Raw genomic sequence first — 56,919 nt, forward strand, 5'->3', positions numbered from 1 at the left:
CTCTGAATTTGGTGGGAGATGTCCTGGGAAAACAGGAGCGCAGCCAGGAGGTTGTGGATTATATGAAATCGGTGGCCGAGGATTTAAAGAGCCGTACTGGAGATATCCCGCAGGATAAAATACCGACAGCCTACTGCGGCGCTGTGTCCTTCAAGGGTGCCCACGGCATTGAGGGGACTGAGGCGGGCTACCCGCCGTTTTCAGCACTTGGCATTACAAACGTAGCGGATGAAACGGGCAAAAAGGGCGCTTTTGATGTTGATCTCGAGCAGATTCTCAAGTGGAACGCTGACTATCTGTTTTTAGATGCGGGCAATCTGAAACTGGTCAAGGATGATTACGCGGTGAGGCCAGATTTTTATAACGAGCTGAAGGCAGTGCAGGATAAAAAGGTTTATTCTCAGGTAGCCTACCGTTTTAACGGAACAAATACCGAGCTGGCTCTGGCCAACGCCTATTACGTGGGATGCGTAGTCTATCCAGAAGCCTTTGCGGATGTGGACATTGCGAAAAAAACCGATGAGATCACAGAAAAAATGCTGGGCGTGCCTTACAGCCAGAAGCTTAAGGACGCGGGCCTTAATTTCAGGCCAATTACACTGGGAGAATAGTTAAAATGACCGGAGCGGAGAAATCAGAGATTAAGGATTATCAGGCGCTTAAAAAAAGGAATATTGTGGTTTTAGCACTGCTTGGAATTATTCTGATGATGGCAATGCTGTTTTCGTTGAGAGCGGGTTCCTCGGATTTAAGCATGGGCGATATTGTAAAGGCCATTGGCGGTCAGTCGACAAAGCAGAATAATATGGTCATGTGGAATATCCGGCTGCCGCGCATCCTGACAGCTGTGCTGAGCGGTGTGGGCCTCGGCGTAACCGGAGCGGTGCTCCAGGGGATTCTGAAAAACCCTCTGGCAGACACCACCACCCTTGGTATTTCCCAGGGCGCGGGCTTCGGCGCTGCCTTTGCCATCATTGTTCTGGGCGCCGGTGTGCAGGGAAGCAGCGCGGCCAACATGAGCTTTAATAATCCCTATCTCATCACCATCTGCGCTTTTGGCGGCAGCATCAGCGCTTCGGTTATGATTTTGGTGCTCTCCCGGTTCCGCAGGATTACACCGGAAGCCATGGTGCTCTGTGGTGTGGCGCTCAGCGCCATGTTTACCGGAGCGACGACGCTGCTCCAGTATTTTGCCGATGATGTCCAGCTGGCTTCTGTGGTTTTCTGGACCTTTGGCGATCTGGGGCGCACGGGATGGAAGGAGGTGCGGATCATCGCCGTGGTGGTGGTCATCACACTGGTTTATTTTCTGTTTAACCGATGGCATTACAACGCCATGGAGAGCGGGGAACAGACAGCCGCCAGCCTGGGTGTCAATGTGGCACGGTCCAGGATTATCAACATGCTGGTCTGTGCCCTGACTGCGGCGGTGATCGTGTCTTTTATCGGGATCATCAATTTTATCGGTCTGGTCGCGCCGCATATTATGCGGCGGTTTCTGGGCAATAATTACTGCTGGCTGCTGCCAGCCTCCGCCATGGCCGGGGCTGTGCTGCTGCTGCTGGGCGATGTGCTGGCAAGAGTGATCATCGCGCCGGTCGTTTTACCCATTGGCGCCATCACCTCATTTCTCGGCGCGCCGTTGTTTCTGTATCTTTTATTCAAAGGAGGCACAAAGCAATGATACAGGTTAAGGATCTTGTATTTGGTTATAACACCAGCCGGAAAATTATTGACCAAATCTCATTTGACGTGGAGGACGGGCACTGCATTGCCATTCTGGGCAATAACGGCGCGGGAAAGAGCACGATGCTCAAATGCCTGAACCGTATCCTCTCGCCTAACAAGGGAGTGGTGTGCGTGGACGCGTTGGAAATCACGGCCATGAAGCAGGGGGAGATCGCAAAGCATATGGCCTTTGTGGCGCAGAAGAATGACAATAACCGGATCACGGTTTTTGAGGCCGTGATGCTGGGCAGGATTCCCTTTATCAAATGGGGGGTCACCCGGGAGGACGAGGCGGTCGTATCCAGTGTGATCAGCCAGATGCACCTCGACGAATTTGCCGTCCGCTATCTGGATGAGCTGAGCGGCGGGGAGCTGCAAAAGGTAATGATCGCCCGGGCGTTGGCTCAGGAGCCCAAGGTCCTGCTCCTCGATGAGCCGACCAGCAGCCTGGATTTAAAAAACCAGCTGGAGGTGCTGGGGCTGGTTCAGAGGATCTGCCATTCTAAGAATATCGCGGTGATCATCGTCATCCACGACCTCAACATGGCGCTCAGATACTGCGACCGGTTCCTCTTTTTAAAGGACGGCAATGTCCACGCTTACGGCGGTCAGGAGGTCATGACCTGCGAATGTATCGGCGAGGTTTACCAGATGCCTGTGTGCATCGGTACCATTAATGGCTATAAAATGGTCGTGCCAGAATAAAGCTTATATCATCCCTATGGGATTTTATATAGAAGCCGCAGCGCCGAAACACCAATATTTTCTCTGGAATCCTCTCAAATCTTTCTGAAAATACGGCGCGGCGGCAATTTGAGAGGGCGTTTTCAAAAAAGAGGCATTGCCCGTATATACTTGTTGACACCAAATATTTTTCATGGTATATTAACCGTGCAAATCAATTAATAGAGATAACAGAGCCATGAAGGTTCGTTTTGCGCTGAAGGCGCGGACGGGTTTCATGGCTTTTTTGCTGCCTTTATATGGAGTAGAACGGGGGAGAACAGGTATTGGAGTACGATTAAGAAATAATCTGGTTTATTTTTTGAAAAAAATACTGCAGTTTGTGCTGGTAATATTTTTACTGTCATTGATTGTGTTTTATATGGCAAGACTGTCGCCGGGAGATCCCCTTCGGGCATATTACGGCGAGAGTGTTGAGCGCATGAGTGTTGAGCAGCAGGAAAAGGCCAGGGAAAAACTAGGGTTAAATGAGCCGATATGGGTTCAGTATGGTATCTGGGTTGGAGAGGCTTTTCATGGTGATTTTGGCATATCCTTTAAGTATAAGCAGGATGTCATGGGAGTCATTGAGGGTGTCTGGGCAAATACGCTGATTTTGGGCGGCTTGTCTTATATTCTGACCTTCGCGTTTGCGCTGGTACTGGGCGTTTTCTGTTCCATGCACGAGGACTCGCCTGTGGACCGGATAATCTGCAAAGTCGGGACGATTATCAACTGCATTCCCTCTTTCTGGGTGGCGCTGGTTCTCATACTGGTATTCAGCATTAATCTGGAGCTTTTACCCTCCAGCGGGGCCTACGCCATGGGGCAGTCGGACAACATCGCCAGCCGGGCCGTGCACTTGATTCTGCCGCTGGCCGTCATGATTCTGGGACATCTCTGGTACTACACCTACATGGTGCGCAACCGGATGCTGGAAGAGCTGCGCAAGGATTATGTGCTGCTCTGCAAGACAAAGGGAATGACCCGGCGGCAGATTGTATGGCGGCACTGCCTGCGCAACATCATGCCGACCTTTATCAGCATTATGGCCATCTCAGTACCGCATATCATCGGGGGAACCTACGTGGTTGAAAAGGTTTTTTCTTACCCGGGGCTGGGAACGCTGAGCTTTGAGAGCGCGAAATACCACGATTACAACATGCTCATGGTATTGTGTCTGCTGACCGGTATTGTGGTGGTGTTTTCAAATATGGTCGCTCAGATCATCAATGATAAGATTGACCCGCGCATGAAGCACGAAAGGGGTGAGCTCCTGTGAAAAGCGAAGCCTTTGAAATGGTTGGGCCAGACTACAAGTCGATGGAGCAGGCGGCAGTGCCTCCTGCCAAAGGACGTCTGGAACGCCTGAAGGGCATGCCCTTTGCGGCAGTTACGCTCCTGGCCGCCATTGTTCTGGGATGTGTATTCTGTGAGGCAGTCATGAACCATGACCCGACCTATATGGATCTGGCAAACCGGGCAGTACCGCCAGACGGTCAGTTTTATTTTGGCACAGATATGATGGGGCGGGATATTTTTTCCATGATCTGGTACGGCGGGCGCATATCTCTGTTTATCGGCCTGGCGGCCACGGGGCTCTCAACGCTGATCGCCGTTGTTTACGGCAGTATCAGCGGCCTTTCAAGCGAGTGGGTTGACGACGGAATGATGCGGCTTACGGAAATTATTTTGAGTATACCGTCCATTTTGATCGTCATTTTTATCCAGGCCATCATCGGACAGACAGGCCCCCTGACCATTGCCTTTGTCATTGGTATTACCAGTTGGATGAACATTTCAAAAATTGTGCGCAGCGAGGTCAGGCAGATCCGCAATGCGGATTATATTCTGGCAGCAAAAACAATGGACGGAGGCTTCTTCTATATTTTGAGGCGGCATCTGCTGCCAAACTTTGTATCGTCCATTATGTTCATGGTCGTCACAAATATCGGCGCGGCCATCGGGACAGAGGCAACGCTGAGCTTTCTGGGCATCGGGCTCCCCGTTGAGGTTATTTCCTGGGGGAGCATGCTGTCAAACGCCGATCAGGCGCTTTTATCAAATGACTGGTGGATTATTCTGATACCAGGGCTTTTCCTGGTGGTGACACTGGTCTGTATTACGGATATCGGAAATTATATCCGTAAGCGTAACAACCGCGGTATGCGGGAAATTTAGTTTAAAACAGCGGAGGCTGTTATAAAAATAAAAGGAGAAAGAAATGAAAAAAATGAAAAAGCTGCTGGCGCTGGGCATCGCTCTGGCGATGACAGCGACAGTATTTGCAGGCTGCGGCAATAAGGCCGCCGACTCAGACGCGAAGGACGGCAATACGCTGGTATATGGCAGCCAGGATTACACAGCCATCAATCCGGCGCTGTATGAGCACGGCGAAATCAACCTGCTTCTGTTTGCTGGCCTGACCGCCCACGATGAAAATGACAAGGTCGTTCCGGGAATGGCAGAGAGCTGGGACTGGGACGCGGCGGATAATACCTACACCTTCCACATTCGGGATGGTATTACCTGGCAGGACGGTGAGAAGTTTACCGCCAATGATGTCAAGTTTACCCTCGAAGCAATTATGAATCCGGACAATGCTTCGGAAATTGCCTCAAACTATGAGGACATCACAAAAATTGAAGTGCCGGATGACAAAACCGTCAAAATTTCCCTTAAAGCGCCAAACGTTGCCATGCTGGATTACCTGACCATCGGTATCCTGCCGGCACACTTGCTGGAGGGCAAGAACCTGGCAACGGATGATTTTAACCGCAAACCCATTGGCACCGGCCCTTACAAGCTGGTATCCTGGGATGAAGGCCAGAGCATTACCATGGAAAAATTCGACAATTACTACGCGGGCGCGCCAAAAATCGACAAGGTCATTTTCAAAATTGTCGAGGACACCAAAGCCCGTGCCATGCAGCTGAAATCCGGCGAGTTGGACATGGCCCAGGTACCGCCGAACGATGCCAAACAGTTTGAGGGCAACGATGAATTTAAAATTTACGATATGAAGACCGCTGACTACCGTGGAATTATGTATAATTTTAACAATGACCTGTTTAAAAACAACCGTGAGCTGCCAAATGCCCTGAGCTACGCCATCGACCGCCAGGCCATCATTGATTCCGTGCTGCTGGGTGAGGGACAGCTGGCCTACTCACCGCTTCAGGCAGGGTCTTACAACAACCCGGACATCGAAAAATTTGATTATAATCCGGCAAAAGCTCAGGAAATGCTGGAGGCCGCCGGATGGAAAAAAGGCAGCGACGGCGTCTATGAGAAGAACGGAACCCGCCTGGCCTTTAAAATCAACATAGCAGAAGGCGACCAGGTGCGTGTGGATATCGCCAATGTCGCGGCCCAGAATCTGAAGGATATCGGCGTGGACGCCACGGTTTCCGTCAACGCTGAGACCGACTGGGCGGGTCAGGAAACCTATCTCATCGGCTGGGGAAGCCCCTTTGACCCGGATGATCACACCTACAAGGTTTTTGGGACAGACAAGGGCTCAAATTACAGCGGCTACTCTAATCCCAAGGTGGATGAGCTGCTCCAGAAGGCCCGCGAAACAGACAATGATGCGCAGAGAATGGAGTACTACAAGGCTTTCCAGGAAGAACTGACAAAGGACATGCCTTATACCTTCATCGCCTATGTGGACGCCATCTATGTGGCCAAGGCCAATATTCAGGGGATTACCCCGGACACCATTTTAGGCCATCACGGCGTTGGTATTTTCTGGAATATTGCGGACTGGACTTTAAACTAAGCTGAAATTGGAGAATTGAGGACACTTGAAAAAACCTCAGTTCTCCTTTCTGCATTTTTCGTTGAGGGGAGTATAGGATGACAACACTACTGGAGATTAAAAATCTGTCTGTCAATATCGCCACAGATCAGGGCGATGTTCACGCAGTGCGGGACGTGAGCCTGTCACTGGAGCCCGGGGAGACCCTGGCCATTGTGGGAGAATCGGGCTGTGGAAAGTCTGTGTTCTGTAAAAGTATTCTGGGGATTCTGCCGGTAAGGGCAGAGGTAGCCGGCGGCGAAATTCTTTTTAAAGGCAGAGATCTCGCAGGGCTTTCAGAGAAAGAGCTGGAAACGGTTCGGGGAAAGGAAATCTCCATGATTTTCCAGGACCCGGTATCCTCCTTAAACCCGACCATGTCCATTGGCAGCCAGATTGTGGAGGCGGTAAGAGCACACCAGAAGGTCGGACGGGCAGAAGCGAGAGAGCGGGCCGTTTCGCTGATGAAGCAGGTGGGCATCGACGCGGCGGAAAAACGTTTTGACCAGTATCCCCACCATTTTTCAGGAGGCATGCTTCAAAGAAGTGTCATTGCCATGGCGCTGGCATGCGGCCCGGATGTTTTGATTGCCGATGAGCCGACCACCGCGCTGGACGTTACCATCCAGTCCCAGATACTGGAGCTGCTTAAAGAAATACAGAAGCGGACAGGCGTGGCAATCCTGTTTATCACCCATGACCTGGGAGTTGTGGCAAGAGTCGCAGACCGGGTAGCCGTGATGTATGCCGGCAAGCTGGCAGAGTTGGGGACTGCCGACGATATTTTTTATGACCCACGTCACCCATATACCTGGGGGCTGCTGTCATCGCTGCCCTCCACTGACGGTGATGAGGAAACCCTGAACCCCATCCCGGGTACACCGCCGGATTTGATCAACCCGCCCAGAGGGGACGCTTTTGCGCCGCGAAATCCCTATGCGCTGGCCATCGACTATGAGGAAGCGCCGCCTGTGTTTAAAGTATCCGATACACACTACGCGGCAACCTGGCTGCTGGACCCGCGGGCTCCCAGGATTGAGCCGCCTGTGCGGGTGAAAAACGGCCGGGTCATCAAGCGGCAGGAGGACTTTCGATGAATGAGAAAAAGCTGGTTGAAATCCGGAACCTTAAAAAATATTACAGGCTGGACAGGCACACCACCGTCAAGGCAGTGGACGGCGTTTCTTTTGATATACTCAAAGGCGAAATCTTTGGACTGGTGGGAGAGAGCGGCTCAGGGAAATCGACAACGGGTAAGGCGCTGATGCACCTTTTTGAGCCGACTGATGGCTCCGTCTGCTTTGATGGAATGGAAATTTCAGATAAATCTGTCTACAGGAAAAACCGCAGCCGCATCACCGGAGAAATGCAGATGATTTTCCAGGACGCAGCGTCAGCGGTCAACACCCGCATGACCATTGGTGAAATCATCGCCGAGCCCTTCAGGATACGCAGCAGAAAAGCAGGAAAAAAAGCGCTTCGGGAAAAAGCAGCAGAGCTCATGGCTCTCACTGGACTCAGCAGCAGTGTGATGGACCGCTATCCTTCGGAGTTTTCCGGCGGTCAGCTTCAGCGGGCCTGCATCGCCCGGGCGCTGGCCTTAAATCCAAAGCTGATCATCGCCGATGAGCCCATCGCTTCTCTCGATGTCTCCATCCAGGCGCAGATCGTGAACCTTTTTAAAAAGCTGCAGGAGGAATGCCGCCTGACCTGTCTGTTTATCGCCCATGACCTGGCAATGGTGCGCTATATCAGTGACCGTATCGGCGTAATGCACCGCGGCAGGCTGGTGGAGCTGGCGCCGGGAAAGGAGCTGTTCAGCCATCCGGTACACCCCTATACCCAAAGCCTGATCGAGGCCATCCCCGTTCCGGACCCCAGAGCGGCCAAGAACCACAGCCATGCCGGGTATCAGCCTGAGAGGGGCGGGGGCCAGCCGGTCTGGCATGAGGTGTCGCCGGGACACTTTGTCTTTGCAGCGGAGTAAGACGGACAATAAGACTGGTCAGACCATTGATTTTTACGGCGTTTAGGGGTACACTATGGGTAATAATTGATCCAGAAAGAAGGAATTACCATGAACATTGTATTATTAGAATCCCTGGCCGTTGACAGCGAAACGCTGGAAGATCTGGTAAAGCCCCTGACAGAAGCAGGCCACAGCTTTAAAGCCTATGAGCGAAATGACGATCCGCAGGTCCTGATTGAAGAGGCAAAGGACGCCGATGTCCTGATGATTGCCAACATGCCGTTGAAGGGTGAAGTGATCGAAGCCTGTGATCATCTTAAATATATTGATGTCGCCTTTACCGGGGTAGATCATGTGGACCTGGAAGCCGCTAAAAGAAAGGGCGTGGCAGTCAGCAACGCCTCGGGCTACTCCAACGAGTCTGTCGCTGAGCTGGCCATCGAAATGATGCTTTCCCTGCTGCGCAACGTCCCTCAGATGGATGCCCGCGCCCGTGGTGGGAAAACCAAGGATGGCCTGGTGGGCAGTGAGCTCAAGGGAAAAACCGTTGGGATTATCGGTACCGGAGCCATTGGAAGCCGCACCGCCGAGCTGTGCCGGGCCTTTGGCTGTAAAATTATCGCCTACAATGGCTTTGGCAGCGGCAAAAACAAGCCAGATTACATCACCTACATGCCCTTAAAGGAAATGCTTGAGCAGGCCGATATCGTGACACTCCATTGCCCGCTGACAGAACAGTCGCGGGGGATGATTAATGCTGAAACCATCGCTTACATGAAACCCACCGCTTACCTGATCAATGCTGCAAGAGGGCCGGTTGTCGATTCACAGGCACTGGCCGACGCGCTGAACAGTGATAAAATTGCCGGAGCCGGCATCGACGTTCTGGAAATGGAACCGCCCTTTCCGGCAGAGCATCCGCTGCTCAAGGCAAAGCATACCATCATTACGCCGCACATCGCCTTTGCCAGCAAAGAGTCGATGAAAATCCGGGCAGATATTGTCTTCAAAAATATTGAAACCTGGATGACAGGAGAACAGCAGAATATTATTCTGTAAAACAAAAACACCGAGCCGCTTTTTTGTGGTTCGGTGTTTTTTATCCGGGCATGAGCTGCCTGTGCCGGAATCGCCAGTAGAGAAGCCCTGTAATATCGGCTAAAAACCAGCCAATGGGAATGGCCCACCAGATTCCCAGGAGGCCGACGGCGGGAAGCGGGGCCAGAAGGTAGGCCAGCGCCACCCGTGTGCCGAGGGAGATCACTGTGAGCACCACGGAAATACCAGGACGGCCAATGCCCCGGTAAAGGCCGTAGAGCAGGAAAAGACAGCCGATGCCGCAGTAGCAGGCACCCTCGATTTTTAAATAGCCAGTACCGATAGCGATGATTTCTGTCTCCTCTGGCCTTACAAAGATCAGCATCAGGGAGCTGCCGAAAAAGAAGACAATAACAGAGATAAAGAGGCAGAATACAAGCGCTGTCAGTATTGCGCAGCGGATGCCTTTCTGGATGCGGTCAGCCTTTCCTGCACCGTAGTTCTGGGCAATATAGGTGGAAAATGCATTGCCAAAGTCCTGTACCGGCATGTAGGCAAAGGAATCGATCTTTACCGCCGCGGCAAATGCTGCCATAACCGATACGCCAAAGCTGTTGACCAGCCCCTGGATCATGAGAATGCCGAAGTTCATGATGGACTGCTGGACACAGGTCAGCAGGGAGTACTGCACAACATCCTGTACAATGGCCCGGTCAAACCGGAGATGTGTGCATTTCAGACGGAGCGCCGGAATTTTCAGAAAGCTGTAGATACCAATGGAAACCGCCGAGACACCCTGTGCTGTGATGGTCGCCAGCGCTGCGCCAGAAACGCCCATATTAAAGCGCAAAATCAGAACAAGATCAAGCACAATGTTTAAAATAGCTGAAACGGCCAGAAAGACCAGCGGCACCACAGAGTTGCCAATGCCCCGGAGCAGGGAGGCAAAGTAATTATAGATAAAGGTAAAGCCAATACCACCGAAGATAATGAGCAGATAGGCCCGGGTGTCTTCCAGGATAGCGGTGGGGATCTGCAGCACCCGCAGCAAAGGATCAATAAAGGCAAAGGCCAGAGTATTGATCATAAGAGTAACAGCGGCGATGAATACAAAGGCGATAAAAAAACTGGTTTTCAGGTCATCCTCGCGTTTTGCGCCGTAGAGCATGGAAAAAACAACGCTGCTGCCCATGCACAGTCCCAGAATAATGGAAGTTAAAAATACCATGAGGGTAAAGGAGGAACCTACCGCCGCCAGTGGACCCGCACCGAGAAACTGGCCGACGATGAGGGTATCCGCCACATTATAAAGCTGCTGAAGCAGATTGCCGAGAATCATGGGGCCGGCGAACAACAGCATTCCCTTTGTGACGCTTCCAGAAGTCAGGTCTCTTTGCATAACAAGCTTATCCTTTCGATTCGAAATATTTAAATTACTATTTGTAAACATTATATTTCCTAAGCATCAAAAAGTCAAAGAAAAACTTACAAAAAGAAAGGGTTGCCTTTTGTTATGAAACGCGGTAAGATAAAACAAACATTTCGAGAGGGAGAAACAGCATGTTTTTAAGCGGATTAGATGAAACAGACCAGCAGATTATAAATCTGCTCATTAAGAACGCGCGGATGTCCTATTCAGATATCGGGGAGGCCGTTGGGCTGTCCCGGGTAGCAGTTAAGGCTAGAATCAGCGCGCTTGAGGACAGGGGAATTATCGAGGAGTATACGACTATTATCAACCCCCAGAAGATCAGTGGAGCCATCTCCTGTTATTTTGAGCTGGAAATGGAGCCCGGCCGATTTGCGGAGGTGGTGGATATTCTGAACCAAAATGATCTGGTCACCCAGATTTATCAGGTGTCAGGCAGGAGCAAGCTCCATGTCCACGCCGTGGCCGCGGGCAATGAGGAGATAGAAAAATTTTTAAACCGCGTGATCTACGCCCTGCCAGGCGTCCGGGAGATGAGCTGTAATGTTATTCTATCACGCATTAAGGATATAAAGGGGCTGCGTTTGTAGCCAAAGGCAGATACCCGAACCGGGAATCTGCTTTTTTTATTGGCGGTAATCATGTATAATTAGAAAAAAGGATGATGTAAAGGAGAAGCAATATGAAAAAAGGAATCGCTTTCGTGCTGTTGGCTGTGATAATGCTTGGAATATTCACAGCCTGTACGGCAAAGGATAATGGGAAAAAGGACGAGGGGAAGGTGACGCCGAGTGCAGTGCTTACACCGGTCTCTACGCCGGAGCCTACGCCCGGCATGCTGATCAGCAGCGGTGAAGGGTACAGTAACTTTGCAGCGGGACTTTACGCAAAAAGCGCTGAAGTCCGGGAAGGCAATTTTCTGATCTCTCCAGCGTCAGCCTATTTCGCGCTGGCCATGACGGCAAACGGCTCGGACACCGAGACACAGAAGGCTCTTGAACTGGTGCTCGGTATGCCGGTAGACCAGTTGAATGCTGCCTGCGCCCAGCTGATCCCAGAGCTCAGAATGCGTTCGGAAGATGGGGGAAGACTGGATATTGCCAACTCTATCTGGCTTAATGAGACATTGGAGGCCAGGGAGAATTTTATCAATACGGCCAAAGAAATTTATGAAGCGGAAATATTTGAAGCGGCCCTCAGTGAATCCGCAGATGATGTCAACAACTGGGTATCGGAGAAAACCAATGGAATGATTCCGCAGATGCTGGATGAAGAGCCTGGTAACGATGTCGCCATGCTTTTGCTCAATGCCCTGTATTTTAACGGTGTCTGGGATACGCCTTTTGAGGAGAGCCTTACAGAGGACCGTGTATTTTACAGAGAAGACGGAACAACTGTAGAGCACCCCTTTATGAACAAGTATGAGGACAGGATGCAGTACATTAAGACAGAGAACGCCGAGGGGATCAAACTCCCTTACAATAATTACAGGCAGTCCTTTATTGCGATTCGGCCGACAGACGGCAAAAATATCCATGAGTTTGCCGCTGCTTTTGAGAAAGATACGCTGAAAAATGTGTTGTCCAGGGCCGAGTCACGGGCCGTGAACCTTTATATGCCAAAATTTGAGCAGGATTATAAAATTGACATGAGTGATCTGCTCAGGGATATGGGGCTTGAGATAATTTTTGACCGGAACCAGGCGGATTTTTCTAAAATGGGAACGATGAACGGTTATCCTTTATTTGTCTCAAAGGTTATCCAGAAATCCGCAGTCAGGGTGGATGAACGCGGAACAGAGGCCGCCGCAGCCACAGAGGTGGAGATGGAGATGGCAGCCCTGCCGATGGAAGAGCAGAAGGGGCCAGTAGAGCTGGTTCTGGATTCACCCTACGCTTATTTCATCATGGACAGCGAAAGCGGCATCCCGCTTTTTATGGGGGTCATGGGTGACCCTTCATAAAGCGGGAACACGCAGCCTTAATTTGGATAATAGTTAATGGCCATCACGCTTATGGTAAATGCCAGACACCTGTTCTACGGCATATCCGTGCTTGAAAAATATAAAACTGCGGCGGGAAGGTATATCTAGTTTTTGGGATGTGCGATGAGTCCTGATTGTTATATCTGGAACAATATTAACCCGTGCCCTTCTTTGTTTTCCCTGACGGTAAAACACCGCTGGCTTATATCCGGTATCTGGGGTCTGTTCTTTTTTACGCGATTCTCTGTATTACAGTTCTTCATAAATGGAAGAAAAATACGCTTCTGAGCATTGGTGCAGGCACAGTAATCTACATGTTTCTGGTACAGGTCTTATTTTAATTGCGATTAAAAAAATACACTGTAAATTATACACGCAGCAGCCCCCGGAATCCTCTTGCAGTATAATAGGATTCTGCGCCGTTGTGGTAAACAAAAACATGGTTATAACGCCGGTCACAAAACAGAGCGCCGCCGCGGTTTCTTATGTCTGTCGGTGTTAAAATCCAGCTGGAGGTTTTAGTGTCAAATTCACCCTTTTGCTGTAATGCATGATATTGGGCTTCTGTCAGGAGCTCGATACCCATGGCAGACGCGGCGGCTACAGCACTGCCTTCAGGCTTGTTTACCTTTCTGCTTTCCAGCGCTTCCTGATCATAGCATAGCTTTCTTCGGCCCGGCGGGCTTTCTTTTGAGCAGTCGTAAAAAAAGTAGCGGTCCGTTTCACCATCGTATTCAAGAACATCCGGCTCGCCGCCGGTTTCTTCCATGGCGTTGAGGGACCACATTTTTTCTGGATGTTCTTCCAGCTTTACGCGCAGCTTCTGCCATTCAAGATTTTCGTGTCGGTCCATATTTTTTGTAAAACGTTCCTGTAGTATTTTAAACAGCGCTTCTGCCTGCTCAGGCATAAGCGTTTTTTTAAAGTTTGCCATTGTGTGCACCTCCTGGTAGTTATGAGCTTATATACCTATGAATTATAGCACCTGCAGGGTATTGCCACAATGAAATTTCTTAAAGCAGCTCCGGGCTTCAGCTTTGTTACAGCATTGAAAAGAAAGTATTTTTATGCGATAATGAACCATAAACTTTGCGAGGGGAAAAGGAATGGGAGAAGATAGAAGGGCAGATATTATCCAGGGCGGGGACGCGGTTCAGATCGTGAGAAAAACCCTTGGACTGGTGGATGAGCGGTTGGTGAATCATGGAGAACGGGTCGGCTATATGCTGTATCAGATGCTCAGGGACAGTGAACGCTACAGCGAAAAGGAAGCGCTTGAAATCTTTAATCTCGGTGTTTTCCATGACATCGGCGCGTATAAAACTGACGAGATTGACAAGATGGTCAAGTTTGAGGCAGACAATGTCTGGGAACACTCAATTTACGGCTACCTGTTTTTAAAATATCTGTCGCCGTTGAAGGAGCAGGCAGAGGCAATTCTGTTCCATCATCTGAATTATGACCGCTATGATAAAGTGGAAAGTGATTTTAAGGATATTGCTCTGATGATCAAGCTGACAGACCGCGTAGACATCAGTATGCAGAGCCACGGCGGGGCTTTTGATTTAGCGGAAATTACAGATGGGGTAGGCAGCCGGTTTGCTCCGGAGCATGTGGAGCTGTTTTTAAAGACCAACGCGAAATTCCAGATTATTGAAAGTTTAAACAGCGGCGCCTATGAACAGGAAATAGAGGAGATTCAGAAAAAGCTGGTACTGTCACCAGCGGATATCGACCTTTATCTGCAGATGCTGGCGTATTCCATCGACTTCAGAAGTGAGTACACGGTTACCCATACGGTAACCACTGTGGGAATCAGCGTTGAAATTGCCCGCCTTCTGAACTATTCCGCCGAGGACAAGCAAAGAATTTATTATGGCGCGCTGCTTCACGATGTGGGTAAAATCGCCATTCCCCTTGAAATATTGGAGTATCCCGGAAAGCTGAGTCCCCAGGCCATGAAGATTATGAAGACCCATGTACAGATTTCAGAGGATATCCTGCGGGGAGCTGTAGCTGACGATGTCTGTGAGATCGCGATACGGCACCATGAAAAGCTCGACGGCTTGGGCTATCACAGGGGGCTGTCCGCAGGGGAATTGACAGAAGGTCAGCGGATCGTAGCCGTTGCCGATGTGCTCAGCGCGCTGCGGCAGCGCAGGAGCTACAAGGAAGCCTTTCCAAAAGAAAAGATCATCGAGGTATTAAAAGAGCAGAGCGAAAAAGGCAAGCTCTGCCCGGCAATCTGTGATCTGGTGATTGGCCATTACGATGTGGTGATGGCAAACGCGGACAGCAGCTGTGAGGCTTTCTTAAGCGTATATGATAATCTGATGCTTGAATATGAGCGGATCTACAATCTGGTCAGTAAGCTATAAAAAAACAGGAGGCGGCCTTGTGCCGCCACCTGTTTTTTTATTATGCCTGCTCCTTGAGCCAGTCCTGGATTTCCTGAAGGAAGTCTTCGCCGTAGCGCTCAAGCTTGGCCTTGCCCACGCCAGAAACTTCAAGGAATTCACTGTTGTTTTTGGGCAGACGGCGGCACATATCTGTGAGGGCAGCGTTTGAAAAGACAACATAAGCCGGGACGTTCTGTTCTGCGGCGAGCTTTCCGCGAAGATTGCGCAGCCGGTCGAAAAGCCCGGGATTTTCCAGAGCTCCGGCGGCAGGCTTTGCCTTTTCTTTGGCGGCCTTTGGCGCAGGCTCTTTTTCCTTTGGCAGCTTCATCTCAATGCGCTCTCCGCCAAAAAGCACATCGCGTGCCCGGGGACCGAAGCGCATAACAGGGTACTCATCATCGGTGATGTGAATGAAGCCCTCCAGAGTCAGATAATGGATCATATCCCGGATACGCTTTTCGCTGATGTCTGCCATGATATTATAGGTCGAGAGTTTGTCAAAGCCAAGACTGAGAATACGTTGGTTTTTGCTGCCGCGCAGGGTATCCACGACCACCTTAATGCCAAAGCGCTGCCCGGTCCGCTTGATACAGGACAGGATCTTCTGGGCTTCGATGGTGATGTCCAGAATTTCAAACTGGGTCTGGCAGTTTCCGCAGTGGTCACAGCAGACAGGTGCGTCCTCGCCGAAATACTTCAGCATATAGCCTCTCAGACAATCGTTAGTATGACAGTAAAAGGTCATGTCCTTCAGACGCTGCCGGTCACGCTGTTTCAAAAGCGCGTCCGTCTCGGGGTCACTGCTTTCCCGGTCAGCGTTCTCAATAAAGAATTGCTGAGTCCGTACATCCTGGCCGCTGTACAGCAGGATGCAGTCCGCGGGCTCGCCATCGCGACCCGCCCGGCCAGCCTCCTGATAATAACTTTCCATATCCCCGGGCATGTTGTAATGCACAACAAAGGAGACATTGGATTTGTCAATGCCCATACCAAAGGCGTTTGTGGCGACCACGATGGGCTTTTCGTCAAAGATGAACAGATCCTGATTTTTCTTCCGCACTGCGTCGGGAAGCCCTGCGTGATAGCAGACTGCCGGGTAACCTGCGGCACAGATTTTTTCACAGACATCCTCCACGCTTTTTCGGGTCGCGCAGTAGATAATCCCGCTTTTATCCCGGTGGTCAGCCAGAATCGCCAGAAGAGCATCCAGTTTTTTAGCGGGTTTCTGCACCTCAAAGTAAAGGTTTTTCCGGTCAAAGCCAGTCACCAGCACCTCGGGCTCCTTTAAATCCAGAAGTCCTATAATATCGCGGCGCACCTGCTCGGTGGCGGTAGCAGTAAAGGCGGAGAGGATGGGGCGGCTGTCCAGGCTTTTGACAAAACGGTCAATTTCGAGATAAGATGGTCGGAAATCCTGCCCCCACTGGGATACGCAGTGAGCCTCATCAACGGTAACCATTGCGATATCCTGCTCCTGGATAAAGTTGAGAAAGCCCTCAGCTAAAAGGCGTTCTGGGGCAATGTAAAGAATTTTGCACTTGCCCTGGCGGATATTTGAGAGCACCTCCCGGTATTCGGCGCTGCTCAGGGAGCTGTTGATAAAAGCAGCCGGGACGCCGGCCTGGGTAAGGGCCCCGACCTGATCCTTCATGAGGGAGATTAGTGGAGAGACTACCAGCGTTATGCCGTTCATCAGCAGGGCAGGCACCTGGAAGCAGATAGATTTTCCCGCGCCTGTCGGCATGACGCCCACCGCGTCCCGTCCAGACAAGATTGTGTCAATGAGAAATTCCTGGCCTTCCCGGAAGGTGTCGTAACCAAAGTATTGTTTTAAAACGGTGTGCTTGCTGCCTTGATCCATAAAGTTACCTCCAAACAAAAGTGATTTTATTATACCACAACCAAAAAATTTATTCCGTAATTTGCTTTTGGGTATATAATAATAAAAAGAAATTTTTTGTAGCGAGGAGAAAACAATGCTGAAAATTGCCGCCTTTGAAGTGCGAAAGGATGAAATAAAGGACTTTAAAAAAGCTGCCGAAAAATATAATGTAGAGTTGATTTTTACGGGTAAACCGCTGAGTGTGGAGACCTTTGATTTTGCCGAGGGCTGCGGCGCAGTGACAAGCCTTGGGCATAGCCGTATTGACCGCGTGATTTTAAATCTTATGCGGGACGCGGGTATCCGTTTTTACTGTACCCGCACAGTGGGCTATAATCATATTAATCTGGAGTATGCCAGGGAGCTGGGCATTCGTATCTGCAATGTCAGCTATCCTCCGAACGGAGTGGCGGAATATACGGTTATGCTGATGCTCATGTCTTTAAGAAAGTATAAGCAGGCTATGTTCCGGGGAAACGTCAATGATTACTCGCTGGAAGGTCTGGAGGGCCGTGAGCTTAGAAATATGACTGTTGGAGTTGTGGGGACCGGGCGTATTGGCCGAACAGTTATTGAGATTCTGCAGGGCTTCGGCTGTCGAATCCTTGCCTATGACGCTTATCCAAATGGCTCGGTTGCGGACATGGCAAAATATGTGGAGTTGGACACTCTTTACGCTGAAAGTGATGTCATAACTCTGCACACGCCGCTGCTTGAGAGCACTTACCATATGATCAACAGGGAAAGCATTGCGAAAATGAAGGACGGCGTGGTGCTCATCAATTGCGCAAGGGGCTCTCTGATGGATGTGAGCGATGTGATCGACGGCATTGAGAAGCAGAAGTTCGGCGCCCTTGGACTGGATGTTATTGAGCATGAGGATGGTATTTACCATGTCAATCACACGGTGGATATTATCAGCAACCGGGATATGGCATACATAAGACAATTTCCCCATGTCACGATGACCCAGCATATGGCCTTTTACACCGAGGAGGCTGTGCGCAGCATGGTCTATGGTGCCGTCAAAAACCTGAGAGATCTGAATAAAACAGGAAGCAGCGCTTTTGAGCTGTTTTAATAAAGAAAGCCCAGCGGCATTAAGAAACTTCTTAATGCCGCTGGGCTTTCTTATTTTGTGCTAGCGATTCAGTGGTTCAACCTTAAAATAATCGACATGCTTCAGCTTGATCTGAGGGCCAAGCTCCTGAGCTTTTTGAATGATCCGCTCGATTTCCTGATGGTTGATATTCATCTGAGCATAGGTCAGCTCGATATCATAATCAATGATCTGTTGTTCCGGCAGCGTAAGGTAGCCAGAGCAGTAATTAACGATCAGGGCCTGTTCCATACCAAGGTTTGTGGCAGCGATTATCTTGACATAATCTCTGTCAATAGGCAGTTTAAAGGCTTCGACGTGGAGCTGAAAAAAATTTTCCATGATGTTTAAGGCGTACTCAAGCGGAATGTTATCACTGTATAGATCATAAAAAAAAGTTTTCACATGATCATCAGAAAAAAATAAGTTCATGTAGTTTGTAATTTCCAGAGCTGTACAGAGCTTGAGATCATTTTCGTATTTTGAGGAAATGAGCTTTCCGGTTTCCTCCTTAATGTTGAACATAAAATTATTATAGATGATGCCGGCAACTTTCCGTTTTGTCTGGAAATGGTAATGGAAGGTTCCGGTGTTGACATTGGCTTTTTCACAGATATCATTGTAGGTCGTGTTCTTATACCCTTTTTCATAGAAAAGCTCGCGGGCAGCCTCCATAATATTTTCTTTTGTTTCCCGTCCGGTTTTATATTTTTTCATAATTGTCCTTTATCCAGTTTGTACTAACGTAAGTATAGCATATTTCTCAAAAGACGACAATAAGTGGCGGATTATCTGATATTCTGCAATATTTAATATAAAAAAACATAAAAAGAGAATATGAAAACAATTAGATAAATAACTTTTTATATTTTACGAAAAATGGTTGACAAATATAAATTTTAAAGTATACTTAATATTAAGTGCACTTTTAAAAATGGACGTTCGAAAATTATGAGGTGAAAAATTATGTCCGATAAAAGAAAAGAATATAATGAACGGATGGAAATGCTGGAGACAACACTTAAAATCCAGGAACCAAAACGTGTGCCAGTGAACTGTCCGGCAGAAATTTCCTATGCAATTGAATACGCGGGCCTGCCGTACCGCCAGGCTTCATGGACACCGGAACAATGCCAGGTTGCTTTTAAAAAGGTGTTCGATGATTTTCATTGGGATTGCTTTGAAAGTCTTTTTACAAGGCCGCCGATGTTCTATCGTCTGCTGAACGCAAAAAATTTCACGGAGAGTGAAAGGGGATTTGTGCAGCATCCGGAAATCAGCGCTATGAACCCAGATGAATATGACGAATTAATTGAAGATCCCTATAAAATGATCGTATCAAAGCTGCTGCCGCGTTTATATCCGGCTTTGGACCAGCCAGCGCCATATAATGCTTATGCTATGACAAAGGCCGCATTGGAGTTTGGCTCTTATATGGGCGCTTTAGAAGAAATTACCGCGTCTCTCGCCCATGATTATGGAGTGCCGGCATTAGGGTCAAACCTTACCGTTGCGCCGTTCGATTATCTGGCAGATCAGTTCAGAGGTTTTACGGGAATCTGCAGAGATGTGCGAAAGTCTCCGGATAAGGTTAAAGAAGCGCTGGATGCGGTGACACCCATTCTTGTTAAGGGTGCGACAGCCTGTTATCCGGGAGAAAAGGGCGCAACCTTTCCATACGTGTTCATCCCGCTGCACATGGCGCCTTATATCAACAAAAAAATGTTTGAAGAGTTTTACTGGCCGTCATTTTTAAAATTTATCGACATTCTGGTTAATCAAAAAGGACTGACACTGTCGATTTTCTTTGAAGGTGACTGGGAACGATTCTACCCGTATATGCAGGATATTCCGAAATCTGATAAGATCATTGCCATTATGGAATACGGTGATATGAAAAAAGCTAAAAATACAATCGGGAAAAATCTGTGTCTCCAGGGCTTCTATCCGATTTCATTACTGGGCTACGGCACAAAGCAGGAATGTATTGATAAAGCCAAAGAGGTCATTGACATTATGGCGCCGGGCGGCGGCTATATTTTCTCCCTGGACAAATATATTCTGAATGCAAGCGACGTTAACCCTGAAAATATGAAGGCTGTCAATGAATTTGTAAGAGATTACGGTGTGTATAAGTAAATATTTACAGAAAGGATACGAACATGGAAAATAAATTACTCTATCCGTTTGATGAATATCAACAGGATTTGAAGGAAGAATACCTGACGGATGAAGACAAAGCCGTGATGAAAGCCCGCTGGGATGACCTGGATGAGCTGATGTTTTCACTGGTTTTCTTTATGACTGTGTAAGGAGCAGGGAAAATGAATGATAAAGGAATATTTAAAAAGGGATTTACGCTGGCTGTTTTGTCCGCTGCACTGTGGGGGCTTTTCGGGCCATTTCTGAGACTGATGGCGGAAAATGGTATCAGTGATATTACAGTAACCACACTGGCGCCGACAATTATGTTTCTTTTCTTTGGCGGCTGGATTTTGATAAAAGACCGCAGCATGTTTAAAGTCAGCTGGAAAGTTCTGATCGTATTGATGATCCATGGCTTTGTTCTGATGAACGGCATGAATTTTGCCTATGTGCAGGCTGTCTCAAGAATTCCGGTTGGGATAGTATCGCTGCTGGCCTTCTGCAATGTGATTATTCTGATGATTATGGAACGTATTTTCAAAGGGATAAAGCTGACAAAGGTTAAGATCATCGCCTGCAGCATTGCGGTTGTCGGTGTTGCGCTGGTGCTGCAGATTTTTAATCTGGGAACCTCCAGTCTGGATATAATGGGGATTATCTGGGCATTGGCCAATTCTTTGATTTTGGCAAGCGCTTACTTTCTGATTTCGCATGTATATTATCCAAATGATGTGAGCTGGCAGGCACAGCTTTTTTATCCTAATCTGTTTGGAGCGCTGTTTCTCTATGTTACCGCCTGCCCGCCATGGCAGATGATCAGCGATATTGCAGGAGCTGCAGCGCAGAACGGAGCCATTGTCTGGATTATCGTTTTGGGATTTGCGGCGCTGCCACAGGTCTTATCTTTTTCGTGGATACAGATGGCCTTTGGCATGATCGACGCGCCCTATGTATCGATGGCCTACTGCCTTGAGCCGGTGGTCGCACTGATTGCAGGATTTTTCATGTTTGGGGAATCCATGACCATCGTACAGATTATCGGTATTATTCTGACGATTGTTTGTATTTTTTATACCTATTATGCTGAATCAAAAGAACCGCTTCCAGAAAATTAATAAAAGGGCAGAAGTCCCCATTATACTTGCACTATAATGGGGGCTTTCTTTTAATTCAGCATGTGCTTATTATACATAAGAAATGAAAAAGGGTCAATTATTCATTGAGATGTCCTCGAAATAAGGACAACCGCCAATCGTTGAAAGATAAATGTAACAAATCGGTTTCAACCTTGTAAAACAGTTATTTTTTAGGGGAAACTTTATTACAGCGCATTGATTTTTAAGGTGGGTGGCGTTATGATGTGTCCATAAAGTAAATACATTTTTTGTAGAGGGGTTAAAATGCAAGAAAGAATCGAACATGATTCGATTGGAGCACTTCCTGTTCCAGTCGATGCCTATTACGGCGTACAAACCTTAAGGGCAAAACAGAATTTTTATATCACCGGAAAGCAGCTCCATCCCGATCTGATTGTCAGTCTGGTGCAGGTTAAAAAGGCAGCGGCTATGACTAATTTTGAAACCGGTGAGTTAAATAAAGAAATCGCTGACGCTATCATTGCAGCGTGCAACGATGTGATTTCAGGAAAATACTACGATCAGTTCATCGTTGATCCCATTCAGGGAGGCGCGGGAACCTCCTCCAATATGAACGCCAACGAGGTAGTGGCAAACATTGCCATTGAAAAGCTTGGCGGTATAAAGGGCGATTACAGCATTGTCCACCCCAATGACCATGTGAACATGTCTCAGTCAACCAATGACGTGTACCCGACCGCGGGCAAGATTACCGCGCTTAAGCTTACCCAGAAGCTGCTGTTCCAGATGGAACGCCTGGGCGAGGCGTTAAAGCAGAAATCCATTGAGTTTGACAATATTATAAAAGTAGGGCGCACCCAGCTTCAAGATGCGGTGCCCATGCGTCTGGGCCAGGCCTTCAACGCTTACCGCTCCGCCATTGACCGGGATACCCTCCGGCTGAAGAAAACCCAGAATGAGCTTTGTATTGTGAATATGGGCGGTACAGCCATCGGTACAGCCATCAACGCCAATCCGGAATATCTGAAGCGGATTCCTGTGAACCTGAAAAAGACCACGAGCTTTAACATGGTGCTGGCTGAGGATTTGATTGACGCGACCCAGAACCTTGACGCCTTTGTGTCGGTTTCTGGCGCATTAAAGGCAGCGGCGGTCACTTTGTCCAAAATGGCCAATGATTTCCGGCTGCTGTCCAGCGGCCCAAAAACCGGTTTTGCAGAAATTAATCTGCCGCCTAAGCAGAATGGTTCATCCATTATGCCGGGCAAGATCAATCCGGTTATCCCCGAGGTTGTCTCTCAGGTGGCCTTCAATGTTATTGGCAATGACCTGACCATCACCATGGCGGCCGAAGCCGGACAGCTTGAGCTCAATGCCTTTGAGCCAGTGCTGTTTTATAATCTGTTTGAATCCATCGAAACCCTGACCAATGGGATTTCTACCTTTATCGACAACTGCATTACAGGGATTACGGCCAATGAAGACCGGTGTGAGGAACTGCTGGAACACAGCATTGTCACGGTTACGGCGCTTTGTCCGTATATTGGCTATAAAGAAGCCTCCGATATTGCCAAGGAATCCATTTTAAGCGGCAAGCTGGTTTCTCAGATTGTCAGAGAAAAGGGTCTGCTGAGCCAGGAAGAGCTGGAAACGATCCTTGACCCGTCACTGATGACTGAGCCCATGGAGGAACAGCAGATTTCCTGAGAAGAAAGACACTGGCGCAGTTCGGAATTGCCTCTCTCATATGCAATTGCCAGCCTCGATATAGCCTGCGCGATTGCATCGAGAGCGCCACTCGATTAAGACGCCGTTAACCTATAAATTTTATGAAGCTGCCCTTGGGCAGCTTTTTTTAGTTTGTACGTCCAAAGCCTCAGTGATATAATAGACCCACACTAAAGCAGATTTTACAGGAGATTTTATGAAGCTTGTACTAGGAATTCTGGCGCATGTTGATGCCGGAAAAACGACTTTTTCAGAACAGCTGCTGTACCACACCTGTGCCATCAGAAAGCTTGGGCGGGTGGATCATCAGGACGCCTTTATGGACCATCACCCCATTGAACGCGAACGGGGCATTACCATTTTTTCGGATCAGGCAGTTTTTGAAGTCGGGGGAGACACCTGTTATCTGGTGGACACCCCGGGACATGTGGATTTTTCATCGGAAACTGAGCGGGCCATTCAGGTGATGGATGTGGCCGTCATTGTGGTATCGGGCGTTGAGGGGGTTCAGAGCCATACCGAAACGCTGTGGAAGCTTTTGCGGCGCTACGAGGTGCCGACGTTGATTTTTATCAATAAAACAGACCGGGAAGGCGCAGATATTCCCGGAGTTATAAAAGAGCTGAAAACAAAATGCAGCTTGGACTGCCTGATGTTTACCGGGCACTATGAGGAAGGCCTCATGGACACAACATTGGCGGAGGCTGTGGCGGAAAGGAATGAAGCGCTGCTCGAGGCCTATTTGGATGAGGGCTACAAACCGGAAGTGTGGCAGAGTGCTCTGGGGCAGATGTTTAAAAAGGCAGAAGTTTTTCCGGTTTTTGCGGGCTCGGCATTAAACGATACAGGAATTGACGCTTTTATCAAAGCCATGACAATGCTTCTCCATGATAAGGAAAGCCCGGCAGAGGAGCCCTTCAGTGGCCATGTGTACAAGATACGCCACGACAGCGCGGGCAGCCGCCTGAGCTTTGTTAAGGTGACCGCGGGAAAGTTGAAGGTCAAAGACGAGGTGGTGACTGGAAAGGACAGTGAAGGCAGACCCATCCGGCAGAAAGTAAACGAGATTAGGATTTACAGCGGCGGGCGGTATACGACAGTGCCGGAAGCAGTGCCCGGGGATCTCTGTGCTGTGACGGGCATGGACGCCACCCGGCCCGGAGATGGTATTGGAGAAAAGCTGTACCATGCCGGCTACGCCACTGTGCCGCTGCTGACCGCCAGCGTCATCTATGATAAAGGCCTGAACGTAAGAACCGTGCTTGAGGCCTTTAAGGAGCTTGAGGACGAGGACCCTATGCTGGAGATCGTCTGGAATGAGAGCCTGCAGGAAATGCAGCTCCACATCATGGGTGCGATTCAATTGGAGGTGCTTGAGGAGATTGTCAGGGAGCGTTTTGGTCTGGAAGTCCGCTTCGGCGACTGTGAGATTCTCTATAAGGAGACTATCGCGTCTCCAGTGACTGGCTACGGCCATTTTGAACCTCTGCGGCATTACGCAGAGGTACATCTCAGGCTGGAGCCCGCCGCGCCGGGCACAGGCATTACCTTTGACAGTGCGTGTTCTGTAGATATTCTGGATACCAATTATCAGAATCTGATAAAGACCCATGTGTTTGAACGTGAGCACAGGGGTGTGCTGACCGGGTCGCCCATCACGGATATGCGCATCGTTCTGGTCAACGGGCGGGCACATCTTAAGCATACCGAGGGCGGCGACCTCAGGCAGGCGGTTTACCGGGCGATTCGTCAGGGACTGGAGCAGGCAGAGTCCGTTTTACTGGAGCCGGTCTACCGGTTTGAGATTGAGGTTCCCTCAGAGGCGATGGGGCGTGTCATGTCGGATATCCAGAAAATGGCCGGGCGTTTTGAAGCCCCCGAGCTCAGCGAGGACCAGGCAGTGATTTCCGGCTTTTGTCCGGTGTCTACGATGATGAATTACAGTCAGGAAATCCTGTCCTTCACCAAAGGCCGGGGGATGCTCAGAGCAACCTTTTCCGGTTATGAGCCCTGCCATAACGCAGAGGCGGTCACTCTGCGCATCGGTTATGATAAAAAACATGATGTGGAAAACACTTCGGATTCAGTTTTCTGTTCTCATGGTGCAGGCTTTAACGTTCCATGGGATCAGGTGGCGGAATATATTCATTGCAAGTAAAGGCGGTGTAAAGAATGGAGCAGACGAAAATTTTAGTCGTTGAGGATGACCGGGAGATTAACAGCATGCTGTGTGAAATGCTGGATGAAAACGGCTATGCGGCAGAGGGTGCGTTTACAGGTATGGAGGGGTTGTCCAGACTGAGAAGCGGAGACTATGACCTGTTGATACTGGATTTGATGCTGCCTTATAAAAGCGGCGACGCAGTGCTGCAGGAGCTCAGGAGTTTTTCCAGCCTGCCGGTCATTGTTATTTCAGCCAAGGATACTGTACAGAACAAGCTTGACCTTTTTCACATGGGCGCGGACGACTATCTGACAAAGCCCTTTGATCTGGATGAAGTGCTGGTACGGGTCGAGGCTGTCCTCAGGCGCTGCGGCAGCAGCGAAGCCCAGAGAGCGCCGGAAATTTTACAGGCTGGAAAGCTGGCGGTGGACACGGAGTCAAAGACAGCCAGCGTGGATGGGCAGGAGCTGGTGCTGACTGCCAAGGAATACGGTATCCTGGAGCTTTTGATGCGCTACCCCCATAAGGTTTTTTCAAAAGCTAATCTTTTTGAAAGTATCTGGAACGAGGAATACGCCTGTGAGGATAATACTCTGAACGTGCATATGAGTAACCTCAGGAATAAGCTGAAGGCAGCAGACCCGGAGACAGAGTATATTAAAACGGTCTGGGGGATGGGGTATCGGATGAATTAAGGTTTTCTTTAGAACTGGGTTAAGAACTTCTTTATTCCTGCGGCATAAAATGAAAGCATCAAGGAAAAGGAGACACTAAAGTGGACGAAATTGTATTAAAAGCGACGGATCTGTGTAAACATTATGGGAGCTTTAAAGCCCTTGACCATTTGAGCCTGACCATTGAAAAGGGGAAAACCTATGGCTTGATCGGCCAGAACGGTGCAGGGAAGACGACCTTTATAAGACAGGTGTGCGGACTTTCCTACCCGTCTGGCGGGGAGCTGGCGCTCTTTGGTAAAAGCGATGAAAAAGGAATGCGCGAGGGAAGAAAGCGCATGGGCTGCCTGGTGGAAACGCCGGCGCTGTACCAGGGCATGACAGCAAAGCAAAATATGGAGGCCCAGCGGATTCAGAGAGGAATCCCGGATAAGAAAGCCGCAGAGAGAACACTGGAGCTGGTAGGGCTTACGGATACGGGGCGGAAAACGGTGAAGCATTTTTCTCTTGGGATGAAACAGCGGCTGGGTATTGCTATGGCCCTTATCAGCGATCCGGAATTTCTGATTCTCGATGAGCCCATCAACGGACTGGACCCGGTGGGGATTGTGGAAATCCGCGAGCTTTTAAAACGGTTAAACACAGAGCGCGGCACCACACTGCTGATTTCAAGCCATATCCTCAGTGAGCTCTACCAGACAGTGGACCATTTTATCATTATCGACAGAGGGCATATCGTTGAATCGCTGACCCAGGAAGAACTGGATGAGCGCTGCCGCCGCCACATCGCCATTGAGGTGGACGATACGGCCAGAGCTGCCGCGGTCATTGAGGAATCCCTCCATACTGATAACTACAGGGTTATGCCTGACGGAACCATTAAGCTTTACGACCATCTGGAGGAGATACGCGCCGTATCAGCAGCTTTATCTCAGAGCGGATTACTTCTGACAGGCATCAGCGTGAGGGGTGACAGTCTGGAGGACTATTTTCTGCAAAGCATCGGAGGCCGGAAAAATGGGTAATCTGCTTCGGCTGGAATGGTACAAGCTCTTGAGGGATAAAACCTTTTACGCAGTGTTTGGCGTGACGGTGCTTCTGGGAATCTGTATAAGCTTTGACGGTCACAGCGTGACCGAGCTGCAGGTTATGGGGGCAGCGCTCCATACAGCCAATCTGCTGATCCTGCCAGTCTGTGTGTTTCCGGGACTCTTCATCGGACGTGAGTTTAACGAAGGCACTATTTATCACGGAATTGAGGGCGGACACAGCCGGCTTCAGGTATTTCTGGCTAAATCAGTGGTGTTTTTTGCCGGGGGTGAGGTGCTTATGATGGCCTTTCCAGTTGCCAATGTGCTTTTTCACAGCCTGGCTTTCGGCTTTGGCGAGCCCATGTCTGCTGAGATTGCCCTGTATCTGGTAAAGGTAGCCGGGATTGTAGCGGTGCTCAACGCAGCTTCAATGGCAACAGGTCTTCTTCTGGGGTTTTTATGCCGGGATGTCGCAAAGACGATTGGCATCAGCCTGTTTATTTTTGGGATTCTGACCTTCGTATTAAATCTTTACGGCGCAAAACTAAGTTTTTTGAATGTCCTGATTCCCATGGCGGCTGAACGTCTGCTCATGACTGAGATTCTCCCAGCAGCGTCGCTGTGGTTAATTTTAGGCTCAGGCGCAGCGTGGATTGCGGTGCTGGGAACAGGAGCTTTTTTCTGTTTTTCCAGACGTACTTTGCAGTAGAGGTGTACCATGATTAACTTGTTGAAGATGGAATGGTACAGGCTCAGGCACAGCCGGCTTTTCGGGGGACTGCTGTTGGGTATTTTTATTGCTGGATTGTTCATCGGCGCGTCCGAAACAGAGGGACAGGCTGTGGCAAGCGCTGCCGCCAGTGGAAATGGCGGTGTGCAGCTGATCCTGCAGATGATGTCAGAAGCGGTTCCAATGGGGTTTCTCGCGTCGATTTTTGGCGTCATTTATCTGGGGCAGGGATTTGCAGAGCGTACACCAAATCTTGCAGTTGCGGCCGGCAGTGGCAGGCACACTGTTTTTTTGAGTAAAATACTGATTTATCTCATGATTATTTCCTTGGCTATGATGGCTTACATATTGGCGGGCGTGATGGTCGCAGCTGTTACCCTGAACTTCACTGGGGAGTTTCCAAAATTTAATGGACTTCAAATAGCCGTAACTTTTTTTATGACAGGTTATGCAATGTGTGGAATGGCGCCGCTGTTTCTGGCAATATTCAGAGACTCGGCAAAAACAACACTGTTTTCAATACTGGCTTTGATGCTGCATATTTTTCTGGGAGTATCCGGCGATGTGTTGAAAGGAGTGCAGTGGTGTATGCCTTTAAACCAGATGTATTCTTCTGGAGCGGGGATGGCAGAATGGCTGACAGCCGTAGGGATCGATTTTGTTTTTCTTGTGCTTCCCTCTTTCCTGGGTTGTCTGATTTTTTCAAAGCGTGAGTTAAAGTAGAGGAGATGACAATATGCTTGCTTTAATCAAAATGGAGTTTTACCAGCTTGTCCGTAACAGGCTGTTTTATCTGATGGCTGGAATCAGTATTGTTTTCGGGGCTTTGATGAGTTCAGGATATATTGGAGATACGAACCCCTTTGGTGTCCCGATGGCAGATGGATTATCTGTATTCGGAGGAATGGTCTATGATTCCACCATGTGGCTCATTGTCATTGGGGCGATGAGCGCTCTGATGCTCGGACAGAGCGCCTCAGATAAAACGCTGGCGCTGGCTGTATCTGCGGGGCACAGCCGCACTTCTGTTTATTTTTGCAAGGCGCTTGTGTTTTTGCTGGCTGTCAATATCGTGATGTTTTTTTATCCCTTTGCGGGACTCATTGTCACCGGTGTGGCGCAGGGGTTTGACAAAGGCATTATTGCAGAGCCTTTTGCCCAGTATCTTCTCAGAGTTACCGGTATGGTTTTTCTGGCAAACTGCGCGGTTTTCAGCGTTTCAATCCTGTTAATGGCCGTTTTTCAGGATGCGGCCAAGACAACAGCCTGCGCAACGCTGGCCATTATTCTGGAGTCCTTTGGGATGATATTTTTTCTGTCAAGGAGGATGCCGCCGCTCTGGCTTCCGCCTTATATGGCGAGGGCAGCGGTTTTTACACCTTTGAATATATCCCAGGTTATCCTGATTTTGACAGCATGTCTTGGTTTTACGGCTTTACTCCTGGGCGCTGGATATTTTGTGTTCAGGAAGAGAGAGATAAAATAAAACAAAAAGGAAAGCGTGGAGTCAATGTTTGGAATCATCGTGGTTTTAACTGTGGCTGTGGCGGTATTAGCGGTTCGGACAGTGGTTATGCGGCGGGAGATAAGGAGTATGAGCCGCCAGCTGGAGGACTTATCCTCTGGGCGGACTGAAAAGAAAATCAGCCTGACCCTAGTGGATGCCCGGCTAAACGGACTGGCAGCTCAGATCAATGAAAATATGGAGCTTCAGAAGCAGCTGCGCATTGACGCGCGAAAAAGCGAACAGCGGCTAAAGGATTCCATCGCGGGTGTTTCCCATGACCTGCGGACACCGCTGACAGCGATCATCGGTTATATTCAGATGCTTGAGCGCAGCGGACTGAACGGGGAGCAGCAGGAAAAAGCCACGATAATTCTAAAAAAAGCAAATGCCATGCGGGAGCTGGTTGAAAGCTTTTTTGAACTCTCCGTCATAGAATCAGGCCAGTCGGAGCTCGCGGAGGAAGCTGTTAATTTTACCAATATTGTCTCAGAAGCGGTGGTGGATTTTATTCCACGGTTTGAAGTGGCAGAGCTAGAGCCCGATGTTGACCTTGGGGATAAAAGCCTGTATATTGCGGGAGACACCACAGCTCTTGGGCGCATTGTCCAGAATCTTTTGTCCAACGCCCTTAAGTATACCGCAGGCAGGGTGAAGGTCGCCCTTGAGGAAAGAGACGGAGAAATAATCCTGACAGTTGTCAATGAGGTAAGGCCTGACACACCTCCGGATATGGAGCGGATTTTTGAGCGCTTTTACACAGGGGATGATTGCAGAAACAGCGGAAGTGCCGGACTGGGGCTTTACATTGTGAAATTGTTGGCGGAAAAAATGCAGGGTGCGGTGAGTGCTTCCCTTGAGAATAAAATGCTGTCGGTTTATGTTGTATTCCAAGAGGAAAAAAACAAACAGGCTTGAAGCGATTGCTTTCAAGCCTGTTTTTTATATCTGCCCATAATACAGAATCTGGTTTCTGGCATAGTCAAAGTATTCATCCAGCAGATGGTCGGTGTGGTCATAGGCCTCATCGGTGATGGACTGGTTGAGCTGATGAATAAAGCCGACGGTAGTCTGTGTCTTCTTCGGGATGGCTGTGGGATGTGTCATTTTATTGTAAACAGACGTGCTGATTACGCGTTCCCAGGAGGTGTTATAGACAACGGTCAGCTGGCTGTTGCCTGCGCTGGCGATAAAGCAGCTGTTGTATTGATGGGTTTTTTCAATATAGGACGCGTACTGGCGCTCATTCCGGAGGATCTGGGCCTCATCACCGAGGCGCTTTAAGGCGGCAATATCAAAAATGGTTTCGCCGTTTTTGACTTTTTTAACAGCGCTGTGCTCAAACAGGATCATCATTTCCAGAATATCCACCATTTCGCGGCTGGAGGTTTCCCGGATGGAGATGCCCCGGTTTTTATGATAGGTAATAAAACCTTCGTACTCCAGCTGTTTCAGGGCATAGCGCACTGGTGTGCGGCTCATGCCGAGCCCCTGGGACAGGGAGGCCTCGGATAAAATATCCCCTGGGATCAGCACGCCGGCCAGGATTTTTTCCTTGAGCTGTCTGTAGGCGTCTTCTTCTCTGTTTTGAATTTTCATAGTCCTTTTCTCCATTAACCGATTATTAACGTTAAATTAACGGGTTTGTGATATTTCATATCGAATACGAGTAGTATACTACAGGTGTCCGACACGGTGAGGTTGGTATTATCATATAATAATTACGGCAGAAAAACAAGTATTCAAATCGATAAATATCTAAAAAGGAGAAAATGATGAAGACAATCACTTTCGCACATCTTTCCGATCTGCACATTCTAAAGGACTATGGCAACTCAATGTTTAAGGACATGGTGTGCCATATGGAAAAAAAGCCCTGCGAGGTTCTTGAAGGAATTGCCGGTTGGCTCAGGGGTAATGCCGGAAAACTGGACTTTGTTCTTTTGACTGGTGATCTGGTTCATGAGGGCGGCGCAGATGAATACCGTTACCTGAAAATGCTTTTGGAAGAATATTTTGATGGCACGCCGGTCTGTCCGGTTCTTGGAAATCATGACAGGGTGGCAGCTTTCCACGAGGGCTATGAAAACAGAGAGCCAGACACAGAGCCTGTATGCTATGCAAGAGAATTTGACGGGCTCCAGCTCATCGTGCTGGACTCCAGCGTTGGCTGTGATGCCACGCATCATTCCGGGCGCTTTGACGAGGCGCAGTTTGTATTTCTCGAAAAGGCACTGGAAAAAAAGATGCCCCGCGGGCATATCGTCGCTTTTCACCACCCGGCCTTTGACGAGTGGGCAGACGAACGGGTCAGCGCCTTTGGCGTGGAAGGCTCCGAACGGCTTAAAGAGATTATCAGCGGAAAAAATGTCCTGGCGCTGCTGAGCGGACACACGCATGAAAATATCAATACCACTTTTTATGGCGTACCAGCCTATACAGCTGAGAGCACCGCTTTTGGTGTGGCCCTCAATGAAAAGGGGATGTACATGACCCCGGCAGCAGGCTTTAATCTCTGCACGGTAACAGACCGTACGCTTCGGGTTGAGACCCTGTCTTATCCGCCGAATGACCAGCCTATTACAGAGCCTATCCCTCTGGAAGCGCTTGGACAGATGATGAAAAACGCGTAAGCGGCATAAAGAAAAGGAGCAATGAGATGAATAAATTTGTTAAGGGCATTTTAGGCGTTATTTTGTCGGCAGCGGTCGCAGGCACAACCCTGGCAGGCTGCGGCAGTACAGGCACCGGAGGAGCCGGAAGTAATTCGGGTGTCAATGCGTCATCAGGAAAGCTTGACCCCAACAATCCCACCGAGATTACCTTTTATTCTTACAGTTTGGGATACCCAACCATGAAAGCGGGCATGGAGCATTTGATCAGCAGCTTTAATGAGACAGTCGGTAAGGAAAAGGGTGTTGTCGTTAAGGGCGTTGTGGACAACAACATGAGCCAGAACAGCGCGGATATCGCCGCGGGTATGGAGGTGGATATTGTCCAGCACGCTTTTGGAATGCTGGACGCTTCCCGGCTGAACCTTGGCTTTAAATCCTATGAAGAGCTGTTTCCTGCGGATGAGTTGGCAGAGCATACAGGTCAGATGATTCCAAATGCTCTGGAACTCGGGAAAATTGACGGGCAGATGTACGGGCTGGCTTTTACCTTCAGCACGCCGATCCTCTACATCAACAAAGGGCTTTTTGAACAGGCAGGCCTGGATACCATAAACCTGCCAAAGACCTGGGATGACGTCTACAAAGCAGCGGTACAGATCAAGGAAAAAACCGGTAAAGACGGCTTTGGCCTCGCGCCGGATAATGGCTGGATCAGCGAGGGCCTGATCTTTTCAAGCGGGGGTGAGGTGCTGAGCAGCGATAAAACCGAGGCGAAGTTTGACAGCCCGGAAGCTGTTGAGGCTTATGAAATGTGGAATAAGCTCTACAGCAGCGGCGCAGCCGTAAAAGGCAGCGACAAGGATGTCATGGATGCTTTTATGGCTGGCAACGTGGCAATGAATCTCCAGTCCACTTCTCTGCTCAGCGGTTACCAGAGCGCGGCAAAGGCCGGCGGCTGGGAGCTGTTAGGCGCAGAAATGCCGCAGTTTGGTGATAAAGCCTCTGTTCCGGTCAATTCCGGGAGCTGCCTGGCAGTCCGTTCAGATGATCCGACCAAGTCTGCGGCTGAATGGGAGTTTATCAAATATGCTACCGGAAAGGAAGGCTACACCATCATCACTTCTGAAATCGGCTATCTGCCGCTGAGAATGGATATTACCGAAGATCCGGCCTATCTCAAGGATTTTGTGGACGCCAACCCCATTGTCAAAACAAACCTGAAGCAGCTTGAAAGGATCAAACCGGTGACCATCTGGCCAGGAACTGGAGCAAAGGAGGAGTATCAAGTATTCCTTGATGCTACTGTCAAGTCCATCACTGAAGGCAATGTTCAGAATGTTCTATCGGACGCTGCCAAACAGATGAATGACCTTCTAAAGAACAATTAACAATAAGGTGATGCGCAGATGAAAAATTTTTTAAAGCTTCCGGCCCAGGTTTATACCCTGGCGCCGGATATTGAAAGGGCAGGTGAGCGGATAAAGCCAAGGCCGAAATTTAAGTTTAATTATAAACCCTGGCTGTTTCTGCTGCCCGCACTTGTGCTCATTGCCTTCTGGCTCTACAGGCCTCTGGCAGAGACTGTCTACTACGCCTTTCACAGCTGGGGAATGGTGCCGGGAACCGTACCGAGGTTTGTGGGTATCTCCAATTTTACCAAGCTGCTGACCAGCAAGGATTTCTTTACCTCCATTGGAAACACCGTCTTTTATATCGTTGGCCTGCTGCCCTTTTCGGTGATTATTCCGCTGTTTTTGGCGTCTGCCACCAACGACCTTCCGTCAAAGGCCAAGAATTTTTACCGCGCCCTGTTTTTTATTCCAATGATTATGGCGCCGGTTGCCACAGCCACCATCTGGCGGTGGCTGCTGAACCCAAGCAGCGGGCTTATCAATCAACTCATCGTGGGTCTGGGAATCAGTGATACCAATATCTCTTTTTTCCTGACAGAAGGCGTGGCGCGCATGACGATTCTGCTCATCACAGGCTGGAAAATGATTGGTTTCAGCACCTTGATGTTTTCGGCGGCACTGACAGGAATTAACCGGGATTACTTTGAGGCGGCACGTCTTGACGGAGCATCCAAGCTGCGCCAGTTTACGACCATCACCCTGCCGCTGATCTCGCCCACTGTCATTTTTATGATGATGATGAGCATTCTTTTTGCCAGCCAGTGGACCTTTGCCTATATTGATCTGCTGACGCAGGGAGGCCCGTACGGTACCACCACCAATATTTACTATGAGATGTACAAGTACGGCTTTTCATCCCTGAACGTGGGCATGAGCTCAGCCTCTGCGGTAATCTTCTTCATTATTTTCGGGATCATCGCCCTGCTGCTAAACCGGCTTTCGGCCAGGTTTGTATTTTATGATAATTAGGAGGCCACTATGAAAGCAACAACCATAAAAGCCAGCCGCAAGGCCTCGGCCGGAGTAAAGCACGCGCTGCTGATCCTGCTCAGCTTTATCGCAGTGTTTCCCCTGTACTGGATGATTGTCTCTTCCTTTAAGAATGAAGCGGAGATTTTTGGCTCGGCACTGCTGCCCACAGCGCCGACCTTTAGCAATTATATCTACGCCTTTCAGAGCATGCCTATCTGGCGGATGCTTGGCAATTCGATTGTCATGTCGGTCTTGATGACGACGCTGCAGCTGTGTACCAGCCTGCTGGCGGCCTATGCGCTGACGCGTTGGGACTTCAAAGGTAAAAAGCTGATCTATGGGCTGCTGAGTCTATGCTGGCTCATACCTGTGCAGGCCATCATGATTCCCAACTATGTGACCATTGTCAATATGGGGCTGAAGGAAAACCTGCTGGGAATTGTGCTGCCGACGGCAGCCACAGCCTTTGCGATTCTGAATCTCTTTCAGGTTTTTGAAGCCTTTCCAAGAGCGCTCATTGATGCGGCCCGTATGGACGGCGACAGTGAGTGGGGAATCCTGACCCGCGTTATTCTGCCAAACATTAAGGCTTCTGTGGCCTCCCTGGGAATTTTACTGTTCATCAATTCCTGGAACGATTATATGTGGCCCATGCTCATTACATCAAAGCTGGAGAATGCCCCGATACAGATTGGCCTGCGGACTTTTGTCAGCTCAGATACCAATATGTGGGGGGCTTTGATGGCGGCCACTACAATTTCATGTATTCCCATTCTGCTGCTCTATCTTTTTATGCAGCGGCAGATTGTTGACTCTTTTGTGAAATGGGGGATTAAGTAAACCATGCTTGACTATAAAGAATACCAGATCGAATTGGATGGATGTCACAACTTTCGAGATCTCGGCGGTTTTCCAGGGAGAGACGGTACTACCGGCTATAAGGTAGCCTACCGGGCGGACGCTCTGGGTGAGCTGTCCGAGCGGGATGTTACCTGCATGAAGGATTTGGGAATATCCACAGTCATTGACCTGAGAACGCCGGAGGAGCGGAGCACAGTGCCGGACGTGATAGCTTCAGATGGGGATTTTGACTATATTACACTGTCCCTTATGAACCAGAGTGCTGCTGATTTAGAAAATATCACACAACTGCCAACGCTGACGGAATTATACATTGACCTGCTGGAAAACCAGTCCGCTGGATTTAAAAAAATTGGTCAGATTATTTTAAATGCGCCCGGCGGCGTGGTGTTCCACTGCACTGCGGGCAAAGACCGAACCGGAGTGACCGCGGCGCTGCTGCTGGAACTTGCGGGAGTAGACCGGCGCCTCATAGTGGACAGCTATGCTAAAAGTGCGGAGCTTATGCGTGAAAAATTCCGGCGGATGCAGCCCCCAGGTCTTCCCAAAAGTGAGGCGATGGACCTGGTGGCAGCCCGGCTTTTGGGCTCAGAACCCGAATATATGGAAAAAACGCTGGACTATCTGGAACGGTATTTTAAAAGCGCCAGGCAGTATTTTCTGGAAGCTGGCCTTTCTGCCGGAGAGGCAGAAGACCTGAAGAAAAGGCTTGTGAGAGGAGTATAAAGCATGGGAAAAATAGCGATAGAGCATCTCGTGAAGAACTTTAATAAAACCAAGGTACTAAAGGATATCTCTCTGGAAATAGAGGATGGCTCCTTTACAATTCTGCTGGGACCGTCGGGCTGCGGAAAATCAACGCTGCTTCGGATTATCGCAGGTCTTGAGACGCCTACATCCGGCAGGCTTTTCATCGACGATAAAGATGTGACCGACAGCGAGCCGAAGGACCGGGAGATCGCCATGGTTTTTCAGAACTATGCCCTTTATCCCCATATGAGTGTTTTTAAAAATGTGGAGTATGGACTGAAGATTAAGAAAATTCCAAAAGAGAAACGCAGAAAAATGGTAGACGACGTCTTGAAGATGGTTGATCTGTCGGACCAGGCAGAAAAGCTGCCCGCCCAGATGTCCGGCGGCCAGCGTCAGCGTGTGGCGCTGGCCCGGGCCATTGTCAAAGACCCGCGGGTTTTTCTCATGGATGAGCCTTTGTCCAATCTGGACGCTAAGCTCAGAACTCAGATGCGCTTTGAGCTCATCGAAATGTATAAAAAGGTCAAAAATACCTTTCTATACGTCACCCACGACCAGGTTGAGGCAATGTCCATGGGAACTTATATCGTAGTCATGAACCAGGGGGAGATTATGCAGAAGGGAACCCCGAAGGAGATATACACCAACCCTGCCAACCTTTTTGTGGCGCAGTTTATTGGCGCGCCGCCCGCTAATATTATTGATATGAACCATTTTTATCTTGGGGTACGTCCGGAAAATATTAAAATCGGAAGTACCGGCAGGGAGGACGCCTTTTGCCTGCCAGCCTCTGTTCTGTCAAAGGAAGAGCTGGGCGGAGAGTCCATCTATCATCTAGAGACGCGCTTTGGCAAGGTTAATGTCAAGACGCCGACCTGCTGGAATAACCTGCCGCCGCAGATAGATCTGGCCTTTGATCGCAGTGACGCCATGCTGTTTGGCAAAGATGGCAGCCGTATGGGCGTGACTGGTGACGAGGTACAGGCGCTTGAGAATATGCTGGCGTCTTAGTAAAAAAGCCTAATACACATTTCTTTTCCTTATTTTAAGAGGCAGTCCCGGTAAAGCGGCGGCGGCCTCTTATTTTTGTATTAAATTTTTTAAGAAAAACCATTTATAGAAGGCGTAAAAAGTCCTCAATATTTGTATATTTTTTCAAATTATGGTAAACTTATAAAGATTTCTAAGGAAATTTAAAGGTGAGAGAAGTGTTTAAGCCTGTTGAGAACAGCACAGAAAATTTAATAGCCCACACGCGTAATATGAAATACCTTCTGGCTATGGAGGGGATATTTGTCGGCATGATCGCAGGGGGTATCGCGATTATCTACCGGCTGGCCCTGAACTTTTCAGAGAAGAACATGAGCTTTGTTTTATCCTACGCGGGTGAACACCACTGGGCCATTGCGGCATGGTTTGCCGCCCTTATCGTTATGGCGGTAATTGTCGGGAGAATGGTCAAGTGGGAGCCGATGATCTCTGGAAGCGGCATCCCCCAGGTAGAAGGAGAGCTTCAGGGATATTTTGAAGAGCCCTGGCTCAAAGTTATCATCGGAAAATTAATAGGGGGGATTCTCTGCATTATCGGAGGGTTGTCCCTGGGGCGTGAAGGCCCGTCTGTGCAGCTTGGCGCCATGGGCGGCAAGGGCTTTTCGAGGGTTTTTAAACGCCTTAACATTGAAGAACGCTACCTGATGACCTGCGGGGCAAGCGCAGGGCTGGCAGCGGCATTTAACGCGCCGCTGGCTGGCATTATGTTTGCTTTGGAGGAGGTTCACAAAAACTTCTCAGCAACCGTGCTTTTTTCTGCCATGACGGCTTCCGTCACTGCGGACTTTGTTTCAAAATATGTTTTTGGCCTGGGATCGGTATTCCAGTTTCAGGTGGACTCCTCGATACCGCTGAAATATTACGGTTTTATTATCCTTCTGGGAATTATTCTGGGAGCAGGCGGCGCTTTTTACAATAAGGTGCTGGCAAGTACCCAGGATTTGTACGCCAGGATGACCTTTTTAAAAGCTGAGTTCCGTCCGGTTATTCCATTTTTAATGGCCGGGATTCTGGGCTTTACACTGCCTCAGGTGCTGGGCGGCGGACATATGATGATCGAGCTTCTGGCGCCGGGTAATCTGCCCCTGACCATGATCCTGCTGCTGCTGGTGGTGAAGTTTATCTTTTCCATGTTCAGCTTTGGTTCCGGTGCGCCAGGTGGTATCTTTTTTCCGCTTTTAGTTTTGGGCGCGTACATCGGTGGATTTTATGGTATGGTCGTTGTCCGGGCAATGGGGATGGATCCGCAGCTCATCAATAACTTTATTATTCTGGCAATGGCCGGTTACTTTACCGCCATTGTCCGTGCGCCTATTACAGGAATCGTCCTGATTTCTGAGATGACGGGCTCCTTTACCCATCTCCTGTCTTTGTCGGTTGTCGCCATTGCCGCGGAGATCACTGCGGCGGCGCTTAAATCTGAACCGGTCTATGAAATGCTGCTTGACCGTATTGTCGCGAGACGTGGTGAAGAACCAGTTCCGGAAACCAGCAACAAAACGCTGATCGCCGTCTCTGTACACCACAGCTGCGGTCTGGTCGGGAAGCGTATCTGGGAAATTCACTGGCCGGAAAACTGCCTGCTGGTGGCTATCCGAAGGGGAGAAAAAGAACTGATCCCCAAGGGTGACACTAAAATAAGGCCGAGCGACACCATTGTGGCTCTGGCAAATGAGACCGACCTGAACAGGGTGAACACAGAGCTGCACGCTCTATGTGAAGAAGCGCCCGCCGCTGGCAACGGCTGATTTTCAAGCGGGTGTTACATATATAAGTATAACATTGATATCAATATTATCGGAAATGATTGAGGAGGTAAACTATGAACAAATCAGCAAAGGTACTCGCAGTGGCTGCGGGCCTGGCGCTTGTGCTTATCATTATGGTCAGCGTAGCTCTGGCGTATGCCGGAAGAGACATTACGCTGCTGCAGGACAGAATTGTTCACATCAGCGTGAATGGCTATGCGGTGGAGATTCCGCTTAATGAGGATGGGGCGACCTATGATATCCCCAGCCTTACAACGGAACATGAAAATGAGTTTATTCTGATGAACGATGCCGGAGCATCCATTGAGGTCAATGAGGCAAAGCTTCAGACCAATAAAAAAGCAAAGGTGACCGTCAAGAAAATCGACAGCAATGAAGTGCTGGAGATGGTGGTAACCAACGGTAAAGATACCCGCACGATTTATTTGAGAACCCTTTCCAAGCAGCTGCCGGAAATGCTGGCGACTGGCCAGAGCCCCTACGAAGGTGATTTTTATGTGACAGACACCGAGAAGGCCGCCATGTACAAGCTGGACCAGAACGGGAATGTTACCTGGTATGTGGCCCTGACCCCCGAACAGGCCGATGGCAAAATCTTCACAGATTTCAGACAGCATAAGCTGGAAAACGGCGATATCCGCTACAGCTACCAGATCGTTGACCCGGACGTCAGCACAATGGGGCTGGCCGATTATCTGCCGGGAACACGTGTGGTTCTTGATGAAAAATACAAGGAAGTCAAACGTGACGGCGCCCGTATCTCCTTGCTGGACCCTAACGAAACCAATCATGATAAAAAGGTCATGGGTGATCCGGTCGATGGGCATGACTTTGTTCTTCTTGGGGATAGAAACTGGATTACGGAATCCTATGTGGCAGAAACTGTGGATAATATTCCAGCGGAATTAAATCCAAATCCTCTCGGCTCAAAAGTAGTGGCCGCGGTTATTCAAGAAGTGAAGGACGGGAAACCAGTCTTTACATGGAAATCCACTGATCATCCAGAGCTGTACGCGCTCAGCGAAAAAGGCAATGATTTTGCGAACAGCAATATGAAACCTCAGGACTATCTGCATATCAATGCCATGATACTGGACCCGTCAGACAATAACCTGATCGTATCCTTTAAAAATGCCAACACCATTGTGAAAATCGACCGCAGCACTGGGGACATTCTCTGGAAGCTCTCTGGAAAGGGTGATGAATTCGGCCTGGCCGATAATCAGAAAACCTCTGGTCAGAGCAGCCTCTCCCTAACAGACGATGGCTATCTGGTTGTTTTCGACAATGGCCAGAGCACTGGAAAAACCCGTGTGCTCAAATACAAGCTTGATGAAACCAACAAAAAAGTCATTGATTTTAAAGAATACAGCATGGACGGTTACACTTCCTCCGAATTTGGAAGCGCTCAGAAGGTTGACAACGAGAAAGACGCCTATATCATTGGGTGGGGCGTCAATGGGGCGAACCAGCCTGTACTCACCGAAATGAATTTCACTGACAATAAAAAGCTTCTGGAAGTTGTGTTCCCGAATGGCGAACATACCTTCAAGGTTCAGAAGTTTGACAAAGTAAAAAATTGATAAAAAAGCAGGCGTCAGCCTGCTTTTTTAATGTTCAAGTTTCTTTCGTACGCCTTTTTTGAAAAGGTTTGATATAAACTGGCAACGGTTTTCAGCCGTTTTTTAACAAAAAGCGGCTTCTTATTATCAGGGAAAAGTGATAGAATCATGGTGGAATAAAAATCAAGGAGAACAAAGCGATGGGAATTAAATTAGTAGCATTGGATATGGATGGCACCACGCTTCAGAGTGATATTACACTGGCGCGCGAGACAATCGTAACCATTGAAAAGGCCGTCAGTCAGGGAATCATTGTCGTGCCGACAACCGGACGAGTGTTTGGAGAACTGCCTGAAGAGATTACAGACATCGATGGGGTCTCCTACGCCATTACATCAAACGGTGCGCAGGTAACGGACCTGAACCGCAAGATGACGCTTTACGAAAATCCCCTGACAAAGCAGGATTTAGATACAGTGCTGAAGGTGCTCAGGCAATATGATTTGATGATCGAAGCCTATGTGGGTGGAAGAACCGTTGTGATCGAGGACTGCATGAAAGATCTGAGCAGATTTCATGTACCCGAAGCCTATTGGGATTTCTTCAGGGAAACCCGTCACACCATAGCTGATCCGGAAGACTATTTTAACTTTTTATACAGCCATTCTGTTGAAAAGTTTAATATTTTTTTCAGCCATATGGAAAACCGGAGTGAGCTTAAAACAGTTCTTGAGAATACCACGGATCTGACGATCACATCAGCTGTGGAAAACAATCTGGAGATCAATAACCCGACAGCCAATAAATGGGACGGATTAAAGCATTTGTGCCGCCATTTGAATATTCAAAGCACTGAGGTCATGGCCATGGGCGACAGCAACAATGACTATGAAATGCTCAAGCATGCCGGATTGGCCGTAGCCATGGAAAACGGCATTGACCGTGTTAAGGAAATTTCGGATTTTATTACAAAAACCAATGACGAGCATGGCGTAGCCTATGCGCTGGAAAAGTTTATTCTTAACCCAAAAGCAGATAAACGCCAGGAACTGGCAAGCTGAAGTTGACAAAAATCTGAATTGGGAGTATAATCAATACCGTTCGATTTTAGCGAAGGGAATTTTTATCATGACACTTACAATTGCAAAGGCTCCGAACAGATGGATAACGATGAGACATTGTGCGGAGCTTAATCCGGAGGCATAGCCTCCACCAGTTCATCGGTCAAAAGTGTTATCGGGCGGCCTCAGGCGGCTTTGTTTTCCATACACTTTTTGCCGGAGGACAGCAATTTAGGATAACGGGCTGTGGATGATGTTTTCATCCGCAGCCTTTTTGTTTGGAGCGGGAGAAAACCCCTCAGGCAGAGAGCGCTGTGCGCTCTCTTTTTTATTGGAATTTTTAGATTTGAAAGGAATGATCACAATGAGTTTACTCGAAGTAAAAAATCTGTCTCACAGCTATGGAGACAAGGTATTATATCACGACGCCTCCTTTGATTTATACAATGGAGAGCATATGGGTCTGGTCGGGCAAAATGGTGCGGGAAAGAGTACCCTGATCAAAACCCTGATTGGGGAAGTCATCCCGGATGACGGCCTCATCAAATGGTTCCCAAAGGCCTCTGTAGGGCATCTGGACCAGTATGCCCAGGTAGATGCGGGCATCACGGTCTTTGAGTATCTGAAGCAGGCCTACGCCGATTTATACAGGATGGAGGAGCGGTTAAACGGGCTGTATGAAAAAATGGCGGAGGACAGCAGCGAAAAGCTGATTAACCAGGCGGCCAATTTGCAGGAAACCCTGGAAGACCGGGATTTCTATGCCATTGAAAGCCATATTTACCGTGTGGCCGCGGGGCTTGGCATTACGGCCATCGGGATGGATAAGGTTCTTGAGACGCTGAGCGGCGGACAGCGGGCAAAGGTTATCCTGGCAAAGCTGCTTCTCGAAAAGCCAGAGGTGCTGCTGCTGGATGAGCCCACCAACTTTTTGGACAAAGAGCATGTAGAGTGGCTGTCGAAATATCTTACAGGCTTTGAGGGCGCTTTTATTCTTGTATCCCATGACTTTGATTTTCTGGATCAGGTAACGACCTGTATCGGGGATATCGAGTTTGGCACCATTACCAAGTACCATGGTAACTACAGCGCCTTTCTGAAACAGAAGGGACAGAAACGGGAAGAATATATCAGGCAGTATGAAAGCCAGAAAAAACTCATCGAACGGACTGAGGAATATATTGCGAAGAATAAAGTGCGGGCCTCCACCGCGGCCATGGCCAAAAGCCGTCAGAAAAAACTGGATAAAATCGAACGTATGGCGCCGCCGACTGGCCTTACAAAGCCGGTGATCCGCTTTAAATCCACTGGACTCACCGCGCAGCGGGTTCTGGAGGTTAAGGATCTGGAGGTGGGGTATTACTATCCCTTACTGCCAAAGCTGCACTTTGTGCTGGAGCAGAACCAGCGGGTGGTCATTACCGGCTTCAACGGTATCGGCAAATCGACGCTGTTGAAAACTCTGGTTGGTGAAATTCCGCCCATTTTTGGAAGCTTTGAGTTTGCGAGAAATGTGGTCATTGGCTATTATGAACAGGATTTGAAATGGGATAGAGAGGGGCAGACACCGCTGGAAATCATTACGGAAGCTTTTCCGAAGCTGTCGCAGAAACAGACGCGATCTGCCCTGTCACGCTGCGGCGTCAAGGCGGAGCATGTTCTCCAGCCCATCACCACCCTGAGCGGCGGTGAGCAGTCCCGGGTAAAGCTCTGCAAGCTTACCCTGTCACCCTGCAACCTGTTGATTCTTGACGAACCCACCAACCATTTGGATTATCTGGCAAAGGAAAGTCTTCAGGAAGCACTGCGGGATTTTGACGGCACTGTTATTCTGGTATCTCACGAAGCCGCCTTTTATCGGGATTGGGCCGATAAGGTGGTGGAGATTGAGAAGATGGGTTTTTAAGAAACTTGACAAATTCTGAATAGCGCGTATAATTGAAAGTAGTAATTTACTAAATTTAGTAAATTACTAAATAAAATTTAAGGATAAGCAGTATGAAGATACCAACACATTTAAAACATAAGCCTGTTATTGAGGTTGAAAACTATGAGGAAATTGATGGAAGAAAGGCCTATGACAGTGATGCCAAGGGCCTTTCGCTGGGACTGGCCCAGTGGAACGACCGGGGACGGGTGGACGCTTCCGCCAAGGTATGGCGTTACACCGGGGAAAAATGGTCGCGGCAGTCTGAGGAGCTGCCCCTGCACCGGGTTATTGACCTGGCCATACTGATCTGCCGGGCAGAACAGTATTTCAGAGAAGATTCCTACCGCCACGATAAGCTTTATGACCCGGAAAATCCGGTGATCGACCGGGTGGGACTCCAGGGAGACGCCATGACCATCGCAGTCGATACAGACAATGAAATGATTGATGAGGATATTAAGCTTTTTGCGCAGGCATTGGCGGAAGACGGCGAGCTCTTGGGTGAGCGGCTGGCTGCGCTGTCGCGCATTTTAAAAGAAATGGGGTATTAAAATGAATATGGACCGTAAAAAGGAACTAAAAGAAGAATATAAAAATTACCGTCCGGAAATGGGCCTGTTTGTTATCCGTCATATTGAAACAGGCAAAGCATTTTTAGAGGCGACAAACAATATTAAAGGAAAGATCAACAGTGATGTTTTTCAGCTGAATATGGAAACCTTTATGCGTAACCGTGACCTGAACAAGGACTGGAAACGCTTTGGAAAGGACGCCTTTGAGGTGGTGGTCCTGGAAAAGCTGGAATATGACGAGGATGATCAGGGCGGCAAAGACTACAGTGACGAGCTGGAAATGCTCTATGGCGAGTGGCAGCGCAAGCTTCGCTCAGAAGGAACGGAGCTGTACTGAAATGATCCGAAAAATGACTGAAGCAGATCTTGAACGGGTTATAGAAATCTGGCTGGACGCCTGTATTAAAGGGCAGTCCTTTATTCCGGAGGATTACTGGAGACGTCACGCCGAAGTAGTGAAAAAGGATTATATTCCCCAGTCCGAAGTCTACGTGAATGAACAGGGTAATGCGGTCAACGGCTTTATTGCTGTGGTTGGAGGCCGCCATATCGGTGCTCTGTTTGTGGATCCAGATTGCTGGCATCAAGGCATTGGCCGTGGGCTGATGGAATACGCTCTTGACCGTTACAAAGGAATGATCACACTGGCTGCCTATGCGGAAAATGACCGGGCAGTTAATTTTTACAGGCGGCTGGGCTTTGAAGTAAAGGAAGAAGAAATTGAAGCCGAGAGTGGCTGCCGAGAATATATCATGCAAGGAGAAAGTAAATGAAACCCATTTTTTTATGTTACCCCAAGTGCTCAACCTGCCAGAAAGCCAAACGCTTTTTAGAAGCCCAAGGGGTGGATTATGAGCTGCGGGATATTGTGGAAGAAAATCCCACAAAAGAGGAACTGCTGAAGTGGATGGAGCTTTACAGCGGAGAGCCAAAAAAATTTTTTAACGTAAGCGGTATGGCTTACCGGGAGCTGGGCTTGAAGGACAAGGTGAAAACCATGAGCCGGGAAGAAATGGCGGAAATACTGTCCACCAACGGTATGCTTGTCAAAAGGCCGGAGCTGATCTTTGAAGATAAAGTGCTTGTAGGCTTTAAAGAAGAAGAATGGGCTGCTGCGCTGGGGCTTTAAAATGAAGTTTGAGGAACGCTACAGCCGGTTGCCTGAGGACGCCCTGCCCCAGGAGATCGTTCTGCTCATGGGCCGGGGCTGCTTTTATAAAAAGTGCAGCTTCTGCGACTACCATATGGACAGCGGGCCGGATTCGGAATCTGTTTCATTGAACGGCCGCGTGTTAGAACAGGTGACGGGTGAGTTTGGCCGTCTTGTGGTGCTTAATTCAGGCTCATACTTTGAACTGCCAGAGGCAACCCAAAAAAGGGTGCTTGAGATCTGCCATCAAAAGAAAATCCGGCATCTGCATATGGAAAGCCACTGGCTCCTTCACGAAAAAACACGGTTCTTGAAGGATGAACTGGCCCAAGAGGGCATTTCACTTCATCCGCGCATTGGCATTGAGACCTTTGACGAGCAATACCGGGAAGCGGTTATGCACAAGGGAATGGGCTATAACCAGGCACCTTCTGCCATCGCGGAAGTTTATGATGAATGCTGCCTGCTTTTTGGCATGACCGGCCAGTCACCAGAACAGTTTGAGGAGGATATTGCCATCGCTGCAAAATATTTTTCACGTGTCTATGTCAATATTTTTAATGATAACAGCACTGCTGTAAAGGCCGACCCGGAGCTGATCCGCTGGTTTGCCAGATACAGCCTGCCTAAACTGCAAAAAGACCCCAAAATCTGTGTGTTAATGAATAACACCGATCTTGGGGTGGGGGATTAAATTATTCCTGAATCAGCTCAACAGGTGCCACAAAGGTCATCAGCATCCGTTTAAAAACGGCGTCGTCTTCCGGCGTCCGTTTTTTTATTTTGGCAGCGTGTCCTGCCTGGCGCTGTTTTTGATTTAAAAAGCGCTGATAAAGCAGCTCGTCAATATTCGCGGTACTATACACAAAGCCAGAAGGGCTGAGAACCGCCGTGACCTTTTCAAGAACAAGGGCAGCCAGGCCATAGTCATGTGTTATGATAATGTCCTGCGGCTCAGCCATGCCGGCAATTTTATAGTCGCTGGCGTCCCGTCCCTGGTCCACCCGGATAACCTCACAGTCGTCGTCGCCCTCAAGGTCGTGGGATGTGTCGGCGACCATCAACAGCGGAATTTTATAAGAGACAGCGGTCTCTTCGCAGATCGTCCGGACGCCTTTAGGACAGGCGTCACCATCAATAATTATGCGCATATTTCATTCCTCCTTTTGGTTAAACGCAGCCAGCTCTACAGATAAATCCGATGGGGAGCGCGTTTTGAAGTTCCAGATATTCATGCTGAAGTAATAGTAATTAACGTATTCGGCGATTGAGAAAAACAACAGGATCAGCCCAAAAAGGTTAAAGGGAACAAACAGTGCGCCCCGGTCTGCAAACAGCAGCACCAATAGAAACAAGGGATAAAGCCCTATCACAAAGGGTGTAACCCGTTTGAGCAGAGAAAAAATCCGAAGGACCGTTGTCCGGTTGACTGATTTACCGGAGGCAGCCTGGTCACGGTACAGCCAGTAGCCACAACCCTGGAGTAAAGTGAAAATTAAAACGGCTCCCGGCAGAATGAGCCGGATATCAAGGCCGCCTTCCAAAGTGGTGGAGAGAAGGTATACCAGATAGCCACAGACCACCATGGTTGCCAGTTCACTGAGAAACAGCCGGTGACACTGCTTGGCGTCTTTATTGTCCATATTTAAGAATGATCTCCTTTGCGTTTTTTACTGTTTTCAAGATAGGTCTCCATTCGTTTTTTGTTAAAAATCAACACGCCGGCAAAAATACCGTACAGCCCGAGGACAATAACCAGACGAACCGGATTATCCTGCATGATGCCTGCCCCCATAAGCGTTGTCATCAAAAATCCCGGGGTACGCCCCAGCAGGGCAATCAGCATGAAGCTTTTAAAATTCATTTTGGTAAGCCCGGCCAGATAACAGAAAATATCATCAGGAAAGCCGGGAAACAGAAAGATTAAAAATAAAACCATGTTCAGCCGGGAGTCTCGGGTGCTGTCCAGCTTATCTGTCCATTTGGATGGAACCCATTTTAAAATAACCGGGCGTCCCAGTTTTTTCGCAATGCCAAAGGCAGCGGCGGTTCCAATCATAATGCCTGCTTCACTGAGCAGAAAGCCCTTTATCCAGCCAAAAAGCGCGCCACCCACCAGAGTGGTCGTGCCGCCAGGAATCGGCGCAATAATGACCTGGAGAATCTGAAATAAAAAATAAATAAACGGTGTCCAGCCGCCAAAGCTGAGCAGCCACTGCTTGACAGCATCCACCGAGTCTAAGTATTCGAGCATTTCACTGTCCTTTAATTGTATTTTACCATAATTATCCGCCTGCTGTCTTTATTTAATCTAAATTTGCCTGCGGCGATCCATTTTTGAAAAAATTAGAGAAATAAGGATTGACAAATGCATGCTTTGCCATTATAATTATTAAATGTGCTTACAATAAAATAGCGTCTCAAAAAAGAGAGCAGCTGCATCTGCGGACAGGTGTCTGAGCTGGTTGAAGGAGCACGCCTGGAAAGCGTGTGTACGTGAATAGCGTACCGAGGGTTCGAATCCCTCCCTGTCCGCCATAATTATGAAAACAAGAGCGAGAGCTCTTTTTTTTTATTTTTTGTAAAGATAATCCGCTTCATTCAGCAAATGAGGATAGGTTTCAAATAACTGTTTTGTGGCTTGATCGGATTTGTGGATCAACGTATCAACCGTATCCTGTGTAACCGGAAGACGCAAGGCGAACAGCAGAATCTCAATCATATACCGAAAGTACTCGTCATAGCTGAGTTCTATACTTTCATTGATTAACCGCTGAATGGTACGCTGTGTGCCGTATACCGTCGCTAAAACCAGCTTTAACTGAGTTGCTGGGTTTTTTGAAGAACAGTTGCTTTTTTTTAAAAGTTTCAAATACTCTGTTTTCTGATTAATAAAGGCAAACTCTTCAAGCAGATCCTCTTGCATGACATCAGAAATAAAACGCCGGGCTTTGGGGTCATGTTTTCGAATTTGGAAGGTGACGTTCATAAAGGTGACAATATAAATCAAAGGATCATCCTCAGGCGTGATAAAATATTTTAAATAGCCAGAAAGAATATAGTAGTCTTCTGTTAATACAGCAAGAGCTATATTTTTTTTGCTTTTAAAATAATACGTGATCAGGCCCTGGTTAATACCGGACTCCTCTGAGAGACGTTTGTTGGAAATATTAAAATACCCATGCTCAATGTAAAGACGTTTTGCAGTTTCGTAAATTTTTTGTTTAGTATTGCCGTTTTCCTTGCGTTTCAATGTATTTTACCTCCGACTAAGTACTTAAATATTAAAACATAATTTTGAACATGTTGCAAATTATTATTGACAACTTTTTAAAATTCTGATATATTTACTCATAGGTAATTACTTGCAAGTAAATATAAAAATTAAGGGGAAATATATGAATAGTCGAAAAATAACAGCAGAAAAAAATCAGCTGTTTGAAGATGTTTTTGATGGAAAAATGCCAGAGCGAGTTCCGATCCTCAGTTCAGGAGATAATTCTTTTTGTTTGGGCTATGTCGGATTTGATTTAAGAAGAGAACAGTATAGTATTGAAAAAAATTTGGAGGCTATCGAAAAGACAACAAAAGATTTTGATACAGACTCAATTTTTGCAACGATGGTGCGTATCCCACAGATGTATAAAGTACTGGGAGCAAAAAATTTTGTCATGGGAGGAGATGGATTTTTGCAGCACCCGGAGGTGACAAGTCTGAATGAAAATGACTATGATGATTTAATCGAAGATCCGTTCAAAACGATTTGTGACAAAGCGCTGCCGCAAATTTACAATGAGTTTGGTAAAGAAGGTTTTGAAGGAAAATCTGCCTTTGCGAAGGGGATGTTTACCTTTTATTCAGTTATGGATCAACTTGATAAAGGATATCTGAAAATTGCGGAAAAGCATGGAAAGGCCGTTTATAATATGGCCTGCACAGCCGCCTGCACACCTTTTGATGTTTTGTCTGATCAGCTTCGTTCTTTTACTGGTATCAGCAAAGATATGAGACGCTGCCCAGATAAGGTAGAGGCTGCCTGTGAAGCGCTGCTGCCGTGTATGGTGAAAGCGGGGATCAAGCCAAATTCAAGCCGTTATCAGAGAACGTTTATACCTTTGCATATGGCGCCATATATGCGCACAAAAGATTTTGAACGCTTCTATTGGCCGACCTTTAAAAAATATGTAGAAGCATTGGACAAAGCAGGAGTGGGCGCGACGATCTTTGTTGAGCAGGACTGGTCCCGTTATTATGATTACCTCTTTGATCTGCCGGAAAACACAATGATGATTTTTGAAGAGGGTGACCCATCAGAGATTAAGAAAAAGCTTGGAAAGAAACATATTTTGGCTGGCTTTTACCCTATGGGTGTGCTGAAAACCGGAACGGAGAAGGACTGTCTGGATAAAGCTAAGGAAATTGTGGATGTTCTGGCTCCGGGTGGGAAATATATTTTTACATTGGACAAAAATTTATTAACAGTACGGGATATTAATCCTGAAAATTTAAAAGCAGTGCTCCGCTTTGTCAAAGAGTACGCTGTTTATGCATAGGGGGAGATCAGATGAAATCAGAATACTACAGAAATCCTGCGGATACGCTTGAAAAATATGAAATACCGGAGGTGGCTGCAGAGTATGCTATGGATAGTCTGCAGGGAATGGAAGAGCTTGTTTACAGCTATGTATTTTTTTTAATTAGCTAGGGGGAAAAGTAATGAATGAAAATACCAGCTATTTGCTGAAAATGAGCTTAGTGTCGGGAGTGTTGGCCGGACTGGTTCTGGGAATTTATCAAATAGGGCCTTTTGGAAATCTTATGTGGCCTATTTTTATCGGATTGGGGGTCACTTTTGCATCCGGAGCAGAGCTTAAAAAAACACCAAATTATTTATGCTGTATGATATGCGGGGTTATATGGGCCTTGCTTTATCTGCAAATGGATGGTCTTCTGAGGAATGCTGGTTTAAATATAGGTGTGGTGACAGGCGTGTGCACTCTGGTTATTACTTTTGTGGTTTGTGCTGTGCACATGATCCCGCTGGCAAAGACCTGGCTTAACGTAGTTCCGCTTGTCTTTGCTGGTTTGACAGTCACTTTTTCCCAAGGGGGTCAGAACCTGCTTGGTGTGATTTTGGGATTGACTTGTGGTATCCTGGTTGCTGTGGCCATTGAGCCCGTTACAGGAATATTTATGAAAAAAGAAAATGTAGAAAAAAAGAGAGACAAAGCGTTCTTAGAAGAGAAAATATGAAAAAGAAGACTCTGGATTTCGGGATTTTGTATGTGCAAACACCTATGTGATTTTATATAATTGAAAGGCACATGGGAAGTGCATACTGACTGTGACGTTGGTATTGATGGGGATGCAATAATGATGAAACAGAAAAGGCAGTAAAGTTTGGTTAGCCCAAACCGTCAGGAGAACACAAGCGGTTTGGGCAATTCTTGTTTCTGCTTAAAGCCCTTGACAGTAAAGAGGTTGTTCTGTATAATATGAAATATTATAGATTCACTGCGTATTCGCAGTAAACATACTTAATCACACTAGGCGGGGAACTAGCGGTGCCCTGTAACCTGCAATCCGCTACAGCAGGGCTGAATTCCCCAAAGAGGTGCCAGAATTTGGAGTCTGCCGCGGATAAGCGGTGTTGACGGTTGGACCCTTCGCAATATGAACTTATGAACCCTGTCAGGTCCGGAAGGAAGCAGCAGTAAGTAAGATCTCGTATGTGCCGGAGGACTCTCTGACAAGAGCTGGCTGTCCGCGTAACGTTTGGAGACTGGTTATCAATGCGGGGTGTGTGATTAAGTATGTTTTAATTTTTTGACCAAAACCGAAAAAGAGGCCGTTTGGCCTCTTTTTTAATCCAGTTCAAACTGTCCGGTATAGAGCTGGTAATATTTTCCCTTTTGCTTTAATAATTCTTCATGATCGCCGCGTTCGATGATCCGGCCATGCTCCAGCACCATAATGGCGTCAGCGTTTCGGACAGTGGACAGGCGATGGGCGATGACAAAAACAGTGCGTCCTTCCATGAGCTGATCCATGCCCCGTTCGATGAGGGCTTCGGTACGGGTGTCGATGGAGCTGGTGGCCTCGTCGAGAATGAGCACCGGCGGGTTGGCGACGGCGGCCCGTGCGATGGCCAGAAGCTGGCGCTGTCCCTGGCTCAGGTTTGCTCCGTCGGATGTCAGCATCGTGTCATAGCCCTGGGGGAGATGACGGATAAAGAAGTCGGCGTTGGCCAACTTGGCGGCGGCGTGGACTTCCTCGTCGGTGGCGTTGAGACGGCCGTAACGGATATTATCGGCTACAGTACCAGTGAACAGGTGGGTATCCTGAAGGACCATTGCGAGGGAATGTCGCAGATCGACTTTCCGGATTTTTTTAATGTTGATACCATCGTAGGTGATCTTGCCTTCCTGAACCTCATAAAATCGGTTGATAAGATTGGTGATCGTGGTTTTGCCTGCGCCGGTCGAGCCTACAAAGGCGATCTTCTGGCCGGGCTTGGCAAAGAGAGAGACATTGTGCAGCACCATTTTGTCATCGCTGTAACCAAAGGTAACATCATGGAAACGCACATCGCCCCTGAGCTTTTCATAGGTCAGTGTGCCGTCGTGATGCGGATGCTTCCAGGCCCAGGTATTGGTTACTTCCTTACACTCAGTCAATGTCCCGTCAGCCGATTCACAGACGTTGACGAGGGTCACATAACCATCGTCTTTTTCAGGCTCAGCGTCGATGACTTCAAAGATCCGTTCAGCTCCGGCCAGAGCGGTCAGCAGCGCGTTAAACTGCTGGGAAATCTGGGTGATGGGCTGTGAGAAGGAGCGTGTGTACTGTAAAAAGGAAGCGATGGAGCCTAAGTCCATGCTGCCAAAGATGACAAGTACTGCACCGAAGGCGGCTGTCAAAGCGTACTGCACATAGGAGAGGTTCCCCATGATGGGCATGAGTACATTGGCGTAGGTATGGGCCTGAGTAGAAGCGCTTCTCAGCTTGTCATTAAGCTCAGCAAAATCATTTTTGACAATGTCCTCGTGGCAGAAAACCTTGATAACTTTTTGGCCCTCGATCATTTCCTCAATATAGCCATTAGTTTCGCCAAGCGCTTTCTGTTGTGCTTTGAAGCCCCTTGCGCTTCGGCTGCCCACGATTTTTATCACAAAGTACATGATCACAAGCATGCCGATGACGATGAGGGTCAGCAGGGGGCTCAGGATCAGCATCATGATAAAGGTTCCCGCCACTGTGACAGTGGCGGTCAGCATCTGAGGAAGACTCATGGCGATGGCCTCGCGCAGGGTGTCGACATCGTTGGTATAACGGCTCATGAGCTCGCCGTGGGTGTGGGTATCAAAATATTTGATGGGAAGGTCCTCCATGCTGTTAAAAAGGTCTCGCCGCACAGCATTAAGAGTCCCGTTGGAGATGACGATCATCATCCGGTTATAGGCATAGGCACAGGCCGCGCCGGCCAGATAGATACCACCCATTAACAGCAGCATCTGGATAAAAGGCAGGAGCGCCCCAGGCGTGAGAGGTTTTCCGATAAGAGGCACAATGCCCTGATTGATGATGGGCTTTAAGAAATATGTGCCGGCTACAGTAGCGCCAGAGCTGATAAAGACAAAGAGTATGACAAGGATCAGCAGCAGCCTGCGTTTTGCCATATAGCTGAAAATACGCAGCAGCGTTTTTTTGATGTTTTTGGGTTTTTGAACGCTTTTTTTCTTTGACATTATTCCTCAACTCCTTTCTGCTGTGAATGAAATACCTCGCGGTAAATGGCATTGTTTTCCAAGAGGTTTTCGTGGGTATCGATGGCGTCGATACGGCCCTCGTCCAGCACGATGATCTTATCCGCATCGCTGACAGAAGATATACGCTGGGCAATAATGATGGCGGTGGTATCCTTCAGGTTTTGACGGAAGCCCTCACGAATGGCCGAGTCGGTGGCGGTGTCCACCGCGCTGGTGCTGTCATCCAGAATAATAATTTTGGGCTTTTTCAGGAGTGCTCTGGCAATGCAGAGACGCTGCTTCTGGCCGCCGGATACGTTGACGCCGCCCTGCCCCAGATAGGTGTCATAGCCTTCTGGGAAGGACATGATAAAGTCATGGGCACAGGCCGCCTTGGCGGCAGCGATGACTTCTTCGTCCGTGGCATTCTCATCGCCCCATTTCAAATTGTCTTTAATTGTACCTGAGAACAAAACGTTTTTCTGGAGCACCATAGCGACAACGGACCGCAGGTGGTCCAGGGTGTAATCCCGGACGTCATGGCCGCCGACCAGCACCTGTCCGTCTGTTACATCGTAAAGTCTTGGAATGAGCTGAACCAGCGTGGTTTTTGCCGAGCCGGTTCCCCCGATGATGCCAACAGTTTCGCCCGAGGCAATGGAGAAATTAATACCTGTCAGAATATTTTCGGCTGCGTCCTCCTGGTATTTAAAGGAAACATTCCGGTATTCGATGCTGCCATCCTCAGCCGTGAGGGACGGAGAGGCTGTCTCATCCGTGATGCTGATGGGTTCTTCCAGTACTTCGACAATACGGGCAACAGAGGAACGGGAGAGGACGATCATAATAAAAACCTGAGCGATCATCATCAAAGACATGAGAATCTGTGTCACATAGGAAATAAAGCTGATGAGCTCTCCGGTCAGCAGTGTGCCGCCGATGATCATGTTGCCCCCAAACCATAAGATGGCGATAATGGTGGCGTACATGGTCAGCATCATGATGGGCATACCGAGAATAATGATTTTTTCGGCGGCAAGAGACGCCCGCATGAGACTGTCATTGGCTTCAGCAAATTTTTTCTTCTCATACCGGGCCCGTACAAAGGCTTTGACAACGCGGATGGCAATGAGGTTCTCCTGAACCTGGGCGTTCAGGCCATCATATTTTTTCAGCATGGCATTGAAACGCGGAAAGGCCAGGGTGGACATCGTGGCCAGGGCAATGGCCAGTATGGGAATAACAATGAGAAAAACACGGACAAGGTCGCCGTTGATGGCCGCTGCCATGATCGTGGCGCTGACCAGCATAACAGGCGCGCGCACCAGTACACGGATGACCATCATGTAAGCCATTTGAGTATTGGTAATATCAGTGGTCAGGCGTGTGACCAGTGATGGGGTGCTGAAACGGTCGATGTTCGCAAAGGAAAATTCCTGGATTTTGTCAAAAACAGCTTTACGGATCTCACTGCCAAAACCCATGGCACCCTTGGCGGCAAAACGCCCGGAAAGAACGCCGAAAAGCAATGAACAGAGGGCCACCAGCACCATGATGGCACCAATTTGAAAAACGTAGCTCAGGTCACGCGTTGTGATACCCTGGTCCACGATTTTAGCCATTAAAAAAGGAATCTGGATTTCCAGAAGAACCTCTGCAATAACCGTGATCGGCGCCAGTATTGACGGAAGGCGGTATTTTGTGAGGTAGGGCTTTAGGTGTTTAATCATGGGATTCTCCTTCTTAATCATTAGTATTTATGCATGATACATACCCTTATTTTCTGCTTTTCCAAATAGAAAATGAGGGTAACCCCAGTGTATCGGAACGGAAAATTAATGTCAAGTAAAACAAAAATGGTTTTCAGGATAAATACTTAAAGAAAAAGCTTTGTCAAACTTTTATCGGACAGATACATACTGGTTCATTTACAACAAAATTTTGCTATTGCCTTTCCGCTCATCAAAAAACTTGATATAATACAAATTGACGAATTATGCAAACTATTGAACGAATATACTAAGGAGGGTAATATGAGCAAATTGAACGATATACGGTTTTTTCAGGTAAAACCGGCAATTTACTATGGCATTGGCGCCATAGAACAGGTTGGAAATCATGACTTTAAACAGGTCTGCATTGTGACAGACGAAGGGATGGTCAAATTTGGCCTGCTGAAAATGCTGACAGATGTTCTGGATAAACATAATATCAAATACCACGTTTTTTCTGACGTTGAACCGGATCCGTCCACGGAAATTGTTGAAAAGGGGCTGACACACATCCTGATGGAAAAGCCGGATGCTTTGATTGCTCTTGGCGGCGGATCTGCCATCGACTCTGCAAAAGCCATCATCTATTACTGCTACAATTTCAAAAAAATGTTCTTCGAGGAAGACTATATTAAAAAACCATATTTCATCGCCATGCCAACAACCGCGGGCACTGGCTCTGAAGTAACGGAATACGCGGTTATTACCGACAAGAAAAACAATACCAAGATTCCGCTTACCGATATTCTCATGATGCCGGACGCCGCCATTCTTGAACCCAAATTAATCGAAAGCGTTCCGCCTGCATCGACTGCGGCTACAGGAATGGACGTTTTAACCCATGCCGTAGAAGCCTATGTTTCCACCAACAACAATCCGTTTTCACGCTGTTATGCGGCCAAAGCGGCAGAACTGGTATTCAAGAGTCTGTATGAGTGCTATGTAAATGGTGGCAATCTGGAAGCCAAGGCCAGCATGCAGATCGCGTCCTGTATGGCTGGAATTGCCTTTAACAGTGCAGGTCTGGGCATTACCCACAGTATTGCCCATGCAGTCGGCGCGCAGTGGCATCTGCCACATGGTTTGGCCAATGCCATTGGTCTGCCATACGTTGTCCGCTTTAACGGACAATGTGGCAGAGCTCAGCATTTATATAACCGTCTACTGAGCGCCATCGGTATTCCAAATGTCAGTGGAGACGCTGCGGAGATGCTGTACAACAGTATTGTCACCCTTTGTAAGGAAATCAATATTCCGACGTCCCTCAAGGAACAGGGTATCGACGAGGCAGATTTTAAGGCCAGCAAGGATATTATTATTGGAAAAGCCATGAAGGATGTCTGTACTCAGACCAACCCGCTGTCACCGACCAGAGAACAGTTCAGCGAACTCCTGGATCAGATTTATTACGGCGCATAAGCTATCAGAATAGACCTTTTTAGAGCACCCCTAAGGGGTGCTCTTTTTTAGTACATAAAATACGCTTGCACTTTTAGATTTAAAAGATTAAAATAAAGAAGATGATGCATTTGTTGAAAAAATTAAAAGTAAAAATGACTTAAATGGAGAATATGCCATCATTTTGTTTTAAAAATACCATTTAGTGTATATAAATAAGTAGATTATAATAATTATAAAAGGAGGAAGGGAAATGGCAAAGAAACCCGCCACGCCGCTGGCTTACTTGATGGATATGCTTTATATCCAGGGTTCCCAGCTGGCAAGAACTGTCCATGTTGACCGTACGATTATCAGCCGATGGAGAAATGGACGTGTTGAGCTGGGGCCTAAATCACCTTATTTTGAAGAAATTATCCGTGCCATTGTAAAGGTCAATAAAGAACGGGGCTTGAATACGCTGGAACGGTTCTTTTCCTCGCTGGAACCGGGGATTGCCGTGGACACAGAACAGGATCTGGAAAGCTGCGTATCCCGGTGGCTGGTCGACAGGGAATTTGAAGCAAAATACGCAGATAAGGAAAGCGGAAACAGTCTGTACACCGCGACCTATAAAATTTATAAAGGCATCACGGGTAAAATGGATGCACTGGATGATATGTTTGATACACTGGCGTCCCTGCCGAAGGGGGAAACCTTCTGGGGCTATGACGCAGACTCACGTGTTTTCAAACAAAATAACAATGATACACGAAAAATACAAAAGCGCTTTCTGGAGGCGGAAAAAAATAAAACAAAGCTCATTACCATGATCTATTTAAACCGCTCACAGGAAGAGATTTATAATATGTTTGAATACTGGCTGCCCATACTGCTTTCCACAAGTGCCAAAGCTTACTACACCTACGACATGGAGCGCCCTTTCTATGACTATATTTTCAGTATTAAGGGCAAACAGACGCTGGTAGGAATAAACGGCACAAACGGCGATACCTATTCCGCCATTTACACCGACCCCATGAGCCAGCGCCAGTTTGATGATTTTCTGGAAAGACATCTTGAGCGTTTTCAGCCGCTGACTAAAAATTTGGGGAGCCGCGTGGTCTGTAATGATTTCACCCGGGAAAACATGGAAGCTTTTAACCGTAATGATACAGACCAGTATGTTATC

The 56,919-nt window shown here is 48.3% G+C and carries 56 protein-coding genes, 1 tRNA gene, 1 other RNA gene and 1 pseudogene (2 of these 59 running past the window's edge); 48 read left to right on the forward strand and 11 right to left on the reverse strand.

The window, feature by feature from the left end; genetic code table 11:
- The 9 genes from BUC22_RS18305 to BUC22_RS18345 all read left to right on the forward strand — a co-directional run.
- Positions 1 to 611, forward strand: partial view of an iron ABC transporter substrate-binding protein gene (locus tag BUC22_RS18305; protein ID WP_013382700.1) — the 3' portion only. 487 nt of this gene lie to the left of the window's left edge; only the last 611 of its 1,098 coding nucleotides appear in the window; the start codon falls outside the window, past its left edge; it ends in the stop codon at positions 609 to 611.
- 5 nt (positions 612 to 616) lie between these two features.
- Positions 617 to 1,684 (forward strand): FecCD family ABC transporter permease, encoded by a 1,068-nt coding sequence (locus BUC22_RS18310; RefSeq protein ID WP_013382699.1) that lies wholly within the window; start codon positions 617 to 619, stop codon positions 1,682 to 1,684.
- Positions 1,681 to 2,433, forward strand: a complete 753-nt coding sequence (locus BUC22_RS18315; protein WP_013382698.1) for an ABC transporter ATP-binding protein — start codon at positions 1,681 to 1,683, stop codon at positions 2,431 to 2,433. Before BUC22_RS18310 ends, BUC22_RS18315 begins: the two co-directional genes overlap by 4 nt.
- Positions 2,434 to 2,773: 340 nt before the next feature.
- The gene (locus BUC22_RS18320) at positions 2,774 to 3,733 is read left to right on the forward strand and encodes an ABC transporter permease (protein WP_242835454.1); all 960 of its coding nucleotides are present in this window, start codon (positions 2,774 to 2,776) and stop codon (positions 3,731 to 3,733) included.
- On the forward strand, positions 3,730 to 4,632 hold the full coding sequence (locus BUC22_RS18325) for an ABC transporter permease (RefSeq protein WP_013382696.1): 903 nt from the start codon (positions 3,730 to 3,732) through the stop codon (positions 4,630 to 4,632). Before BUC22_RS18320 ends, BUC22_RS18325 begins: the two co-directional genes overlap by 4 nt.
- A 43-nt stretch (positions 4,633 to 4,675) precedes the next feature.
- A complete protein-coding gene (locus tag BUC22_RS18330; RefSeq protein ID WP_013382695.1) occupies positions 4,676 to 6,232 on the forward strand; it encodes an ABC transporter substrate-binding protein in 1,557 nt (518 codons plus the stop codon).
- Positions 6,233 to 6,309: 77 nt separating this feature from the next.
- Positions 6,310 to 7,347, forward strand: coding sequence for an ABC transporter ATP-binding protein (locus tag BUC22_RS18335; RefSeq protein WP_073383356.1), 1,038 nt, complete (start codon positions 6,310 to 6,312; stop codon positions 7,345 to 7,347).
- The gene (locus BUC22_RS18340; protein ID WP_013382693.1) at positions 7,344 to 8,237 is read left to right on the forward strand and encodes an ATP-binding cassette domain-containing protein; all 894 of its coding nucleotides are present in this window, start codon (positions 7,344 to 7,346) and stop codon (positions 8,235 to 8,237) included. The genes BUC22_RS18335 and BUC22_RS18340 overlap by 4 nt, the downstream gene beginning before the upstream one ends.
- Positions 8,238 to 8,327: 90 nt before the next feature.
- Positions 8,328 to 9,278, forward strand: a complete 951-nt coding sequence (locus tag BUC22_RS18345; RefSeq protein ID WP_013382692.1) for a 2-hydroxyacid dehydrogenase — start codon at positions 8,328 to 8,330, stop codon at positions 9,276 to 9,278.
- A gap of 40 nt (positions 9,279 to 9,318) precedes the next feature.
- Here the strand turns inward: BUC22_RS18345 and BUC22_RS18350 are convergent, their stop codons facing one another.
- Positions 9,319 to 10,707 carry an MATE family efflux transporter gene (locus BUC22_RS18350; protein WP_013382691.1) on the reverse strand — a complete coding sequence of 463 codons (1,389 nt, stop codon included), beginning with the start codon at positions 10,705 to 10,707 and terminating at the stop codon, positions 9,319 to 9,321.
- Positions 10,708 to 10,817: 110 nt separating this feature from the next.
- On the opposite strand from BUC22_RS18350, the gene BUC22_RS18355 reads away from it, so the two are divergent.
- The 4 genes and pseudogenes from BUC22_RS18355 to BUC22_RS22395 all read left to right on the forward strand — a co-directional run bounded on the left by BUC22_RS18355 (position 10,818) and on the right by BUC22_RS22395 (position 13,011).
- Positions 10,818 to 11,276, forward strand: a complete 459-nt coding sequence (locus tag BUC22_RS18355; protein WP_013382690.1) for an Lrp/AsnC family transcriptional regulator — start codon at positions 10,818 to 10,820, stop codon at positions 11,274 to 11,276.
- 92 nt (positions 11,277 to 11,368) lie between these two features.
- A complete protein-coding gene (locus BUC22_RS18360) occupies positions 11,369 to 12,649 on the forward strand; it encodes a serpin family protein (RefSeq protein ID WP_013382689.1) in 1,281 nt (426 codons plus the stop codon).
- Between the two features lie 42 nt (positions 12,650 to 12,691).
- Positions 12,692 to 12,801: pseudogene (locus tag BUC22_RS22655) on the forward strand (AzlC family ABC transporter permease); the annotation flags it as partial.
- A gap of 30 nt (positions 12,802 to 12,831) precedes the next feature.
- Positions 12,832 to 13,011, forward strand: coding sequence for an AzlD domain-containing protein (locus tag BUC22_RS22395; protein ID WP_013382687.1), 180 nt, complete (start codon positions 12,832 to 12,834; stop codon positions 13,009 to 13,011).
- Positions 13,012 to 13,037: 26 nt separating this feature from the next.
- Here BUC22_RS22395 and BUC22_RS18370 read toward each other — a convergent pair whose 3' ends face one another.
- Positions 13,038 to 13,604, reverse strand: coding sequence for a DUF4256 domain-containing protein (locus tag BUC22_RS18370; RefSeq protein WP_013382686.1), 567 nt, complete (start codon positions 13,602 to 13,604; stop codon positions 13,038 to 13,040).
- 172 nt (positions 13,605 to 13,776) lie between these two features.
- Between BUC22_RS18370 and BUC22_RS18375 the strand changes: the two genes are divergently transcribed.
- Complete coding sequence (locus BUC22_RS18375) at positions 13,777 to 15,048, forward strand: HD domain-containing phosphohydrolase (protein WP_013382684.1); 1,272 nt, start codon at positions 13,777 to 13,779, stop codon at positions 15,046 to 15,048.
- Between the two features lie 40 nt (positions 15,049 to 15,088).
- Here BUC22_RS18375 and recQ read toward each other — a convergent pair whose 3' ends face one another.
- The gene (gene recQ / locus BUC22_RS18380) at positions 15,089 to 16,930 is read right to left on the reverse strand and encodes a DNA helicase RecQ (protein ID WP_013382683.1); all 1,842 of its coding nucleotides are present in this window, start codon (positions 16,928 to 16,930) and stop codon (positions 15,089 to 15,091) included.
- Between the two features lie 115 nt (positions 16,931 to 17,045).
- Between recQ and BUC22_RS18385 the strand changes: the two genes are divergently transcribed.
- The gene (locus tag BUC22_RS18385) at positions 17,046 to 18,032 is read left to right on the forward strand and encodes a D-isomer specific 2-hydroxyacid dehydrogenase family protein (RefSeq protein WP_013382682.1); all 987 of its coding nucleotides are present in this window, start codon (positions 17,046 to 17,048) and stop codon (positions 18,030 to 18,032) included.
- A 60-nt stretch (positions 18,033 to 18,092) separates the two neighbouring features.
- Here BUC22_RS18385 and BUC22_RS18390 read toward each other — a convergent pair whose 3' ends face one another.
- A complete protein-coding gene (locus tag BUC22_RS18390; RefSeq protein WP_013382681.1) occupies positions 18,093 to 18,767 on the reverse strand; it encodes a TetR/AcrR family transcriptional regulator in 675 nt (224 codons plus the stop codon).
- Positions 18,768 to 19,016: 249 nt separating this feature from the next.
- Between BUC22_RS18390 and BUC22_RS18395 the strand changes: the two genes are divergently transcribed.
- The 11 genes from BUC22_RS18395 to BUC22_RS18445 all read left to right on the forward strand — a co-directional run bounded on the left by BUC22_RS18395 (position 19,017) and on the right by BUC22_RS18445 (position 30,041).
- Positions 19,017 to 20,189 carry a uroporphyrinogen decarboxylase family protein gene (locus BUC22_RS18395; RefSeq protein ID WP_013382680.1) on the forward strand — a complete coding sequence of 391 codons (1,173 nt, stop codon included), beginning with the start codon at positions 19,017 to 19,019 and terminating at the stop codon, positions 20,187 to 20,189.
- A 23-nt stretch (positions 20,190 to 20,212) separates the two neighbouring features.
- Positions 20,213 to 20,362, forward strand: coding sequence for a hypothetical protein (locus BUC22_RS21975; protein WP_013382679.1), 150 nt, complete (start codon positions 20,213 to 20,215; stop codon positions 20,360 to 20,362).
- 12 nt (positions 20,363 to 20,374) lie between these two features.
- A complete protein-coding gene (locus BUC22_RS18400) occupies positions 20,375 to 21,310 on the forward strand; it encodes an EamA family transporter (RefSeq protein ID WP_013382678.1) in 936 nt (311 codons plus the stop codon).
- Positions 21,311 to 21,595: 285 nt separating this feature from the next.
- Entirely contained in the window at positions 21,596 to 22,999 is a 1,404-nt protein-coding gene (locus BUC22_RS18405) for an aspartate ammonia-lyase (RefSeq protein WP_013382677.1), read from the forward strand.
- Positions 23,000 to 23,216: 217 nt separating this feature from the next.
- Positions 23,217 to 25,178, forward strand: a complete 1,962-nt coding sequence (locus BUC22_RS18410) for an elongation factor G (protein ID WP_013382676.1) — start codon at positions 23,217 to 23,219, stop codon at positions 25,176 to 25,178.
- A 14-nt stretch (positions 25,179 to 25,192) separates the two neighbouring features.
- Positions 25,193 to 25,879, forward strand: coding sequence for a response regulator transcription factor (locus BUC22_RS18415; RefSeq protein WP_013382675.1), 687 nt, complete (start codon positions 25,193 to 25,195; stop codon positions 25,877 to 25,879).
- Positions 25,880 to 25,959: 80 nt separating this feature from the next.
- Entirely contained in the window at positions 25,960 to 26,883 is a 924-nt protein-coding gene (locus BUC22_RS18420; RefSeq protein WP_013382674.1) for an ABC transporter ATP-binding protein, read from the forward strand.
- Positions 26,876 to 27,598, forward strand: coding sequence for an ABC transporter permease (locus tag BUC22_RS21350; protein WP_013382673.1), 723 nt, complete (start codon positions 26,876 to 26,878; stop codon positions 27,596 to 27,598). Before BUC22_RS18420 ends, BUC22_RS21350 begins: the two co-directional genes overlap by 8 nt.
- A 9-nt stretch (positions 27,599 to 27,607) precedes the next feature.
- A complete protein-coding gene (locus tag BUC22_RS18435; RefSeq protein WP_013382672.1) occupies positions 27,608 to 28,342 on the forward strand; it encodes an ABC transporter permease in 735 nt (244 codons plus the stop codon).
- 13 nt (positions 28,343 to 28,355) lie between these two features.
- Positions 28,356 to 29,105 (forward strand): ABC transporter permease, encoded by a 750-nt coding sequence (locus BUC22_RS18440; protein ID WP_013382671.1) that lies wholly within the window; start codon positions 28,356 to 28,358, stop codon positions 29,103 to 29,105.
- Between the two features lie 24 nt (positions 29,106 to 29,129).
- Complete coding sequence (locus BUC22_RS18445; RefSeq protein WP_013382670.1) at positions 29,130 to 30,041, forward strand: sensor histidine kinase; 912 nt, start codon at positions 29,130 to 29,132, stop codon at positions 30,039 to 30,041.
- A 24-nt stretch (positions 30,042 to 30,065) separates the two neighbouring features.
- On the opposite strand, the gene BUC22_RS18450 is transcribed toward BUC22_RS18445, so the two are convergent.
- Positions 30,066 to 30,722 carry a GntR family transcriptional regulator gene (locus BUC22_RS18450; protein ID WP_013382669.1) on the reverse strand — a complete coding sequence of 219 codons (657 nt, stop codon included), beginning with the start codon at positions 30,720 to 30,722 and terminating at the stop codon, positions 30,066 to 30,068.
- Between the two features lie 176 nt (positions 30,723 to 30,898).
- Here BUC22_RS18450 and BUC22_RS18455 point away from each other — a divergent pair, with 176 nt between their 5' ends.
- The 15 genes from BUC22_RS18455 (at position 30,899) to BUC22_RS18525 (ending at position 45,524) form a co-directional block, all read left to right on the forward strand.
- Entirely contained in the window at positions 30,899 to 31,756 is an 858-nt protein-coding gene (locus BUC22_RS18455; protein ID WP_013382668.1) for a metallophosphoesterase family protein, read from the forward strand.
- 26 nt (positions 31,757 to 31,782) lie between these two features.
- Entirely contained in the window at positions 31,783 to 33,126 is a 1,344-nt protein-coding gene (locus tag BUC22_RS18460) for an ABC transporter substrate-binding protein (protein ID WP_013382667.1), read from the forward strand.
- An 18-nt stretch (positions 33,127 to 33,144) separates the two neighbouring features.
- Positions 33,145 to 34,119, forward strand: coding sequence for a carbohydrate ABC transporter permease (locus BUC22_RS18465; protein WP_013382666.1), 975 nt, complete (start codon positions 33,145 to 33,147; stop codon positions 34,117 to 34,119).
- 9 nt (positions 34,120 to 34,128) lie between these two features.
- Positions 34,129 to 34,962 (forward strand): carbohydrate ABC transporter permease, encoded by an 834-nt coding sequence (locus BUC22_RS18470; protein ID WP_013382665.1) that lies wholly within the window; start codon positions 34,129 to 34,131, stop codon positions 34,960 to 34,962.
- 3 nt (positions 34,963 to 34,965) lie between these two features.
- Entirely contained in the window at positions 34,966 to 35,709 is a 744-nt protein-coding gene (locus BUC22_RS18475) for a tyrosine-protein phosphatase (protein ID WP_013382664.1), read from the forward strand.
- Between the two features lie 3 nt (positions 35,710 to 35,712).
- Positions 35,713 to 36,747: an ABC transporter ATP-binding protein gene (locus tag BUC22_RS18480; RefSeq protein WP_013382663.1), complete on the forward strand. Its 1,035-nt coding sequence runs from the start codon at positions 35,713 to 35,715 to the stop codon at positions 36,745 to 36,747.
- A gap of 188 nt (positions 36,748 to 36,935) precedes the next feature.
- Positions 36,936 to 38,534, forward strand: a complete 1,599-nt coding sequence (locus BUC22_RS18485; protein ID WP_013382662.1) for a ClC family H(+)/Cl(-) exchange transporter — start codon at positions 36,936 to 36,938, stop codon at positions 38,532 to 38,534.
- A gap of 74 nt (positions 38,535 to 38,608) precedes the next feature.
- On the forward strand, positions 38,609 to 40,138 hold the full coding sequence (locus tag BUC22_RS18490) for an aryl-sulfate sulfotransferase (RefSeq protein ID WP_013382661.1): 1,530 nt from the start codon (positions 38,609 to 38,611) through the stop codon (positions 40,136 to 40,138).
- Positions 40,139 to 40,317: 179 nt separating this feature from the next.
- The gene (locus BUC22_RS18495) at positions 40,318 to 41,178 is read left to right on the forward strand and encodes a Cof-type HAD-IIB family hydrolase (RefSeq protein ID WP_013382659.1); all 861 of its coding nucleotides are present in this window, start codon (positions 40,318 to 40,320) and stop codon (positions 41,176 to 41,178) included.
- 364 nt (positions 41,179 to 41,542) lie between these two features.
- The gene (locus BUC22_RS18500; protein WP_041690485.1) at positions 41,543 to 43,084 is read left to right on the forward strand and encodes an ABC-F family ATP-binding cassette domain-containing protein; all 1,542 of its coding nucleotides are present in this window, start codon (positions 41,543 to 41,545) and stop codon (positions 43,082 to 43,084) included.
- Positions 43,085 to 43,176: 92 nt separating this feature from the next.
- The gene (locus BUC22_RS18505) at positions 43,177 to 43,659 is read left to right on the forward strand and encodes a DUF6530 family protein (RefSeq protein WP_013382657.1); all 483 of its coding nucleotides are present in this window, start codon (positions 43,177 to 43,179) and stop codon (positions 43,657 to 43,659) included.
- Position 43,660: 1 nt separating this feature from the next.
- Positions 43,661 to 44,017, forward strand: a complete 357-nt coding sequence (locus tag BUC22_RS18510; protein WP_013382656.1) for a GIY-YIG nuclease family protein — start codon at positions 43,661 to 43,663, stop codon at positions 44,015 to 44,017.
- A gap of 1 nt (position 44,018) precedes the next feature.
- On the forward strand, positions 44,019 to 44,453 hold the full coding sequence (locus tag BUC22_RS18515) for an N-acetyltransferase (protein WP_013382655.1): 435 nt from the start codon (positions 44,019 to 44,021) through the stop codon (positions 44,451 to 44,453).
- Positions 44,450 to 44,809: an arsenate reductase family protein gene (locus tag BUC22_RS18520; protein ID WP_013382654.1), complete on the forward strand. Its 360-nt coding sequence runs from the start codon at positions 44,450 to 44,452 to the stop codon at positions 44,807 to 44,809. The genes BUC22_RS18515 and BUC22_RS18520 overlap by 4 nt, the downstream gene beginning before the upstream one ends.
- A gap of 1 nt (position 44,810) precedes the next feature.
- Positions 44,811 to 45,524: a radical SAM protein gene (locus tag BUC22_RS18525; protein ID WP_013382653.1), complete on the forward strand. Its 714-nt coding sequence runs from the start codon at positions 44,811 to 44,813 to the stop codon at positions 45,522 to 45,524.
- Between the two features lies 1 nt (position 45,525).
- Here the strand turns inward: BUC22_RS18525 and BUC22_RS18530 are convergent, their stop codons facing one another.
- The 3 genes from BUC22_RS18530 to BUC22_RS18540 are packed head-to-tail and all read right to left on the reverse strand — an operon-like array spanning position 45,526 to position 47,084.
- Positions 45,526 to 45,981, reverse strand: coding sequence for a YaiI/YqxD family protein (locus tag BUC22_RS18530; protein ID WP_013382652.1), 456 nt, complete (start codon positions 45,979 to 45,981; stop codon positions 45,526 to 45,528).
- Between the two features lie 3 nt (positions 45,982 to 45,984).
- Positions 45,985 to 46,473, reverse strand: a complete 489-nt coding sequence (locus tag BUC22_RS18535) for a hypothetical protein (RefSeq protein ID WP_013382651.1) — start codon at positions 46,471 to 46,473, stop codon at positions 45,985 to 45,987.
- A 2-nt stretch (positions 46,474 to 46,475) separates the two neighbouring features.
- On the reverse strand, positions 46,476 to 47,084 hold the full coding sequence (locus BUC22_RS18540; protein ID WP_013382650.1) for a TVP38/TMEM64 family protein: 609 nt from the start codon (positions 47,082 to 47,084) through the stop codon (positions 46,476 to 46,478).
- A gap of 192 nt (positions 47,085 to 47,276) precedes the next feature.
- Between BUC22_RS18540 and BUC22_RS18545 the strand changes: the two genes are divergently transcribed.
- Positions 47,277 to 47,368 (forward strand) — tRNA-Ser (locus BUC22_RS18545).
- 34 nt (positions 47,369 to 47,402) lie between these two features.
- Here the strand turns inward: BUC22_RS18545 and BUC22_RS18550 are convergent.
- Positions 47,403 to 48,083: a TetR/AcrR family transcriptional regulator gene (locus BUC22_RS18550; protein WP_013382649.1), complete on the reverse strand. Its 681-nt coding sequence runs from the start codon at positions 48,081 to 48,083 to the stop codon at positions 47,403 to 47,405.
- Positions 48,084 to 48,228: 145 nt separating this feature from the next.
- Here BUC22_RS18550 and BUC22_RS18555 point away from each other — a divergent pair, with 145 nt between their 5' ends.
- The 4 genes from BUC22_RS18555 to ffs all read left to right on the forward strand — a co-directional run bounded on the left by BUC22_RS18555 (position 48,229) and on the right by ffs (position 50,637).
- The gene (locus BUC22_RS18555; RefSeq protein WP_013382648.1) at positions 48,229 to 49,383 is read left to right on the forward strand and encodes a uroporphyrinogen decarboxylase family protein; all 1,155 of its coding nucleotides are present in this window, start codon (positions 48,229 to 48,231) and stop codon (positions 49,381 to 49,383) included.
- Positions 49,384 to 49,394: 11 nt separating this feature from the next.
- On the forward strand, positions 49,395 to 49,535 hold the full coding sequence (locus BUC22_RS22160) for a hypothetical protein (RefSeq protein WP_013382647.1): 141 nt from the start codon (positions 49,395 to 49,397) through the stop codon (positions 49,533 to 49,535).
- A gap of 11 nt (positions 49,536 to 49,546) precedes the next feature.
- Positions 49,547 to 50,083 carry a DUF1097 domain-containing protein gene (locus tag BUC22_RS18560; RefSeq protein ID WP_013382646.1) on the forward strand — a complete coding sequence of 179 codons (537 nt, stop codon included), beginning with the start codon at positions 49,547 to 49,549 and terminating at the stop codon, positions 50,081 to 50,083.
- A gap of 288 nt (positions 50,084 to 50,371) precedes the next feature.
- An RNA gene (gene ffs, locus BUC22_RS18565) (signal recognition particle sRNA large type) lies at positions 50,372 to 50,637 on the forward strand.
- Between the two features lie 57 nt (positions 50,638 to 50,694).
- On the opposite strand, the gene BUC22_RS18570 is transcribed toward ffs, so the two are convergent.
- On the reverse strand, positions 50,695 to 52,578 hold the full coding sequence (locus BUC22_RS18570) for an ABC transporter ATP-binding protein (RefSeq protein WP_070081188.1): 1,884 nt from the start codon (positions 52,576 to 52,578) through the stop codon (positions 50,695 to 50,697).
- The gene (locus BUC22_RS18575; protein WP_013382644.1) at positions 52,578 to 54,308 is read right to left on the reverse strand and encodes an ABC transporter ATP-binding protein; all 1,731 of its coding nucleotides are present in this window, start codon (positions 54,306 to 54,308) and stop codon (positions 52,578 to 52,580) included. The genes BUC22_RS18570 and BUC22_RS18575 overlap by 1 nt, the downstream gene beginning before the upstream one ends.
- A 303-nt stretch (positions 54,309 to 54,611) precedes the next feature.
- On the opposite strand from BUC22_RS18575, the gene BUC22_RS18580 reads away from it, so the two are divergent.
- Both BUC22_RS18580 and BUC22_RS18585 read left to right on the forward strand, forming a co-directional pair.
- The gene (locus tag BUC22_RS18580) at positions 54,612 to 55,769 is read left to right on the forward strand and encodes a 1-propanol dehydrogenase PduQ (RefSeq protein ID WP_013382643.1); all 1,158 of its coding nucleotides are present in this window, start codon (positions 54,612 to 54,614) and stop codon (positions 55,767 to 55,769) included.
- A gap of 232 nt (positions 55,770 to 56,001) precedes the next feature.
- On the forward strand, positions 56,002 to 56,919 hold the 5' portion of the coding sequence (locus tag BUC22_RS18585; protein WP_013382642.1) for a hypothetical protein. 54 nt of this gene lie beyond the right edge of the window; the window shows 918 of its 972 coding nt (coding positions 1-918); its start codon is at positions 56,002 to 56,004; the stop codon falls past the right edge of the window.

It is taken from the genome of Eubacterium callanderi (assembly GCF_900142645.1).
Classification (GTDB): Bacteria; Bacillota; Clostridia; order Eubacteriales; family Eubacteriaceae; genus Eubacterium; species Eubacterium callanderi.

What these genes read in the sequence shown, in the direction of transcription:
- BUC22_RS18310 (WP_013382699.1), top strand. Translation starts at nt 617, where the DNA reads ATGACCGGAGCGGAGAAATCAGAGATTAAGGATTATCAGGCGCTTAAA.
- BUC22_RS18315 (WP_013382698.1), top strand. Translation starts at nt 1,681, where the DNA reads ATGATACAGGTTAAGGATCTTGTATTTGGTTATAACACCAGCCGGAAA.
- BUC22_RS18330 (WP_013382695.1), top strand. Translation starts at nt 4,676, where the DNA reads ATGAAAAAAATGAAAAAGCTGCTGGCGCTGGGCATCGCTCTGGCGATG.
- BUC22_RS18335 (WP_073383356.1), top strand. Translation starts at nt 6,310, where the DNA reads ATGACAACACTACTGGAGATTAAAAATCTGTCTGTCAATATCGCCACA.
- BUC22_RS18340 (WP_013382693.1), top strand. Translation starts at nt 7,344, where the DNA reads ATGAATGAGAAAAAGCTGGTTGAAATCCGGAACCTTAAAAAATATTAC.
- BUC22_RS18345 (WP_013382692.1), top strand. Translation starts at nt 8,328, where the DNA reads ATGAACATTGTATTATTAGAATCCCTGGCCGTTGACAGCGAAACGCTG.
- BUC22_RS18350 (WP_013382691.1), bottom strand. Translation starts at nt 10,707, where the DNA reads ATGTTTACAAATAGTAATTTAAATATTTCGAATCGAAAGGATAAGCTT.
- BUC22_RS18355 (WP_013382690.1), top strand. Translation starts at nt 10,818, where the DNA reads ATGTTTTTAAGCGGATTAGATGAAACAGACCAGCAGATTATAAATCTG.
- BUC22_RS18360 (WP_013382689.1), top strand. Translation starts at nt 11,369, where the DNA reads ATGAAAAAAGGAATCGCTTTCGTGCTGTTGGCTGTGATAATGCTTGGA.
- BUC22_RS18370 (WP_013382686.1), bottom strand. Translation starts at nt 13,604, where the DNA reads ATGGCAAACTTTAAAAAAACGCTTATGCCTGAGCAGGCAGAAGCGCTG.
- BUC22_RS18375 (WP_013382684.1), top strand. Translation starts at nt 13,777, where the DNA reads ATGGGAGAAGATAGAAGGGCAGATATTATCCAGGGCGGGGACGCGGTT.
- recQ (WP_013382683.1), bottom strand. Translation starts at nt 16,930, where the DNA reads ATGGATCAAGGCAGCAAGCACACCGTTTTAAAACAATACTTTGGTTAC.
- BUC22_RS18385 (WP_013382682.1), top strand. Translation starts at nt 17,046, where the DNA reads ATGCTGAAAATTGCCGCCTTTGAAGTGCGAAAGGATGAAATAAAGGAC.
- BUC22_RS18390 (WP_013382681.1), bottom strand. Translation starts at nt 18,767, where the DNA reads ATGAAAAAATATAAAACCGGACGGGAAACAAAAGAAAATATTATGGAG.
- BUC22_RS18395 (WP_013382680.1), top strand. Translation starts at nt 19,017, where the DNA reads ATGTCCGATAAAAGAAAAGAATATAATGAACGGATGGAAATGCTGGAG.
- BUC22_RS21975 (WP_013382679.1), top strand. Translation starts at nt 20,213, where the DNA reads ATGGAAAATAAATTACTCTATCCGTTTGATGAATATCAACAGGATTTG.
- BUC22_RS18400 (WP_013382678.1), top strand. Translation starts at nt 20,375, where the DNA reads ATGAATGATAAAGGAATATTTAAAAAGGGATTTACGCTGGCTGTTTTG.
- BUC22_RS18405 (WP_013382677.1), top strand. Translation starts at nt 21,596, where the DNA reads ATGCAAGAAAGAATCGAACATGATTCGATTGGAGCACTTCCTGTTCCA.
- BUC22_RS18410 (WP_013382676.1), top strand. Translation starts at nt 23,217, where the DNA reads ATGAAGCTTGTACTAGGAATTCTGGCGCATGTTGATGCCGGAAAAACG.
- BUC22_RS18415 (WP_013382675.1), top strand. Translation starts at nt 25,193, where the DNA reads ATGGAGCAGACGAAAATTTTAGTCGTTGAGGATGACCGGGAGATTAAC.
- BUC22_RS21350 (WP_013382673.1), top strand. Translation starts at nt 26,876, where the DNA reads ATGGGTAATCTGCTTCGGCTGGAATGGTACAAGCTCTTGAGGGATAAA.
- BUC22_RS18435 (WP_013382672.1), top strand. Translation starts at nt 27,608, where the DNA reads ATGATTAACTTGTTGAAGATGGAATGGTACAGGCTCAGGCACAGCCGG.
- BUC22_RS18440 (WP_013382671.1), top strand. Translation starts at nt 28,356, where the DNA reads ATGCTTGCTTTAATCAAAATGGAGTTTTACCAGCTTGTCCGTAACAGG.
- BUC22_RS18445 (WP_013382670.1), top strand. Translation starts at nt 29,130, where the DNA reads ATGTTTGGAATCATCGTGGTTTTAACTGTGGCTGTGGCGGTATTAGCG.
- BUC22_RS18450 (WP_013382669.1), bottom strand. Translation starts at nt 30,722, where the DNA reads ATGAAAATTCAAAACAGAGAAGAAGACGCCTACAGACAGCTCAAGGAA.
- BUC22_RS18455 (WP_013382668.1), top strand. Translation starts at nt 30,899, where the DNA reads ATGAAGACAATCACTTTCGCACATCTTTCCGATCTGCACATTCTAAAG.
- BUC22_RS18460 (WP_013382667.1), top strand. Translation starts at nt 31,783, where the DNA reads ATGAATAAATTTGTTAAGGGCATTTTAGGCGTTATTTTGTCGGCAGCG.
- BUC22_RS18465 (WP_013382666.1), top strand. Translation starts at nt 33,145, where the DNA reads ATGAAAAATTTTTTAAAGCTTCCGGCCCAGGTTTATACCCTGGCGCCG.
- BUC22_RS18470 (WP_013382665.1), top strand. Translation starts at nt 34,129, where the DNA reads ATGAAAGCAACAACCATAAAAGCCAGCCGCAAGGCCTCGGCCGGAGTA.
- BUC22_RS18475 (WP_013382664.1), top strand. Translation starts at nt 34,966, where the DNA reads ATGCTTGACTATAAAGAATACCAGATCGAATTGGATGGATGTCACAAC.
- BUC22_RS18480 (WP_013382663.1), top strand. Translation starts at nt 35,713, where the DNA reads ATGGGAAAAATAGCGATAGAGCATCTCGTGAAGAACTTTAATAAAACC.
- BUC22_RS18490 (WP_013382661.1), top strand. Translation starts at nt 38,609, where the DNA reads ATGAACAAATCAGCAAAGGTACTCGCAGTGGCTGCGGGCCTGGCGCTT.
- BUC22_RS18495 (WP_013382659.1), top strand. Translation starts at nt 40,318, where the DNA reads ATGGGAATTAAATTAGTAGCATTGGATATGGATGGCACCACGCTTCAG.
- BUC22_RS18500 (WP_041690485.1), top strand. Translation starts at nt 41,543, where the DNA reads ATGAGTTTACTCGAAGTAAAAAATCTGTCTCACAGCTATGGAGACAAG.
- BUC22_RS18505 (WP_013382657.1), top strand. Translation starts at nt 43,177, where the DNA reads ATGAAGATACCAACACATTTAAAACATAAGCCTGTTATTGAGGTTGAA.
- BUC22_RS18510 (WP_013382656.1), top strand. Translation starts at nt 43,661, where the DNA reads ATGAATATGGACCGTAAAAAGGAACTAAAAGAAGAATATAAAAATTAC.
- BUC22_RS18515 (WP_013382655.1), top strand. Translation starts at nt 44,019, where the DNA reads ATGATCCGAAAAATGACTGAAGCAGATCTTGAACGGGTTATAGAAATC.
- BUC22_RS18520 (WP_013382654.1), top strand. Translation starts at nt 44,450, where the DNA reads ATGAAACCCATTTTTTTATGTTACCCCAAGTGCTCAACCTGCCAGAAA.
- BUC22_RS18525 (WP_013382653.1), top strand. Translation starts at nt 44,811, where the DNA reads ATGAAGTTTGAGGAACGCTACAGCCGGTTGCCTGAGGACGCCCTGCCC.
- BUC22_RS18530 (WP_013382652.1), bottom strand. Translation starts at nt 45,981, where the DNA reads ATGCGCATAATTATTGATGGTGACGCCTGTCCTAAAGGCGTCCGGACG.
- BUC22_RS18535 (WP_013382651.1), bottom strand. Translation starts at nt 46,473, where the DNA reads ATGGACAATAAAGACGCCAAGCAGTGTCACCGGCTGTTTCTCAGTGAA.
- BUC22_RS18540 (WP_013382650.1), bottom strand. Translation starts at nt 47,084, where the DNA reads ATGCTCGAATACTTAGACTCGGTGGATGCTGTCAAGCAGTGGCTGCTC.
- BUC22_RS18555 (WP_013382648.1), top strand. Translation starts at nt 48,229, where the DNA reads ATGAATAGTCGAAAAATAACAGCAGAAAAAAATCAGCTGTTTGAAGAT.
- BUC22_RS22160 (WP_013382647.1), top strand. Translation starts at nt 49,395, where the DNA reads ATGAAATCAGAATACTACAGAAATCCTGCGGATACGCTTGAAAAATAT.
- BUC22_RS18560 (WP_013382646.1), top strand. Translation starts at nt 49,547, where the DNA reads ATGAATGAAAATACCAGCTATTTGCTGAAAATGAGCTTAGTGTCGGGA.
- BUC22_RS18570 (WP_070081188.1), bottom strand. Translation starts at nt 52,578, where the DNA reads ATGTCAAAGAAAAAAAGCGTTCAAAAACCCAAAAACATCAAAAAAACG.
- BUC22_RS18575 (WP_013382644.1), bottom strand. Translation starts at nt 54,308, where the DNA reads ATGATTAAACACCTAAAGCCCTACCTCACAAAATACCGCCTTCCGTCA.
- BUC22_RS18580 (WP_013382643.1), top strand. Translation starts at nt 54,612, where the DNA reads ATGAGCAAATTGAACGATATACGGTTTTTTCAGGTAAAACCGGCAATT.